This window comes from Cytobacillus sp. IB215665, assembly GCF_033963835.1.
GTDB lineage: Bacteria > Bacillota > Bacilli > Bacillales > SM2101 > Nanhaiella.
On sequence record NZ_JAXBME010000001.1, the window covers coordinates 57,672 to 115,342 of the forward strand.

General features: G+C 35.3%; 44 protein-coding genes and 2 pseudogenes (2 of these 46 cut by a window edge). 26 read left to right on the forward strand and 20 right to left on the reverse strand.

The features are described 5' to 3' along the window. Positions 1-693 (forward strand): annotated as a pseudogene (locus SLH52_RS00255) (MFS transporter) (it extends 585 nt beyond the left edge of the window). Between the two features lie 89 nt (positions 694-782). Here the strand turns inward: SLH52_RS00255 and SLH52_RS00260 are convergent. The 10 genes from SLH52_RS00260 to SLH52_RS00305 form a co-directional block, all read right to left on the reverse strand. Beyond that, positions 783-1,958 (reverse strand): ABC transporter permease subunit, encoded by a 1,176-nt coding sequence (locus SLH52_RS00260; RefSeq protein WP_320207309.1) that lies wholly within the window; start codon positions 1,956-1,958, stop codon positions 783-785. 12 nt (positions 1,959-1,970) lie between these two features. Beyond that, positions 1,971-3,491, reverse strand: coding sequence for an ATP-binding cassette domain-containing protein (locus tag SLH52_RS00265; protein WP_320207310.1), 1,521 nt, complete (start codon positions 3,489-3,491; stop codon positions 1,971-1,973). Positions 3,492-3,576: 85 nt separating this feature from the next. Beyond that, positions 3,577-4,683: a sugar-binding protein gene (locus SLH52_RS00270; RefSeq protein WP_320207311.1), complete on the reverse strand. Its 1,107-nt coding sequence runs from the start codon at positions 4,681-4,683 to the stop codon at positions 3,577-3,579. 221 nt (positions 4,684-4,904) lie between these two features. Then, positions 4,905-5,987: a D-xylose ABC transporter substrate-binding protein gene (gene xylF, locus SLH52_RS00275; protein ID WP_320207312.1), complete on the reverse strand. Its 1,083-nt coding sequence runs from the start codon at positions 5,985-5,987 to the stop codon at positions 4,905-4,907. A 139-nt stretch (positions 5,988-6,126) separates the two neighbouring features. After that, complete coding sequence (locus SLH52_RS00280; RefSeq protein ID WP_320207313.1) at positions 6,127-7,668, reverse strand: response regulator; 1,542 nt, start codon at positions 7,666-7,668, stop codon at positions 6,127-6,129. Continuing rightward, positions 7,646-9,109 carry a sensor histidine kinase gene (locus tag SLH52_RS00285; RefSeq protein ID WP_320207314.1) on the reverse strand — a complete coding sequence of 488 codons (1,464 nt, stop codon included), beginning with the start codon at positions 9,107-9,109 and terminating at the stop codon, positions 7,646-7,648. The genes SLH52_RS00280 and SLH52_RS00285 overlap by 23 nt, the downstream gene beginning before the upstream one ends. Next, positions 9,106-10,083 carry a sugar ABC transporter substrate-binding protein gene (locus SLH52_RS00290; protein WP_320207315.1) on the reverse strand — a complete coding sequence of 326 codons (978 nt, stop codon included), beginning with the start codon at positions 10,081-10,083 and terminating at the stop codon, positions 9,106-9,108. Before SLH52_RS00290 ends, SLH52_RS00285 begins: the two co-directional genes overlap by 4 nt. A gap of 484 nt (positions 10,084-10,567) precedes the next feature. Then, positions 10,568-11,800 carry a polysaccharide deacetylase family protein gene (locus SLH52_RS00295; protein ID WP_320207316.1) on the reverse strand — a complete coding sequence of 411 codons (1,233 nt, stop codon included), beginning with the start codon at positions 11,798-11,800 and terminating at the stop codon, positions 10,568-10,570. Between the two features lie 51 nt (positions 11,801-11,851). Further along, the gene (locus tag SLH52_RS00300; RefSeq protein ID WP_320207317.1) at positions 11,852-12,592 is read right to left on the reverse strand and encodes a hypothetical protein; all 741 of its coding nucleotides are present in this window, start codon (positions 12,590-12,592) and stop codon (positions 11,852-11,854) included. Between the two features lie 759 nt (positions 12,593-13,351). Continuing rightward, positions 13,352-13,486 (reverse strand): hypothetical protein, encoded by a 135-nt coding sequence (locus tag SLH52_RS00305; RefSeq protein WP_320207318.1) that lies wholly within the window; start codon positions 13,484-13,486, stop codon positions 13,352-13,354. Between the two features lie 171 nt (positions 13,487-13,657). Between SLH52_RS00305 and SLH52_RS00310 the strand changes: the two genes are divergently transcribed. From SLH52_RS00310 to SLH52_RS00320, 3 genes are all read left to right on the forward strand, one after another. Next, complete coding sequence (locus tag SLH52_RS00310) at positions 13,658-14,563, forward strand: helix-turn-helix domain-containing protein (RefSeq protein ID WP_320207319.1); 906 nt, start codon at positions 13,658-13,660, stop codon at positions 14,561-14,563. 546 nt (positions 14,564-15,109) lie between these two features. Then, entirely contained in the window at positions 15,110-19,069 is a 3,960-nt protein-coding gene (locus SLH52_RS00315; RefSeq protein WP_320207320.1) for a glycosyl hydrolase, read from the forward strand. Positions 19,070-19,272: 203 nt separating this feature from the next. Beyond that, on the forward strand, positions 19,273-20,472 hold the full coding sequence (locus SLH52_RS00320) for a class I SAM-dependent rRNA methyltransferase (RefSeq protein WP_320207321.1): 1,200 nt from the start codon (positions 19,273-19,275) through the stop codon (positions 20,470-20,472). A gap of 70 nt (positions 20,473-20,542) precedes the next feature. On the opposite strand, the pseudogene SLH52_RS23325 reads toward SLH52_RS00320, so the two are convergent. Together SLH52_RS23325 and SLH52_RS00330 are read right to left on the reverse strand one after the other, a co-directional pair. Further along, positions 20,543-20,965 (reverse strand): annotated as a pseudogene (locus SLH52_RS23325) (isochorismatase family protein). Positions 20,966-21,093: 128 nt separating this feature from the next. Beyond that, the gene (locus tag SLH52_RS00330) at positions 21,094-22,374 is read right to left on the reverse strand and encodes an OFA family MFS transporter (RefSeq protein WP_320207323.1); all 1,281 of its coding nucleotides are present in this window, start codon (positions 22,372-22,374) and stop codon (positions 21,094-21,096) included. Between the two features lie 467 nt (positions 22,375-22,841). Here SLH52_RS00330 and SLH52_RS00335 point away from each other — a divergent pair, with 467 nt between their 5' ends. Together SLH52_RS00335 and SLH52_RS00340 are read left to right on the forward strand one after the other, a co-directional pair. After that, positions 22,842-23,741 carry an SDR family oxidoreductase gene (locus SLH52_RS00335; RefSeq protein WP_320207324.1) on the forward strand — a complete coding sequence of 300 codons (900 nt, stop codon included), beginning with the start codon at positions 22,842-22,844 and terminating at the stop codon, positions 23,739-23,741. Between the two features lie 176 nt (positions 23,742-23,917). Beyond that, positions 23,918-25,330 (forward strand): dienelactone hydrolase family protein, encoded by a 1,413-nt coding sequence (locus SLH52_RS00340; protein WP_320207325.1) that lies wholly within the window; start codon positions 23,918-23,920, stop codon positions 25,328-25,330. A 264-nt stretch (positions 25,331-25,594) separates the two neighbouring features. On the opposite strand, the gene SLH52_RS00345 is transcribed toward SLH52_RS00340, so the two are convergent. Beyond that, positions 25,595-26,161, reverse strand: coding sequence for a hypothetical protein (locus tag SLH52_RS00345; RefSeq protein ID WP_320207326.1), 567 nt, complete (start codon positions 26,159-26,161; stop codon positions 25,595-25,597). 254 nt (positions 26,162-26,415) lie between these two features. Between SLH52_RS00345 and cdaS the strand changes: the two genes are divergently transcribed. Continuing rightward, positions 26,416-27,036 (forward strand): sporulation-specific diadenylate cyclase CdaS, encoded by a 621-nt coding sequence (gene cdaS, locus SLH52_RS00350; RefSeq protein WP_214482876.1) that lies wholly within the window; start codon positions 26,416-26,418, stop codon positions 27,034-27,036. Between the two features lie 324 nt (positions 27,037-27,360). On the opposite strand, the gene SLH52_RS00355 is transcribed toward cdaS, so the two are convergent. Further along, positions 27,361-28,641, reverse strand: coding sequence for an MFS transporter (locus SLH52_RS00355; protein ID WP_320207327.1), 1,281 nt, complete (start codon positions 28,639-28,641; stop codon positions 27,361-27,363). A 657-nt stretch (positions 28,642-29,298) separates the two neighbouring features. Here SLH52_RS00355 and SLH52_RS00360 point away from each other — a divergent pair. Then, positions 29,299-32,328 carry a glycosyl hydrolase gene (locus SLH52_RS00360; protein ID WP_320207328.1) on the forward strand — a complete coding sequence of 1,010 codons (3,030 nt, stop codon included), beginning with the start codon at positions 29,299-29,301 and terminating at the stop codon, positions 32,326-32,328. Positions 32,329-32,430: 102 nt separating this feature from the next. On the opposite strand, the gene SLH52_RS00365 is transcribed toward SLH52_RS00360, so the two are convergent. Further along, positions 32,431-33,009 carry a TIGR00730 family Rossman fold protein gene (locus tag SLH52_RS00365; protein ID WP_320207329.1) on the reverse strand — a complete coding sequence of 193 codons (579 nt, stop codon included), beginning with the start codon at positions 33,007-33,009 and terminating at the stop codon, positions 32,431-32,433. 228 nt (positions 33,010-33,237) lie between these two features. Here SLH52_RS00365 and SLH52_RS00370 point away from each other — a divergent pair, with 228 nt between their 5' ends. The 10 genes from SLH52_RS00370 to SLH52_RS00415 all read left to right on the forward strand — a co-directional run bounded on the left by SLH52_RS00370 (position 33,238) and on the right by SLH52_RS00415 (position 46,536). Next, positions 33,238-34,056 carry a transporter substrate-binding domain-containing protein gene (locus SLH52_RS00370; RefSeq protein WP_320207330.1) on the forward strand — a complete coding sequence of 273 codons (819 nt, stop codon included), beginning with the start codon at positions 33,238-33,240 and terminating at the stop codon, positions 34,054-34,056. 35 nt (positions 34,057-34,091) lie between these two features. Beyond that, positions 34,092-34,748 carry an amino acid ABC transporter permease gene (locus tag SLH52_RS00375; RefSeq protein WP_320207331.1) on the forward strand — a complete coding sequence of 219 codons (657 nt, stop codon included), beginning with the start codon at positions 34,092-34,094 and terminating at the stop codon, positions 34,746-34,748. Between the two features lie 10 nt (positions 34,749-34,758). Continuing rightward, positions 34,759-35,484 (forward strand): amino acid ABC transporter ATP-binding protein, encoded by a 726-nt coding sequence (locus SLH52_RS00380; protein ID WP_320207332.1) that lies wholly within the window; start codon positions 34,759-34,761, stop codon positions 35,482-35,484. Positions 35,485-36,333: 849 nt separating this feature from the next. Next, the gene (locus SLH52_RS00385; RefSeq protein ID WP_320207333.1) at positions 36,334-37,524 is read left to right on the forward strand and encodes a glycine C-acetyltransferase; all 1,191 of its coding nucleotides are present in this window, start codon (positions 36,334-36,336) and stop codon (positions 37,522-37,524) included. 96 nt (positions 37,525-37,620) lie between these two features. Continuing rightward, positions 37,621-38,577 (forward strand): L-threonine 3-dehydrogenase, encoded by a 957-nt coding sequence (locus SLH52_RS00390; protein WP_320207334.1) that lies wholly within the window; start codon positions 37,621-37,623, stop codon positions 38,575-38,577. A gap of 987 nt (positions 38,578-39,564) precedes the next feature. Further along, entirely contained in the window at positions 39,565-40,887 is a 1,323-nt protein-coding gene (locus SLH52_RS00395) for a lysine N(6)-hydroxylase/L-ornithine N(5)-oxygenase family protein (protein WP_320207335.1), read from the forward strand. Between the two features lie 52 nt (positions 40,888-40,939). Then, positions 40,940-42,967, forward strand: a complete 2,028-nt coding sequence (locus tag SLH52_RS00400) for a class I tRNA ligase family protein (RefSeq protein ID WP_320207336.1) — start codon at positions 40,940-40,942, stop codon at positions 42,965-42,967. 4 nt (positions 42,968-42,971) lie between these two features. Continuing rightward, a complete protein-coding gene (locus tag SLH52_RS00405) occupies positions 42,972-44,045 on the forward strand; it encodes an FAD-binding oxidoreductase (RefSeq protein WP_320207640.1) in 1,074 nt (357 codons plus the stop codon). Between the two features lie 130 nt (positions 44,046-44,175). Beyond that, positions 44,176-45,066, forward strand: a complete 891-nt coding sequence (gene galU, locus SLH52_RS00410; protein ID WP_320207337.1) for a UTP--glucose-1-phosphate uridylyltransferase GalU — start codon at positions 44,176-44,178, stop codon at positions 45,064-45,066. Between the two features lie 279 nt (positions 45,067-45,345). After that, positions 45,346-46,536, forward strand: a complete 1,191-nt coding sequence (locus tag SLH52_RS00415; RefSeq protein WP_320207338.1) for a M20 family metallopeptidase — start codon at positions 45,346-45,348, stop codon at positions 46,534-46,536. 208 nt (positions 46,537-46,744) lie between these two features. Here SLH52_RS00415 and SLH52_RS00420 read toward each other — a convergent pair whose 3' ends face one another. Genes SLH52_RS00420 through SLH52_RS00430 form a run of 3 tightly spaced genes read right to left on the reverse strand, consistent with a single transcriptional unit; the run spans position 46,745 to position 48,910 of the window. Beyond that, positions 46,745-47,140 (reverse strand): DUF350 domain-containing protein, encoded by a 396-nt coding sequence (locus tag SLH52_RS00420; protein ID WP_214482890.1) that lies wholly within the window; start codon positions 47,138-47,140, stop codon positions 46,745-46,747. Between the two features lie 22 nt (positions 47,141-47,162). After that, positions 47,163-48,398: a glutathionylspermidine synthase family protein gene (locus tag SLH52_RS00425; RefSeq protein ID WP_320207339.1), complete on the reverse strand. Its 1,236-nt coding sequence runs from the start codon at positions 48,396-48,398 to the stop codon at positions 47,163-47,165. 11 nt (positions 48,399-48,409) lie between these two features. Further along, positions 48,410-48,910 carry a hypothetical protein gene (locus SLH52_RS00430; RefSeq protein ID WP_320207340.1) on the reverse strand — a complete coding sequence of 167 codons (501 nt, stop codon included), beginning with the start codon at positions 48,908-48,910 and terminating at the stop codon, positions 48,410-48,412. 392 nt (positions 48,911-49,302) lie between these two features. On the opposite strand from SLH52_RS00430, the gene SLH52_RS00435 reads away from it, so the two are divergent. From SLH52_RS00435 to SLH52_RS00445, 3 genes are all read left to right on the forward strand, one after another. Then, positions 49,303-50,112 (forward strand): TrmB family transcriptional regulator, encoded by an 810-nt coding sequence (locus SLH52_RS00435; RefSeq protein ID WP_320207341.1) that lies wholly within the window; start codon positions 49,303-49,305, stop codon positions 50,110-50,112. A gap of 94 nt (positions 50,113-50,206) precedes the next feature. Further along, entirely contained in the window at positions 50,207-50,959 is a 753-nt protein-coding gene (locus SLH52_RS00440; RefSeq protein WP_320207342.1) for an AzlC family ABC transporter permease, read from the forward strand. Between the two features lie 51 nt (positions 50,960-51,010). Further along, positions 51,011-51,349, forward strand: a complete 339-nt coding sequence (locus tag SLH52_RS00445; RefSeq protein ID WP_320207343.1) for an AzlD domain-containing protein — start codon at positions 51,011-51,013, stop codon at positions 51,347-51,349. A gap of 147 nt (positions 51,350-51,496) precedes the next feature. On the opposite strand, the gene SLH52_RS00450 is transcribed toward SLH52_RS00445, so the two are convergent. Further along, a complete protein-coding gene (locus tag SLH52_RS00450; protein ID WP_214482895.1) occupies positions 51,497-51,916 on the reverse strand; it encodes an organic hydroperoxide resistance protein in 420 nt (139 codons plus the stop codon). Between the two features lie 293 nt (positions 51,917-52,209). Between SLH52_RS00450 and SLH52_RS00455 the strand changes: the two genes are divergently transcribed. Together SLH52_RS00455 and SLH52_RS00460 are read left to right on the forward strand one after the other, a co-directional pair. Continuing rightward, a complete protein-coding gene (locus SLH52_RS00455; RefSeq protein WP_320207344.1) occupies positions 52,210-52,659 on the forward strand; it encodes a MarR family transcriptional regulator in 450 nt (149 codons plus the stop codon). Between the two features lie 425 nt (positions 52,660-53,084). Further along, on the forward strand, positions 53,085-54,467 hold the full coding sequence (locus SLH52_RS00460) for a glycine--tRNA ligase (protein WP_320207345.1): 1,383 nt from the start codon (positions 53,085-53,087) through the stop codon (positions 54,465-54,467). A 612-nt stretch (positions 54,468-55,079) separates the two neighbouring features. Here the strand turns inward: SLH52_RS00460 and SLH52_RS00465 are convergent. Then, a complete protein-coding gene (locus SLH52_RS00465) occupies positions 55,080-55,625 on the reverse strand; it encodes a helix-turn-helix domain-containing protein (RefSeq protein ID WP_320207346.1) in 546 nt (181 codons plus the stop codon). Between the two features lie 137 nt (positions 55,626-55,762). Between SLH52_RS00465 and SLH52_RS00470 the strand changes: the two genes are divergently transcribed. The 3 genes in view from SLH52_RS00470 to SLH52_RS00480 are tightly spaced (each overlapping or abutting the next) and all read left to right on the forward strand, a layout consistent with a single transcriptional unit that may run on beyond the window. Further along, positions 55,763-56,002: a PLD nuclease N-terminal domain-containing protein gene (locus SLH52_RS00470; RefSeq protein WP_320207347.1), complete on the forward strand. Its 240-nt coding sequence runs from the start codon at positions 55,763-55,765 to the stop codon at positions 56,000-56,002. After that, positions 55,999-56,904 carry an ABC transporter ATP-binding protein gene (locus tag SLH52_RS00475; protein WP_320207348.1) on the forward strand — a complete coding sequence of 302 codons (906 nt, stop codon included), beginning with the start codon at positions 55,999-56,001 and terminating at the stop codon, positions 56,902-56,904. The genes SLH52_RS00470 and SLH52_RS00475 overlap by 4 nt, the downstream gene beginning before the upstream one ends. Continuing rightward, on the forward strand, positions 56,901-57,671 hold the 5' portion of the coding sequence (locus SLH52_RS00480; RefSeq protein WP_320207349.1) for a hypothetical protein. The gene runs 18 nt beyond the window's last position; only the first 771 of its 789 coding nucleotides appear in the window; its start codon is at positions 56,901-56,903; the stop codon falls past the right edge of the window. Before SLH52_RS00475 ends, SLH52_RS00480 begins: the two co-directional genes overlap by 4 nt.

The following is a 57,671-nucleotide window of genomic DNA, read 5'->3' on the forward strand; positions in this document are numbered from 1 at the left end:
TTTACTATTCCATTATTGAAACATGTTTATCAAGTTCACTATATTGACCGTGAACCAAAACCTATTAGAAATAGTTTTAAGCGACTAGCGAAAACGGTAAAGGAAGTTCGAAAATACCGTTCGTTATTTTTATTTTTGCTAGCTTATTTCTTTTATATTGATGGGGTAGGGACGATCATTTCCATGTCTACAGCATACGGAGCTGATTTAGGTATATCTGCTACAAGCTTACTCATTATCTTATTTGTCACACAGGTTGTTGCCGCGCCATTTGCCATATTGTACGGGAAATTAGCGGATATCTTTTCTGGTAAAAAAATGCTTTACGTAGGTATCATTATTTATATCATTGTTTGTATTTACGCGTTTTTTCTGCAAACTACACTCGATTTTTGGATATTGGCTATGCTGGTCGCATCGTCACAAGGTGGGATTCAAGCGTTAAGCCGCTCTTACTTCGCTAAGCTCATACCTCAAGAGAATGCCAATGAATTCTTTGGCTTTTACAATATCTTCGGTAAATTTGCTGCCATTATGGGACCATTTCTAGTCGGACTCACCTCACAACTAACAGGACATACGAATATGGGCGTCTTTAGTTTAATTGTTCTCTTTATTATTGGTGGAATTATTTTAATATTTGTTCCTGAACCGAAAGGTGTATCAATTCAGAACAATGCTACGATTAAATGATAAATAAAAAGGCAGAACGATCATTTTTTGATAGTTCTGCCCCTTGTATATAAAACTTTCGGTTGGCCCCTGCTAATTATTAACAACGCTTAAGCTCTTTGCTTACGAGTCATGACATCAAAGATAACGGCAAGAGCTAAAACGCCACCACGGATAATATATTGAGGTGCGATTCCAACCCCCATTAAATTCATACCGTTTGTTAAGGAAGCCATAACGATTGCACCGATAATTGCCCCTGTTACTTTTCCGACTCCACCTGCTGCAGATACACCTCCGACGTATGCCGCTGCAATGGCATCAAGCTCGAATAATGTACCAGCTGTTGTTGTAGCTGATTGTAGACGAGCAGTGAACAAAATCCCTGATAACGCTGATAGCATACCCATTGAACCGAAGACGAGAAAGATAATTTTATTAACGTTAATTCCGCTAAGGTGTGCAGCTTCTGGGTTACTACCAACCGCATAAATATGGCGTCCTAGCACTGTCTTAGTCGTAAAGAAATGATACAGAATAACAACAAGCAGCATAATGACAACCGTCCAAGAGAAGCCGTTATAACCTGCTAAAATCCATGTAATATACGCAATAATAGCTGAAACAAAAATTAATTGTAAAATGAAGATTTCTTTAGAAACAACTTCAAAATTGTACTTAATTTTGTTTTTGCGGTTCGAAATCGCGCTATAAATATAAAATATGATACCTAAACCACCGACAAGTAATGAAAGAAAATGTAACCCGTTAATTTGCAAAATAGAGGGAATATATCCATTACCAATTGCATTAAAAGCATCATTTTGAACGATAATTGTACCAGATTTTTCAGTTACGAGTAGGATTGCGCCTCGGAAAATGAGCCATCCTGCTAATGTGGCAACAAAGGAAGGAATTCCTACTTTAGCTACTAGAAAACCTGTACTTAAGCCTGCTAAAATTCCAAGTACTAGAATAATAGGAATTACTACATATACAGGTAACCCAACTTCCATGAGGAGTATGGCTGCGATAGCACCAAGAAATCCAGCCAAGAAGCCGATCGATAAGTCAATGTGACGAATGACGATAACAAGCATAACACCGACAGCTAAAACAGCAATATAACCAGCTGAATCTAGTAGATTACTAATATTTCGAGATGACATAAATAAGCCATCTGTTAGAATGGTAAATGTTACCATAATTATTATTAAGGCAATATACATACCGTAATCACGAATGTTTTCTTTTATTAAATCCTTTGCTTCATGGAATAACTTCATACACTTAACCTCCTATTGCGTAGCAAGCTGCATAATTTTTTCTTGATCGGCTTCATTTGCTGGCAGCTCTCCTTTGATTTCTCCTTCTGCCATTACATAAATGCGATCACTCATTCCTAAAACCTCGCCGAGCTCAGAAGAAATCATAATAATACTCATTCCTTCCTTAATCAGTTCGTTCATGACGGAATATATTTCAAATTTTGCTCCAACATCAATACCTCGTGTCGGTTCATCTAGAATAAGAAGCTTAGGACCAACAAACAACCATTTACCTAATGAAACCTTCTGTTGGTTACCACCGCTTAATTTACCGACAAGCTGTTGCACGGATGATGCTTTAATTCCTAAAGAATCTTTATATTTTTCTGAGACTTTAATTTCCTCGTTGTCATTGATAATACCTTTTGAAGAGATGCCTTTCATATTTGCCGCAGAGATATTATTCTTAATGTCCTGAAGTAAGAAAAGGCCATCACCCTTACGATCCTCAGTGACATATGCAATTCCTGCTTTGATAGCATCACTCGTGTGTTTAAAGTTTTGTGGCACTTCGTCAACGATTAAATCCCCTTGTAGCTTATAAGATTTAGAGTTTCCGAAGATGCTAAGTGCTAATTCAGTACGGCCGGATCCCATAAGACCTGCAATACCGATAATTTCCCCTTGTTTGACATGAAGGTTGACATTTTTAGCTACATCTCGACCAATTTTCGGATCATACGCAGACCAGTTTTGTAATTCGAGAATTTTCGTACCGAATTTTTGCTTACTTCTCTTCGGATAAATATCTGTAATCTCTCGACCGACCATGTTCTTAATAATAGTGTTTTCGTTCATTTCTCCCTTGGCTGCATCTAATGTACAAATTGTTTGTCCATCACGGATAACTGTTGCTTTATCTGCAATTGAAATGACTTCTTTTAACTTGTGTGAAATCATGATGCAAGTTATGCCCTGTCCCTTTAACTCTCGTAATAGATTCAGTAAGTTTTCGCTATCGTCCTCGTTAAGGGCAGCTGTTGGCTCATCTAAAATAAGAAGCTTTACTTCTTTACTTAACGCTTTTGCAATTTCAATTAACTGTTGTTTTCCTACGCCCAAATCTTTAATTAACGTTTCAGGATTAACTTTTAAATTTACCTTTTCTAGCATTTTTTTGGACTCGACAATTGTTTGATTCCAATCAATTACACTTCCACGGTCCACTTCGTTGCCAACGAATATATTTTCATAAACTGATAAATCAGGAAACAACGCAAGCTCTTGATAGATAATAGCGATTCCGGTATCGACACTATCGTTAATTTTGTTAAACTTTTGCACGCTACCATTAAAAACAATATCACCATCGTACGTTCCGTATGGATACACACCGCTAAGCACCTTCATCAGTGTCGATTTTCCCGCTCCATTTTCACCGATTAAGCAGTGAATTTCCCCTTTTTCTACTTTAAAATTAACATCACTGAGCGCTTTGACCCCTGGAAATTCCTTCGTAATCTGATGCATTTCTAGAATATACTCGCTCATGATTAACCTCCCTTACGAAAACAACTAAAATAATTAGAAATAGTGACAGACGTATCTATCACTATTTCCATAAAGCATGCGCATTTTATTTTAGGCCTTCAAATTCGCTCTCTTCATAGTAACCAGAATCAATGAGCTCACTCTTAACGTTAACGTCCTCAACGACGATTACATCAGTTTGTTTTGCATTTACGTCTTTCTTACCATTGTCGTAAGAACCAGTTGTATCAGGCGTACCACCGTCTAATACATCAACTGCCATTCCGATTGCATCTTTTACAAGTGTACGAACATCTTTAAATACAGTCATTGCTTGCTTACCATCAATAATATATTGAATAGAAGCTTTTTCAGCATCTTGACCAGTTACTAAATAGCTTGAAACTTCAGGATCTGATTCAAATACATCAGCGATAGAGCGTGCTGTTCCATCATTTGGCGCAAGAACTGCAACATCACCCTTCATATCTGCTCCAACAGCTGTTAAATGTGTTTGAGCTTTGTTTTTCGCTTCATTTGGATCCCAGTTTGTCGTAACCTGTCCTAGTATTTTACCCATTTCATCACGTGAAAGCTCAGCTTTATCTTTTAAAGCTTCTGCTTCGCTAGAGTTTGCGATGACAAAAGTGCCATCAGCGATCTTTGGTTGAAGTACGCTCCATGCTCCTTCAAAGAACAAGAATGCGTTATTGTCAGAAGCAGCACCAGCATATAAATATAAAGGAGTGCCTGAGCCGTTAGCATTGTCAATTAAAAATTGTCCTTGAGCTGCACCTACCGCTATGCTATCAAATGTAACGTAATAATCTACAGCCTCAGTTTCAGTAATTAAGCGGTCGTATGCAATAACTGTAACATCATCGTCTTTAGCCGCCTCAACTGCAGATCCTGCAGCTGCCCCATCGTGTGGAGCGATAATTAAGACATCGATTCCTTTGTTAAGTAATGTTTCAACATTTTCTTTTTCCTTAGCTGACGATCCTTGGCTAAATAAAATTTCTGTTGAATAGTCTGAATCTGCTAATGCATCTTTAAACCTTTGCTCATCTTGTACCCATCTAGGTTCATCTTTCGTAGGTAAAACAATACCGATACTTACATCGTTACCACTTCCTGTAGTAGCACTACCACAGCCTACAGCTACTAGTGCAAGCATCATGACAACGATGGCCGCTATAATTCTCTTTTTCATCAAAAATCCCCTTTCGAATTAAAGTTGTGTCTTAATAACTCCAATATAGCAGTCAGGCATTATGATGAAAACGCTTTCTATTAGCACAATTTTAATATTATCTGTATTTTTTTAATATTAGTTTAGTAAGTTGCTAGCTTACTTATAAAAATTCGTATCTACTGGAGTGTTAAAAACCGCCAGGATGCATCCTGGCGGTCTGTGAATAATAAATTCTTTTGTTATCTGTCGTATACCTCTTCAATAGAATGAAAGTCGTCAGCGATAATTGTTTCATCGATATTATGCTTATTTACTGCAATTGGTGAAAGGAGAACAGAAGGCACCTCGAATTTCCCATTATTAATGGTAGTCTGAACATCAACAACTTGACCTTCTGCTAGCTTAACAGCAAGCTCAGCCGCTTGTTTTGTTAAATCAATAATTGGCTTATAAACAGTCATTGTTTGTGTTCCATCAACGATTCGTTGAACAGCAGCAAGCTCGGCATCTTGACCAGAAACTGGAATTTCACCTACAAGCCCTTGTTCAGCGAGTGCTTGAATGACAGCTCCAGCGGTTGCATCATTAGCAGCAATGACAGCATCAATCTGATTATTATTCGCTATTAAAGCTGCTTTCATATTTTCATAAGCATTTTCAGGTAACCAATCTTTTGTCCACTGGTCATATACAATCGTAATATCTCCTCTGTCAATGAATGGCTTGAGGACGTTAAATGCACCTTTTCTAAATAAATGGGCGTTATTATCTGTTTCTGCTCCGCCGATATATACATAATTTCCTTTTGGAACCAATGATGTAATTGCTTTCGCTTGAAGCTCACCTACTTGTTCATTGTCATATGATACGTATAAATCAAGCTTAGCGTTTTTCACTAGTCGATCATAGGAAAGCACCTTAATACCAGCTAAATGGGCCTTTTCAACGATCATTGCTGTTGATTCTGCGTTGTGCGGAACAACGACGAGTATGTCGATGCCTAGACTAATTAGTTTTTCTGCTTGTGAGATTTGTAAAGCATCGTCACCATTTGAAGCAAAGATTTCTACTTCTGCGCCAAGTGCCTCTACTGCTTCTTTGAAGCGATCTCTATCCCTTAACCAACGCTCCTCTAATAATGTATCCATAGAAAAGCCAATTTTAAGCTTTTTTTCTTCGTCTGCAGAATCAAATGTCGTTTGTTCTTGTTCTAGCAGAGTTGAATTTGTGGTCGAATCTCTTTCATCTACGCATGCTGTAGTCAGTGCAAGCATAGCAAAAAAGAACAATAGTAGACTTCCTTGACAAAATAACCGTTTCATAGGAATAGTTCGCTCCTTTTCTACTGAAAGGAAAACTTTTATTAACAGTTTTAGCTCCCAGCGATACAGGTGGATTTGTCAATCAGATGGAGCATACCTCCACCGATAACGAAAATGTTGAAGTTTTTTAACGACTTGGTTATTCCTTCATTCCGATAAGTGATTTACGATATTCGGTCGGTGAAGCGCCACACAGCTTTTTAAACACTTTACTGAAATAGTTTGGGTCGTGATAACCGACTTCGAATGTAATCTCTTTTAAGCTTTTGTCAGGATTCATCATCAGCTTCTTCGCCTTTTCGATGCGACATTCTGTTAGGAAGCTGATGTAGTTCACCCCAAGCTGTTCTTTAAACATTTTACTAATATAAATAGGGCTTAGCCCAACTTTGTGTGCGATTTTATCTAACGAAATTTCTTTATGGGAATGTTCAATAATGTACTGCTTAATTTGTTGAATCGTGTCATCTTCTAATTGACTACAATAATCTACGTAGGACTGCCACATATAATCAAGTAAATAACTTGTCTCAGCTTGAAGCTGTCGAAAATCATGTATTTGTGTCGAGAACAAAGGGGTATATGGCTCAACTCCCAATTCAGTTAACACGCGAGATGCAATCCAAAGCAACTCTAGTACACGTTGCTGTGATTGCATTACGTTTGTTTTTTCACTCTCATAGCGGTGGATTAAATTTATCACATATGAAGAGAATTCCTCCCATTTCCCATTTCGAACTTGATCAAATAGCTTCTTTTCCAGTTGTTTTAAATTTTGATCGTCTGAGTTCACATCATGTGATGGTAAATCGGCATAAAAACGGAATCTTACATGAGGCTTAGCCTCTTTAGTTGCTATAAGTGACTCCTGATAAGAATGGCGTATTTTGTCTAAAGAATGACATACATTTCCTATACCGATAAACCAACTACTGTTATTAGTAGATTTCGGAATAGATAGAATGGATTGAGCAAGAGAAACTGCTTGTAAACGAAATGATTTCTCTTGTTGTCTGAACACGATAATTGGCAATTGGCGACCATATAAGGCTCCAACCCAACCTCGTTCTGTCTTTCTTACCTTCTCTTTTATAGCCGAATAGAAACGTTCTGCTCCTTTTGGAAGCAGGACGCTCATTACAAATTTTTCGTTTGACATTTGAATGTCTAATAGCTGAATTAACTCGTCTAAATGTATGTCATGCATATGATCGAAGAGCAACTGTGTCACTACATCGGTTTCAACGATGGGTAATGTTTTTTGAAGAGCATGTTGTTGAAACGTACTTATTGCCATGGATTGTCTTTCTTGTTCGAGTAGGCTCAGTACTTTTCCGACCGTGTCTATAATTTCACTCGTCTTGCTTGGTTTCAGTAAATAGTCCTTCACTCCGAGCTTCATTGCTGTATGGGCATAATCAAACTTGGCGAAAGCAGTGATCATAATAAATTTAATATGTGGGTGATCTTTATTAATTCGCTCAATCGCTTCAAGTCCATTTATTCCTGGCATCTGAATATCCATTAAGACTAAATCTGGTGAAAATTCTTCTACCATCTCGATAGCCGCTTGTCCATTTTTTGCTTGCTCAATAACAAGACCTGAGAAGTTTTTTTCTAAAATGTATTTTAGACCTTCTCGTTCGACTTGTTCATCATCAACGATTAGGAGTTTCATCATGTTTTTCGATTCTCCTTTTCTTCGGAATTTTCAACACAACCTTTGTACCTATTCCAAGCGTACTTTCAATATCCATGATATTTTCATAGCCATAGAAAAGTCGTAACCGTTTACCAACATTACTCATGCCAATCCCAGTTGAGTGTCCTTCGGTATCGATACTGTTTCCCTCTAATATTTGCTTCCTTTTATGTTCGTTCATCCCAGGGCCATCGTCCTCAATTTCAATTGTCACTTCGTCAATGCTGTTGATTGCACGGAACCAGATGATGCCACCTTCTTCTTTTGGCTCAATAGCATGTATTACCGCATTTTCAATGATTGGCTGTAACGTTAGCCTTGGAATTTGTAAATCTAGACATTTTTCGTCTATATTTATATGAAATTGTAAGCGATCAGTAAATCTTGCTTTTTGTATATCAATATATTGCTGAAGAATGTTAACCTCTTCAGCAAGAGTAGTAGATTTGTCTAAGCTTTTTAAATTATAGCGCAACAAGCTGGCAACGCTTACTATAAGGTCACTAGTCTCTTCAGAGCCTTCCATATATGCCTTTTTGGAAAGCGTATTAAGGGTGTTATACAAGAAATGAGGGTTCATTTGGCTCTGTAAACTATGGAGCTGGCTTTCTTGTAGTAAGAGCTTGTTCTCCTTCAGTTCATTTTCGAGCTGTGCATTTTGTTGTACTTCCAGTAGAAAGTTATTAATATTAATTCGCATACGGTCAAACATCTTAGCAAGAAACGAAATTTCATCATTGGAATCAACTTCAATTTTAGAATTGAATCGTCCTTTTGATAATTCAATAGCGGCTTGGGTCAACTTCTTTACTGGTCTAGTAATTCTCAAGGAGAACCAGTAAGTAAATTGCACGAGCAACAAGGTAATTAACAATAACAGCCAAATTCCAAGCTTTTTCAGTTCTTCTGATTGTTCAATAATTCCACGATAGAAACGATCGTACGTGTTTAGCTCTTTGTCAATTAATGTGAGTGTCATCTCAGATATATATTTAGATATGTGCGTAGCCTCTGTTAATACTTCTAAGTAATCTTCTGTTTCTTTTTCTGTACGGAACAGAAGTGAGCGTTCCGTTGCTTCAACGAGACTATCTATTAAATTTTCATAATTGGTTAAGGCAAAATCATTTTGGTTATTTCTAAATTTAGACACTTCATTCTTTTTATTTTGAAGTTTATTTATGTTTAGTTGAAGCGCTTCCAAATTTGCTAATGAAGGATTGAGTAAATAGTTGTTCAAATCTGTGACCATTTGCTGACTGACACTTGACACCTCATTCATACTTAAATAGCGTTCAAGAATATCATTATATTGATTTTGCGTTTTTTGATTATAATAGGTGAGTGAAATCCAAATTGCAACCATGATGAATAGAATGACTGTGGCTAGTGCCCATATTTTCTTTTGTAGACTGTTCATCGCACATCCATTGCCTTTACAACTTTTATATCTGTGAAATAGCCACCTAAATTAAGTTGCTCTTTCTCATCCTTCAGCCATTGCGTAATAAGGCTTACACTCAGTTTTCCCATCTCGTGAGGTGATTGTTCTATTATTCCATCGAGCTTTCCTTCTTTAAGAAGTGATAACGACTCTCGGTCGTCATCAAAAGAATAGATATAGTAAGGTTCGACTTGAGATCTGCTCTCAATCTCAAGAACCATTGTTTCAGAAATATTGGCATTCACAGCGATAAAAGCATCGACATGAGGGAACTTATTCAACATATCTTTTGTTGTCGCATTAACGCTCTCCCTAGTTAGAGAGGTTTCTGCTTCGATAGCCTCTATGTGTGGAAACGAGCTTAAAATGTCTTTAATACCTTCTAATCGTTGTTCCTGATAATACTGATGCTGACGGTCAAACATGAGAATCACTTCCCCTTTATCTCCCATGTCTGATATTAACTGCTTAGCTATTAGCTGCCCTGCCAAGTATTGGTCAGAGCCGACATATGTCCGTCTTAGGCTTTCATTCATCGGAACGTCATTGGCAACTGTAATAACTGGAATGCCATACGATGCAGCTTTGATCTTCGTTAAATTCTTAAAATCATCTGTATCAAAGCCTTGAACAATGATGCCATCAACTTGTGAATAGATAGCAAGTTCAATTTGCTTCAAGAAATCCTCATTGTTATTACCATAACTGCCCCAAATCTCAAGACTTGCCTCTTCATTTTGTGCTTGTTCAAGCGCACCTTCTCCAACCTTAACCCAAAAAGGAGTATCTAGATCTTGGGTAATTAGAACTAGTCTATAGTCTGACTCTGCCTTAGCTAATGTCTCTGGTAATTGCCAATCAGTTCGAAACACTTTACTTGCCGAAAGAAATGTGAAATAGAATAGGACGACAGAAACAAAACTAAGTATGAAAACAACGATTTTCTGCAAGAGAATAATCTCCTTTGTTTCTTATTCTTTGGCTATTTTCGTAATAATTGTTGAGTTCATGGCACATTTTTTCTGTAACTTGAGGACTAACATAACAAAGCCACTTCTTATGGAACAAATTTGTTGGTAAAAGAAACAAAGTACGAAAAGAGCCTATTCTTTTAATCATCTTATCACAAGTAAGTAAAAATCTACTATGCTATTTTTCGTAATATTATTGGAGGAATATGGTGATAAGGGATTTTTCAGATGTAAAGATTTGTGTTATTGGGGTACATAAGTAAGTTATGCATGTAGATTACTTTTACTTGATTTTAAGTGAGAATCGTATGTTTAAAACAATCTATATAGGAAACTAAGATAGAGAGGTAATGAGAATAAGATAATAAATGAATGTAAAAAAACAGGGGACCATTTTTCCCCCTGTTGAGTCTTTCAATTAGTTGTGAGCACACTCTCCACATTATACAAGGTTTTATTTCGGTTATTTTAAGCTTACAACTTCTAATCCTTCATTGAGTAAATAACTGATTATACTTGGTAGTGCGTCTATGACTGCTTGAGATTCATGTAGAAGAATAATAGATCCAGAAGGGTTCGAGTTTTGAATATAACTGATAATATCATTTGGGTTTTGTACCTTCCAATCCTTTGGATCCTTGTTCCAGAGCACCATTTTATTTTGATGTTTATTCATGAGCTCAATGGATGAATCATTTTTAGAACCGTAAGGAGGCCTAAATAGAGTTACGGGCTCATTTGTTATCTCTTCAATTAGTAGATTTGCCTGAATAATTTCATTTTCTTGATTGTGTAGAGAAAGATTTATAAGTTCTGTATGGTGCATCGAATGACTACCGATTGAGTAACTGTTAGCTTGTACGTATTTTACATGTTCAGGATATTTCTTAACATTCACACCTGTGAAAAAGAACGTACCGCCAACATTATACTCCTTCAAAATGTCAATAATCTTAGTTGTATATGTCGAAGGACCGTCGTCAAACGTTAATGCAACTTTTCCATCCGGAATACTATAGGATATTTCTTCATTAAGCTGTACGAATGGAATTTCGGATAAATCAGTATGAGTTTCCTTAATATGTTCTGTTACAGGAGGTTCATGAATTATAGGAAGCGATTCAATAGTTGTTTTGTCAACATTTTCTGCTAAAACAGGTGTTTTTTTAGATAATAGATTAATATTAAAATATGATTTCTCGGAAAAACCTAGCAATAGCGTCGAAATGAAAATAAATGCCACTGCAGTTATCCAGGTAACCTTATGTAGTTTTTTACTAAGATTTACTCCTTTTGGTTGTTGTGTGTTTTCTAGTAATTCTTCGTCAATGGCTGTAGGTAACAGTTTATCGTTAAAAACTTGCTTGATTTGTTTGGATTGTTTAATAGCTTTTAGCCCTTGTACATATTCATTAGAGCAGGAAAAATAGACTTTATCACTATGATTTCTATACGTTCGTGTGATGTAGCTTATATGTTGCTGAATATTTGAATTCCAAGAGTTTTGAAAGGATAATCTATATTTGCAATTACCAGAAAAATCAGTTGATGATTTTAAGCTCATAGCTGTTTCATTATCAACTTCCCAAAGGAGTTCAATATCTTGTTCAAAGGAATATTTAACTCGTAAAAAAGATTTGTTCAGCTTGCTTTCTATTGATAATAACTCTAATAATTTACCGTGATAGACTGACATATTGTCATATTGTCCCCTCTCTCCTAGCGATAAAGAGCTACATGCTCGTGTTTACTCTGTTGTATTAGATGTAGTTGCTTTTGGAGAGAACGAAAAAGACAGACGATCTGTAAAATCACTAATCGTTTGCATTAACTCTGCTTTTTCATCTTGGCTTTTCTTGTATTGCTCAACATACTTGTGGTTCTCTACTTCTAAATCTCTAATTTTTTCCTCAAGCTCTTTGATTAGCATCATTTGTTCATACTGCTTGTTAGTCGCTTCCTCTTTGAGCTTGTTGTACTTATTCATTTCTTTTTCTAGTTGATTTGTTATGTTGTCAAATTCTATTTTTGATGAATTTTGATAGTCTTTAAAATCTTCGAGGAGCTGATCATAACTCATTTGTTTATTCGTAAGGTTTGACTCTAACTCGCGAATTTCTTTATCTTTATCTAATAAAATTTGTTCCTTCTTTACTTGGCTATGTTTTAAACGACCTATCATTTCATTCGCTGAAAATAACTGGCTTTCAAGCCCTTTGTTTTTATAGACAGTTAATTGTCTGTCATGTAGCATGTTTTCCAAAGAAACAATTAAATCTAAAGCTACTTTGTCTTGCTCATCCTTCAATAGTAAATTATTTTTCTTGTTTTTGTCGTATTGCTCCAATTTATCGTCATTAAGTGATTTTTCAACCATTTCCTCTGATACATTTTCTGCTTTATCTTTCTTATTTTGTTCAGGCTGGTTTTGATTAGATAGGACGCCTTTTAACCAACCTCTTGAATTGCTCTTTGTATCCTTGGCCATCATTTTCTCTCCTATCTCAATATATAAATGATTAGAATGGTATGAATACTGACTGGATTTGCATTTTATGATAATAATAACTAGAGTGGTAAATTCTAATCTTATTGTACGATTATGTAAAAGGATGTCAATGTATGGCGAAAAAATTTGACATTTGTAGAAGAAAAAGCTACTTAAGTTACGGGCTAAAAATACTATAGATAAAATAAAAATATGACTAATTAACTAATTTTATCGTGTTTAGTAACAAAATGAATCATGTTTTAATTGAAGGTTTTTTTTCATAAATTTGGTTACTAGTTAATAATATTTGAATAGGTAAAAAGGAGGTTATAGTACTGTTTTTTTATTAGATTTTGGTCTTTGTAGTTACGGATGAGGGTGTAACGACAGTTAGAAGGATTTGTTACATTGATGGTTAATAGTAGGCAACGAGCAGGTGTGAAGCCATGTTTCTTTACAACAGTGTTAAGATGCTAATTACATAAATATATTTATAGTAGAAAGATCCTCTTTATGGTAGACTAGTACTACATAAATTTCTTCAGAATTTTTGAAAAATAAGACTCTTTTTGTAAACTTTTTTGCTATAGTTCATAAACTAGAAATTAAGGATGTCGTTTTAATCAACATTCATCGCTTTATGGAAGCAAAGGTGCCACGAAATCTAGTTTTATTCGTGTTTTTATTAGTACGAAAAACAACCAAAAGAAAACACCGCTTTCTGACTATTTAACGGTGTTCAATTTCTTAACCTTATTATTTTGTACTAGTAATAGACAATACTGGTGGTAAATTCTCATCTTTTGGAGATGCTAGAGCTGTTGACCCTAAGGCACCAACAATTATTAGACTCACAGAAAGTGTTAAAATGATTTTCTTCGCACGTTTCATAACATATCCCACCTCTCAATAATTAATTATATTTTACTATATACAGTCTAACGATAAATTTGCGATAAATGAGCATTATGAGATATTAGGACTATCATACTCGTAATTGCTTCAGAATTCGTCAATTGATATAAACATATTGATTTTTTATGGAAAGGGGAATTTGTTTTCATGAATACAGAGAACCTATTACCAAAAATAGCATTAAACCTAAGAGAATTGAGAAAATTTCAAAAGATTTCTCAAAAAAAACTAGCTGAAGGTATATGTACTCAGTCTTATATTAGCATGATTGAAAAAGGTGAAATATCTCCATCTGCAACAATATTACATGCCTTTTCTATTCGTTTAGGGGTTGATATTAATTATTTCTTTGACGTTCAGGAAAATCTAATGTACCAGTATCAAGACGAATTGATAAAGCTCATAAAAGGGGCAAGGGATAAAAATGATTATACAGAAATACGTCAGTTACTAAAAAGACAGGAACAAAATCCGTTCATGAGTTCTACTAAAATGCAAAAATTTATGAATTATCATAAAGGGTTGTGTTGTTATTTTCTTGACCATGACGCCAAAAAAGCTATAGAAATTTTAAATCAAACTTTATCTACAGATGGACATGCTCAAGGTTTATATCATTCAGAAGACATTGAAGCATTAGTTGCCATTGCAAGTATTCATACTGAAGAAGAAAAATGGTCCGAAGCAAAACCATACTTTCTACAAGCTTTTGATATTGTGAAGAGATATCCAGCTGCTATAAAAGTTCAGACAATGCAAAAAATTTATTACAATTATATTCGATTGTTGTATCAGTCCGGATCATATACAGAGATTATTCAAGTAGCTGATAAAGGAATTAACCTTTGTAAGGAAAATGATAGCTTATATTTACATGGTCAATTATTATATTATAAGGCTCTTACATTAAATAAAATGGAGCGTTATAATGAGGCGATTGCATATTTTGAAAAAGCTATTATGGTATTTAACATTCAGGAAAATGAACAGCTTGTCGATTATACTAGAAAAATTATAACTAAATTTAAAGACATAGAAAAAAGCGATAAGTAGCAAGCTGCTCTTTGCTTTTTTCTATGTCTTTTTTTATGTTTTGATAGTTGAGGAAGAGTTCAAAGTTCGTAGCTAGTCTATAATTATTATTTCCGAAATTATTTCGCACCAGTAGTTATTTGTAATTTTATTTTTTTCGGTAAAATTACCTAGACTATAATACATACACGAAATATTTTTTACTATATTAAGCTTTCTAGGCATATTTTAAAGCGAATCCCATATGTTTTTAATTAATTACACGTTTTAAACATACGATTTCATGAAGCTCAGCGTTATAAATAGTGATTAGTTTCACGAAAAAATTCGTTCTTTAGTATTATTCGACAATTTATGACGAAAGTTGCATATACAAACATGATGTATTTTGCAATGATATTCATGTAACGGTAGTGCGTATTTTAAACGGTGTAGTTTTTTATAGAGGGGGGGAAACTAGTAACTTTGTATTCACTTTAAAGTCTTGTAATTTAAATTTACGAAACATTTAGTAAATTTAAACTTCTATGATTATTTCACTATATTCTATTAAACGGGGTGTGTTGAGTGAAATTTAAAAAAATATTATCTGTTTTGACAGCGGTTACAATTAGTGCGTCTATTATGCTCCCATCTTTACCAGCTACAGCAGAAATTTCAGAAAATGATGTACCCGTTGGTGCAGGTGGATATTCTACAGTTGCCAAAGGAACGCAATTGTATGGGTGGGAACTTCACCCAAGAAGAACACCACAGGATTTTGACTATTCGACAAGTAATTTAGATGGGAAGCCATTACCTACAAATGACTGGATTAGCTCAGTATTATGGTATCAATATTCAGGGGCATTATATGCACACCCTTTGTCATACCAAGCAACTCCAACTGGTTTTGAAATAAGTAAACCTCCTAAAACTGTTAATACATTATTGGATGGAGAAAATGAACTAGAAAGGGAGCATAGACCTGGACAAATAGATCTCGAGGTTCAAGCGACAACATTTTCTCCAGTAGATGCGCGAGCAGATAAACTTTCTGATTGGGCAGCTGACATTTTAATGGCAAGTCCAGATGGCAGTAAAAATATGAAAGCAACGATTGCTCATGGAAGTCCATATGCATACTTCACATTTGAGGGTGGCGAGCCTAAAGTTGTTTTTAAAAACCCAACAACGATTGTAAAGCATGATAATGCATATTTACAGTTGTCCGTAGATAATAATGGTCAAACAAACTATTATGGGCTATATGCCCCAGCAGGTACCACATGGGAAATTAATGGAACTGAAGTAGTTGCAGATTTACCAGATGGGAAAAATTACTTTACAGTTGCTGGCTTACCAGACGGTAGTGAAAATACATTTAACTTCTATAAAGAGCGTGCTTTTGCGTTTATTACAGATACAAGAGTAGATTGGAATTATCATGAAGCAAGTAGTACGTTAACGACGGATTATACGATTACAACTACACCAATGGAAGGTGCCAATAGAGAGACAATTACAGCGTTATATCCACATCAATGGAGAAACAACCCTCTTATTCCAAACTCAGAGTATTTATACGAATATGATTCAATTCGGGGAGATATGAAAGCGATTTCTGGAACGTCTTTTAGTACACAATACGTTTACAACGGAATATTACCGACAATGCCAGAGCTTACAGATCCTGCTGATATTGCTAAATTAGAAGATTATGTAAGGCAATATTTTGATTATGGAATGTCTTTGAATCCAAATTTTGTTCAAGCTGGAGCAGATGGTGGTAATGGCGGCTATGATACGTATTGGATGGGGAAAAATTTAGGTCGTAATTCTAATATTATGCCAATTGCCGATCAACTAAACGATGAACATAAAAAGGGAGAATTTATTGACTCAATTAAATCAACACTAGAATGGTGGTTTACACCGACAAAATATAATGAAGCTGGGCAACCAATTGAAGACAATTATTTTTATTATGATGATCACTGGAAAACGTTAATTGGTTATAGTGCAAACTACTTTTCAGATACGGAATTAAATGACCACCATTTCCATTGGGGTTATTGGATTTATGCAGCAGCACAAGTTGCTCTACAGGAACCAAACACAGCAAACGCTTGGGATAGTAACTCGCAATGGGGAGGTATGGTTAATGAGTTAGTTGATGACATCGCTACAGTAGATCGGAATTCAACTGATTATCCATTTTTAAGAAATTTTGATCCATATGCCGGTCATTCTTGGGCAAATGGTATGGGGTTCATTGATGCTGATGATTGGAGGTACGGTGGGAACAACCATGAATCTTCATCTGAAGCAATGAATGCTTGGGCTTCACTCATACTTTGGGGGGAAGCGACTGGAAATTCTGAAATAAGAGATGCTGGTATTTATATGTTCACAACTGAGCAGCAAGCTATTAATAATTATTGGTTTGACATTTATGGAGATGTATTTGAACCAGAGTTTTCAAATGATGATGCAGTAATGGTATGGGGAGGAAAATATAACCATACTACTTGGTGGACAGAGAACCCAATAGAAGCACATGGGATTCAGATGTTACCTATTACACCTGCATCACTATATCTAGGCAGAGATCCAAATTATGTGAAGCGTAACTACGATAATACGTATGCGGAGTTTCCAAACTACTTACAGAAAAAAGCTCAATATGGTTGGCCTGGTCTAGAGAATCCAGATACGTGGCAGGACATTTTAGTGTCATACTATGCATTGTATGATCCAGCGGAAGCGTTAGCAAAATGGAAGGATGAGGATTCAGAAGTAGACCCAGCGGTTGGAGTAGAGTTTGGCGAAACGAGGGCACATACGTATCATTGGATAAGATCTTTAGATGTGTATGGCTTACCAAACTTTGATATTACAGCGAATAGTCCATTATATTCTGTATTCTCCAAAGGTGGAAATAACACATATGTTGCTTATAATGCATCAGATGTTGGGCAAACAGTAACATTCTCTGATTGCTTTGAACTAGTAGTTCCAGCTAACGCAATGGCTCAAGAAACTGCAGTTAGTCCAGGTGGTAGCTGCTCTGCAACACCTCCCGGAGGAAATGCTGATCCAGACTTAGAAGCCCCTAGCAAACCAGAGAATTTACAGCTTGTTGAAAAAACTGCAAGCACTGTAGATCTAACTTGGACAGAGGCTACTGACGATATAGGTGTAATAGCATATGACGTTTATTTAGATGGGTCTCAAATTGCGAGCACTATTAATACAACATATCAGGTTACTGAATTGACAGGGGATACTTCATATACATTTGAGGTTTTAGCTAGAGATGCAGCAGGTAATTTGTCTAATCCGAGTAATAGTTTAATTGTAACAACAGATCCTGCTATTGATGATAATGAGGCACCAACGGCGCCAACAAATGTGGACTTTACAAGTAAGAGTGAGACGACAGTTGATTTAACATGGACAGCTGCAACAGATAATATAGCGGTAGAAGACTACGATATATATCAAGATGGTATATACGTTGGATCGACTACAGCGACAGCGTATCAAGTAACTGGATTAACAGCAAATACAACCTATACATTTGAGATAATTGCAAAAGACGCAGTAGGGAATGAATCTGTAGCTAGTAATCAATTAATAGTAACAACTGATGTAACACCAGGGAGTGGTGGGGATAATGAGATTGTTACAGATAATTATACGATTAATATAATTGATCAAGGAACAGATATCACTTTTAAGTTCACACCAACTGGTAATGTGTCAAATTTCGTTGATTTACATTATAAAATTAATAATGGTGCACAGCAAAACGTACGGATGATCGAAAATGGTGTGACATGGGAATATACAATTCAAGGTTTAAGCGAGGGTGATATAGTAGATCATTCATATACTTACACATTAGGTCAACCTGCATATGAGTCTGGAGAATACAGTTATGTTGTAGGAGCGGATACAGGAAGTTTACCAATTGATGAAGAATCACCAACCGCTCCTCAGAACCTTATTAGCGCTGCACAAAGCGAAACTACAATTACAATTACTTGGGATGCTTCCTCTGATAATGTAGGAGTAGAAGGTTATGATATATATCAAGACGGAGTGTACGTTGATAATACAGCATTAACTACCTATCAAATTACAGGACTATCAGGAGACACGGCTTATTCTTTTGAAGTCATTGCAAAAGATGCAGCTGGCAATGAATCAGTTGGAAGTACAATAGATGTTACAACAGCGGCACCACCAATAGATGGAAATCCAGATAACGGAACAATTAGCCATGAAGATTTTACAATCGACATTGAAAACAATGGTGATAGTGCGACATTTCATTTTTCACCAACAGAAGCTTCTAATTTCGTAGACTTACATTATACGATTAATGGTGGTGCACAGCAAAATGTAAGTACGACAAATATTGCTGGGACGTGGGAGTATACAATTAATGGCTTAACAACTGGTGATATCATTGAATTTTCCTACACATATACGATTGGGACGCCAGCAACTGACTCAGATTGGTATGAATATACACATTGATTGTTGTTTTCCTTAGCATCTGACCGTTATAAACCTTTTATACTGTGAGATAATGTAGATTAGATAAGGGTTGTAATTATTCAATATAAAAGTATGTTGTAGATCATACATTTCTACGACATGCTTTTTGTTTTGTGGTAGGATAAGATGGCAAAACTGTTACTAGCATAAGGATCATAAAAATTTGAAGATAGGATGACACGATGACTGCTGAGATACGTTTAAAGGTAAAACCAAAATATATAAACAAATTTAAAAATGGTTATCCGCTTATTACGAAAGAAGCAATTGTCAATATCAATGATTTGAAAGAAGAGGGCGTAATTGTTAAGGTTGTCGATGATCGAAACTCATTTATCGGAAGAGGTTATTATGGCAAACAAAACAAAGGATATGGCTGGATTTTATCCCGTAATAATCGTGAACAGCTTAATCAACAGTTTTTTAAGGAAAAAATTAAAGTAGCGCTACATGCAAGAAGTCATTTTTTCGGTAATGAAGATACAACAGCATTTAGGGTTGTTAATGGGGAAGGTGACGGCTTAGGTGGTATAACAATTGACTATTTCGATGGCTACTATGTCATTAATTGGTATAGTGAAGGTATATATACATTTCGTGAATATGTCATTAACGCGTTAAGCGAGCTTGTCGACTATAAAGCGATATACCAGAAAAAAAGGTTTGCAACAGACGGTAAATATATTGAAGAGGATGGCTTTGTAACAGGTGAAAGAGGTAAGTTCCCAATTTTAATAAAGGAAAATGGTGTTCATTTTGCTGTTTACTTAGATGATGGAGCGATGGTTGGTGTTTTTTTAGACCAAAGAGAAGTGAGGAAAACGATTAGAGATAAATATGTAGAAGGCAAATCAGTGTTAAATTTGTTCTCCTACACTGGCGCATTTTCGGTCTTTGCGGCTTCTGGTGGTGCATCAAAAACGACGAGTGTTGATTTAGCTAATAGAAGCTTAAGTAAAACAATAGAACAATTTGAAGTGAATGGAATTAACTATAAAGACCACGACATCATCGTAGAGGATGTTTTTAAATACTTTAAGTATGCTGTGAAAAAGGAGAAAAAGTTTGATCTAGTCATACTAGACCCTCCTAGTTTTGCAAGATCAAAGAAATTTACTTTTAGCGCAGCGAAGGATTATACAGATTTAATAAAACAAGCTATTTTAATCACCGAACATAACGGGATTATAGTTTCTTCAACGAATTCAAGTGCCTTCAATATGGATAAATTTAAGAAATTTATTGAAATTGCTTTTAAAGAAATGGGGAGGCGTTACAAAATAATTGAACAATTTTCCCTCCCAGAGGACTTTAGAACGGTGAAAGAGTTTGAAGAAGGAAACTACTTGAAGGTAGTGTTTATTCAAATTACTGGTGAATAACAAAAGGGATGCCGAGGCATCCCTTCGCTTATGTGATATTTTCTTTGTTATATTCTTCTACATATTCATCTTAGTCTAATACTTCAATAGCATTCGACCAATGTAAAACAGTTCCAACAAAATCCTTAATGTCTAAACCAGGCATTTCATATGTTTCATCCAGTGGCATTTTTAATAAATGTCACTTTGTATCCTCTATCAAAGGCAACAATAGCCGTAAACATACAACAAAACTCAGTATTAATGCCAGTTATAAAAAGGTGATTTACACCTAAGTCATCTAGTGTTTTGGAGAGTTCAGTATTGAAGAATGAGCTTGGCGTATGCTTCTCCAATACATAGTCAGCATAGTGATTTAAATGATCCGTGTAAACCGTGTAGTTCAGAACCTTCGGAATGTCTATATAATGGACTTTCTTCTGCATCATCTACATGTCTCATAAATATGACAGGATGAATTATTATCTTTGAAGTATTGAATAACATTTTTCATCAATGAAAGTTCTTTCTTAAAATCACCGAAGTTAACAATATCGTTTTGCACAGGGATCTTTTCTACATAAAATGATGTCTCTCAGACAAACATCTCATTAAGGTAACGAAAAGAGCTTTTTATATAAATTACTGTGCAACTTGTTGCTTTAATTTACCTTTTTGAGAAGCTGGCTCTTGTTGCTCCTTAATTTTTTTAATATCCATACGGATAAGGAAAGAAGTAATTAACGCAATTGTTAAAAATGCTGCGAATATATAAAATGTAGCATTATAACTGTTTGTTGTATCTTTAATATATGAAACGAGCATTGGTCCAAACACGCCTGCCATAGACCAAGAGGTTAATAAATACCCATGAATTGCACCTAATTGCTTTGTACCGAATAAGTCTCCAATAAATGCTGGTAAAGAGGCAAATCCTCCGCCGTAGATGGTTAAAATAAGGAAAATCAATGTAACAAATATCGCTTGGCTTGAAACTGTTGGTAAGATCAAAAATGCTACGAGTTGAATCGAGAAAAATATCGTAAACACATTTGTTCTTCCTAAATAATCTGAAGCAGTAGCCCAACCGATACGGCCTCCACCGTTAAAGAAGCCCATAATACCGACCATACTTGCAGCGGCTACAGCTGTCATACCTACTTTTTCTTGAGCCATTGGTGAAGCAACTGAAATGAGCATGATTCCTGAAGAAATATTAATAAACATCATTAACCATAACATCCAAAATCGTTTTGTTTTTACTGCTTCGTTAGCAGTAAGTTGTGCAAGGTCAGCTTTGATTTTTACTTTTCCTTTTTCTGACGCTTCCTTCATCCCAGCTGGTAACCATCCTTCTTCAGGCCGAGCTATATATAATGCTCCTGAAATCATGAGGATAAAATATGTGATCCCAAGAATGAAGAATGTTTGTGATAAACCAACGTTCTCAATTAGATAGTTCGCTACTGGGCTACAAATTAATGCGCCTGCACCAAACCCCATAACTGCCATCCCGGTAGCTAAACCACGGCGATCAGGGAACCATTTTACTAATGTAGATACTGGTGCTATATAACCTATCCCTAACCCCATTCCACTAATTAATCCATAAGTTAAATAGTAGCCATATAATGATTCAAGTTGAATAGCAAATCCAGTCCCTATAAGGCCGCTTGAAAATAAAATAGCTGCAACGATAGCTGAAAAGCGAGGGCCTTTCTTCTCCACTACTTTGCCAAAAAACGCAGCAGATGTTCCTAAACAAAAGATAGCGATTGTAAATGCTAAGGCAGTTTCAGTACTGCTCCACCCTAATTCATCATGAATTGGTTTTTTATATACACTGTATGCGTATACAGAACCGATTGAAATATGGATGGCAATTGCTGATAAAGCAATTAACCAACGGTTTTTTTGTTTCATTCGAAACCTCTCCTTTTGTTATGTTAATTGTAAATGAATGAGTTAAGTTTGTGAAAACTATCACAAACTTAATGTAATTTAATTATACTGTGTAAAAAAACGATTGGTATAAAATTATTATGACGACTTTGTGAAACATTGAGCATGATAATCACCTTAGGCTTTGCAATGATTGTTGCTATATTGAATGACAACCTATGCAAGTATACAGCTGACATTCATGATATTTCTTCATTATTAAAAATGACAGGTATATAAAATGTAAGCAACAAAGTTTACTCATAGAGGCCATATTTTATTAATACTTTTCTGGTAGAGGATTATAATGATATGACATTTCCACCTACTATAAGCACGTGGGGATATGTTAGTAGGAACTTTTTTTGAAAAAAATAATATGATATAAACGAATGCGTATATAACATTATTCTTTGCTTTAGCACTCTCAATTAAATGGAGGTGATCATTTGTATCCGCAATACCCATATTACGGGTTTAAGCAAGTAACACAACAGGTTCCTATTGCATTTCCGCCACAGCATCAAGATGTTCACCCTGGGCTTGAATATGAAATGGTACCGAGGCCAATTTCTGAGGATCCCCAATACCGAAGTGGCAATAAGCTGCACAATAAAGTTGCTATTATCACAGGTGGAGATAGTGGAATTGGTAGAGCTACTGCCATAGCTTTTGCCAAAGAAGGTGCCAACATAACGATTGTTTACTTAAATGAACATCAGGATGCAGCTGAAACGAGGGAAAGGGTAGAGAGCTTAGGAGGAAAATGCTTAGTCATAAGTGCGGACTTACGTAAAGAGGAAACGTCACATCAAGTAGTCAAACAAACGATTGAAACGTTCGGGAAGTTAGATATTCTCATTAATAATGCTGCTGTTCAATACGTGCAATCAAGTATTCTTGATATATCATCCGAACAGCTTGAAAATACGTTTCGAACGAATGTCTTTGCAATATTTTATATGACAAAAGCAGCACTTCCGTATTTAAAAAATGGAAGCTCAATCATTAATACGGCATCTATTACAGCCTTTCAAGGTCAGAAATTCTTAATTGATTATTCTGCAACGAAAGGGGCTGTCACTACTTTTACACGCTCTCTATCTTTATCATTAGTTGAACACGGAATTAGAGTAAATAATGTCGCTCCTGGCCCTATTTGGACCCCGCTAATTCCTTCGAGCTTTTCGGCAGAGCAAGTAACACAATTTGGTTTGGAAACACCGATGAAACGTGCTGGGCAGCCCTTTGAGCTTGCGCCAGCCTTTGTATATTTAGCTTCTGATGATTCTAGATATGTGACAGGGCAAACAATACATGTAAATGGGGGAGTGATTTTAAACACATAGCCGCTATATTGTTGGTCAAGGATAGTTATGGGAAAGAGAAGGTCAGCCTTCACATAGCAAAGATGGGCTTGACCTTTTGTATGTTCTAACAGGCAGATTAATAGAAAATTATATATAATAAAAATACTATAGTCTTTTTATGGGGGGGAGTAAAAATAAGAGTCTTAGAATTTCTCATGTTACTATTTGTTTTCTTAACAATAGTAGCTATCATATTTAAAAGCTTTGGGAATATGAAAATAGCAAAATTAATACCTTTTCTAGCAATACTTGTGTTTATTCCACATGTGTTATTTGAAGGAATAAGATGGCAGCTTTATCCTGTTTACATAATTATTATGTTTCAGTTTTTAATTACAATATTATTTCGAGTAGGATTATTAAAGAAGCGAAGGTTGGAAAATGACAAAAAACTGATACGAATGAGTTTGCCTATTGTCATAAGCTTATTCCTATTAACAGTGTTATTTTCCTATGCATTCCCTGTATACAAAATTCCTACACCATCAGGACCAAATGAAATTGGGACGATATCATTTGACTTAATAGATGATAGTCGGGAGGCTATTTATAGTGAAGATATAACCGACAATAGGAAAATAAAGCTACAAGTTTGGTATCCTGCACAAAATGTAGGTTCGTATGAGCAAGTTCCGTGGCTACAGGACGGTAAAATAGTGGCAGAGGGTGTCTCGAAATTAATGGGATTTCCGGATTTTGTTCTTAGTCACACGTCTTTAGTGAAGTCGAATTCCTACCTTAATGCCCCTATTAGTAATGAAAAGGAACAATACCCAGTCATTATTCTGTCCCATGGCTGGACTGGATTCAGAAATATTCATACAGATGTTGCAGAACTATTAGCGAGTAATGGGTTTGTTGTAGTAGCGATTGAACATACATACGGTTCAGCTGTCACTGCTTTTAATGATGGTGAAGTAGCTTATGTTAATGATGAAGCATTACCAAATCGTGAAGAAACTCCTAATTTTTTAACTTATGCTAATACGTTAGTAAAAACATTTGCAGGAGATATTCAAGTTACACTTGATCAGTTAGAAATGATGAACACAGAGCAAAATAGTTCTCCTTTGAAAGGAAAATTAGATTTAGCCAATATCGGTGTGATCGGTCACTCTACTGGAGGAGGGGCTGCTGTAGCGACTGCACTTCATGATAATCGAATAAAGGCGCTAATTGGATTGGATGCATGGGTTGAGCCGATAGAAGAACAAGAGCTGGATAGCGGATTACATATTCCATCTCTGTTTTTAAGAAGTCATGAATGGGAGCAAGGCTATAATAATGAGCATTTGTATTTATTGTTAAACAGTAGTATGGCTCCTGAGTTATATCAAATTAACAATACCGGTCATCAAGATTTCTCTATGATTTATATGTATTCACCATTAAGCAAATATTTTAACATTACAGGAAAGCTTGACGGGAGAGAGGGTGCAAGCATTCAACACGACTTTATTCTTACCTTTTTTGAAAAAAATATTTATGGTCAAGTAACGAGCACAATCGCAGATGTGGCAAAGCAATATGAGGAGGTACAAATCATAACTTCATATCGTGACGAATAACTTCTGTAAATTAATTTAGCTTTTTGCCATAGACTGTTTTCGCATTAATTGTTGTTTTTCATACTACTATAGTTTGATGGCATTTGTATAAATAACAACAAAGTTTACGAAAAGAGCCTTTCCAAATAAATATTCCTTATTGAAATAGGTATACAGAGAGTGAAGATGACCAAAACGAGGTATTTGTGTAGTTGGGATAATGTGATAAGAGTCTTTTCTAACCTTGTGGTGGAGAAGACTCTTATTCGTTCCTTTAAAATGTGGTTAGTTTTTCTTCTTCTTTATAAAAGTTAGTATGAAAACTGAAATAATAATTAGTATGCCGAGTGCAACATAGTTAATGTTACTCAATGGGCTGTCAAGATTAACCTGCTCAAGATTATCTGCTGTTGAAGGCTGTTGTATACTATTTAAAGTCGCAATATCGTCTTGAGCAGATCCCATTGATTTTGTTGGACTGCAAATGGATGATACAAGTTTGTTGTCTGCATCCAAGTGTGCATACACTAAATAGTCTTGTTGTAATGAAAAGTTAATACCACAGCTTGCTGAGTCTATTGCTGTAAAAACCTTCACTTGTGATTGTTCAATGCCCTTCCAGCTACTAGTTACTTCGAACAATACCTCGACATCGGAAAAATGAGATTGGAGAAATGATTTACTTTTAGAAACATTGATGACTTTTCCTGAAAATATGGCGCCATACTGCTCGTAGGCTTCTTCAACTGGGGGTGATGGGACACAAGAGCAGGCATTAGCTTTTGTAGTTAACATGGGTATTAATAACATGAAAACCAGTAACGATGTGAGACATAATCTAACGTATTTCATCAGCTACCCTCCCCTCATACTTTAAGTTCTATTCACATATATTTGACGATTAAACGAATCAAATTGTTACAAAGGATGCTGTGTTTGGGTGCACCTTTCTTAATTACATATTGCAACAGAACATATTAGAGTTGAGATAAATGTCAATGATGCTATATGAATCCATTTTATGAGGATAAATATATCAAATTGAATAAAACTAATGCTAATAAACGAAATTCTGATAGAGTGATGGAGATTGGGGCTGAGTAGTTATGAAAAATGTTGAATGTGATTTTTCACCTATGAAACAACAGTTGAAGGCAGATATGAAGCAGGTAATAACTAACTTAGAGGAAAGTTTACAATCAATTGATGATGATAAAAAATGTTTGTTAGGAGAGTTAGAAGATATTAAAAAAAGTTTTGTACAGATTGAAATGAACGCAGCATCATTTTATTTAAATTGTTATTTATCCTCTTATACTGATAAATATGAAGATATTTCACTTAGTATTCAACATATGTCGGACCGTCGACATGGCGGCTTAATTGTTGTACAGCGACAAGATCCTCTTAGTTCGTATATTCAATCTAATATACCAATTGAGGCTCAACTGACCTCCTCATTATTAGAATCTATTTTCTTTCCGGGAAATCCACTTCATGACGGTGCTGTAATTATTCATGGAAATCAAATTGTTTCGGCAGCCAATGTTCTCCCACTTTCAAATCACTATATAGGCAAAAGCAAATTAGGGACACGCCATAGGGCAGCGCTGGGTTTAACGGAGAGGTGTGATGCGTTAGTATTAATTGTTTCTGAAGAATCAGGGAACATATCATTTACTATTGGAGGACATCTCTATCCTATCGCTAATGCGAAATCACTGTAGCAGGATGTTGCTTTCATTTGTTATTATTTTAATTAATTTGCACCTATCATCTCTTAAATAGTAGGGCTACGATGCTACGAATAACGATGAATTTGAAAAAAATAGCGAATAATATATGGCTCTTTTAGTAAACTTTGTTGCATTTTTTATTAAAAATGGACAATATGATGAGTTTTATTAGAGCTTAATAAGGAAAGATACCCAGATCACTATATGTATACGTGCTTATATTTTAGAAGGTATAACAACAATTAATGCGAAAACAGCCAATATAAAGACCCCAGCTCAAGAAGAAACTGGGGGTTTTAAAAATGCACCTTACATTTAGCCGTGCTCTTTTACACCTTCATTAGCAGTAATCGTTGTTTGTTCCCTGTCAAACTTAGGTAATGTAACCGCGTAATAAATTCCTACTAATAAGACACAAATACCTACGAGCCAGTATAAACCTTCAACGGTAATAATTGCTGGGAAAGTTACAGCAATAATACCCAAAGTAATCGATTGAGAAAACATCATTAATGGGTCAATCCAGCCCTGAACCCTTCCCATCATTTTTGGATCTACAATTTTAGGAAGCCAACCACCCATTGCTACATTAATCATTGGTATAGTTAAAGCTACAATGAACATAATTGAGAAAAACAATACAAGGTTTGTTGCGTATGCTGCTGTGACAATAAATAAACCACTAAATAACAATCCAAAGATCATCATCTGATATAGCTTGAATTTTTGCGCTACTATGGATGCGACGACACTTCCAATTAAAACCCCAACGCCAAATACAATTCCTGAGATTACAGCCATTTCTTCGTACGTGTCAGGTGCTAATTTATATTTAAGTATAAATACTTGCATAACGGAAAAGCCACCATTAATTATCCCAAAGATGAGAAAGCCGATTACTAAGGAAACTAGTAGTCGATTCCCAAAAATATAGCGTAAGCCTGAATTGAAATCTTTAACAATCATTTTAATTTGCAAGTCTTTAATCGTATGTTTTCCATTAGGTAAGCGTACTGATTCTGGAATATTACATGTGTGAAGAAGTATTGCACTTATGATGAATGATATACAGTCAACGATAATTGCCCCTTCAATTCCTACTGTCCAATAAGCTATAGCTCCAAGTCCATTTCCAAATAACATAAATAAGCTACCTAGCATTTGATTTAATCCAGCAGCCGTTGTATAATCATCCTCTTGTAAAATTCCTTGGATAATACCCGTTTCTGCAGGTATGAAGAATTTTGATACAGCACTTCTTAAAAATAGTATTGAAAAAATAAGTGGCATCCATCCAAGCCATATTGAAGCGAGAAAAAAAACTGATAATATAGCTCGAATCCAATCACTGTATATGGCTATTTTTTTCCGATCCATGCGATCAGCTAATACACCAACGAAAAAAAACACTACTAATGTCGGAAGAGAATACATCATTTCATTAATTGTGGCATAGGCAGGTTGACTCGAGAAACGATCTAATAAGTAAAATAGAAAAGCTGTCAAACCAATTACCGAACCCATTTGAGAAGTAAGGTGTGCAAAAAACACTTTCGTATAATTACGGTTTTTAAAAACGGCAAAAGTCTTTTTCATTTTTTTCTCCTTATCGTTTTTTCTTTAGGATCAGTATATTTGATAAAAGGACGTATTGTAACAGTCTGTTGATTGGTTGTAGCTCAGTCCCTAGACCGAGACGGTGAGTTTAGACAGAGAAACAAATAAAAGGCTCTTTAATAGTAGAAAAGATGCCAACAACGTTAAATGTATATGTGTTTATATTCTTATTGTGAATTCTATGTAAAAGGTAAAGTAGGAAAAGTGTTTTTCCTAAAATAAGGATATCATGTTGTAACTTGTACATGGAATTATAACATGAAGATTTGGAGATGACTGAGCTATAAATTGAAATATTTACTAACATATTAATAGATTTAATGAGGCGACTTATCTAGTAAATTTGGTTTATGATCAGAAAATGAGTTGGTGTGAAACTTTTATCTTCTTAGAAGTCTGTTAAAACGAAAGTGTTTCGCTAAACCAAGTATTACTAAACTAATCAAATGTTTTGAAAAACAGTAAGATAATACAAAAAAAATAGGTCTTTTTATCTGTATGTATGCTAGTCCAGTATTACATTTCTGTTACAATAAATACATGTATATTCCTATTGTAGTAGTAATTTTTCTCGTTTATTCTAAACATATCCCCATTACGAAACAGGGATAAATTTATTCGAAAAGGAGAAAAAGTATGAAAAAGTTGCTTACAATTGCTTCAGTAACACTCCTTACAGGTTCTTTATTTTCCCCATCTACGAAAGCGTTTTCAGGAGAGGTTGATGCTGGTGCGGGAAGCTATTCGACCGTCAAGCCTAGTAATGTATCTGATGTACAAGAAACGATTTATAAGACTTCAAACATAACTGGAGCGATGCCAACAAATGATTGGTGGAGCTCTACAGCATGGGTGCAATATTCTGACGCGCAATATCCTCATCCGTTAGCCATGATTAATGAATCAGCTGGACTTCGAATCTATAACCCTAGCAATAATATAGAAGGCTTAGGCGGATTTACGAAAGGTTGGATGAATGATATAGATGATTTTGTTCTTGGGCATTCTGGAACAAGCTCATTTGGAGATACGAAAGTTGATGGATTTAGTGATTGGTTTGTCACGAATGAATCCAAAAGTGGATCAAACGTTTTAAACGTTACGTATGGTCATGGATCACCGTTTGTTTATGCGACCTATGAAGGGGGCGACCCGAAAATTACACTCCCTTCTATTCCGCCAACCGTTTGGTATGGTGATGCAAATAGTAATGTGCTAGGTATTACAACTGAAAAAGGTAGTCATTATGCCCTGTTTGGTCCAACTGGTTCAACGTGGTCAGGTTTAGACACAAAGACGTTAACAAATCATCTAAACGGTAAGAATTACTTTTCTATAGCTGTTTTACCTGATAATTCTTTAGAAACATTAAAGAAATTTGAACAGTATGCATACTCTCATGTAGTAGATACAAAGGTTGACTGGTCTTATAATGAGTCAACAAGTGAGGTAGAAACAACGTACAACTTTGTAACAGAGGCAAAAGAAGGTTCTAATGAAGGGACGATATTCGCTTTATACCCACACCAGTGGAAAAATACAAATCAACCATTGTTAGACTATACATTTGATTCAGTTCGAGGGACGATGAAGGTTGCAGAAGGCAGTTCTTTCAAGACAACAATGGCTTTTAATGGCGTATTACCATCATTACCTGATTTAGGGACATATGATAAGGCAACATTAGCAAGTTATATAGATGAGGCACAAACTGAAGTTGACTCGTCAACTGATACGTATTGGTATGGTAAACGTTTAGGCGAACTTGCAACTCTTGCGCCAATTGCTGAGCAAGTTGGTGATACAGATGCAGCTAATCAATTCCGCCAAGAAATGAAAGCTGGCTTAGAGGATTGGTTAACAGCAAGTGATCAAAATGGCAATTTAAACAACGAGCGCCTATTTTATTACAATGATAATTGGGGTACGCTGTTAGGATATCCAGATAGTTTTGGGTCAGTTGAAGAAATGAATGATCACCATTTCCATTACGGATATTTTATTAAAGCTGCTGCAGAAATAGCACGTGTTGATAAAAACTGGGCTAGTAATAGCCAGTGGGGACAAATGGTAGAGCTGTTAATTAGAGATATTGCAAACGCAGATCGGAATGATGAAACGTTTCCATTTTTAAGAAATTTTGATATGTATGCGGGGCATACTTGGGCTTCTGGTCATGCTAAATTCTTTGATGGTAACAACAATGAATCATCATCAGAAGCGATGAATGCTTGGGCTGGTCTCATTCTTTGGGGAGAAGCTACAGACAATAAGGAATTACGTGATTTAGGTATTTACTTATTTACGACTGAAATGAATGCCATTAATGAATATTGGTTTGATGTTACAGGAGAAAATCATGACCCAGGATTTACTAGAGAAACAGCTAGTATGGTTTGGGGAGGAAAAACTGTTGGTGATGCAGTATGGTGGACGAATAATCCAGAGGAAGTTCACGGTATTAACTGGCTACCTATTACAGGGGCTTCATTATATTTGACACAATATCCAGAATATACGAAACGAAATTACGATGCACTAGTAGCTGAAAATGGCGGCGAAGATTGGAATGTTTGGGAAGATCTTATTTGGATGTATCGTGCCATTGAAAACCCTGATGATGCAATAAGACAGTTTAATGATAGAGCGGATATATTTGAACCAGAGGCTGGAAATTCCAAGGCAAATACGTATCATTGGATTCACAATTTAAATGCACTAGGAAATGCTGACCCTACCATTACAGCAGATTATCCAATCTATGCAGTCTTTACGAAAGGTAATGTAAAAACGTATGTCGTTTATAATATGACTGATTCAGTAAAAACAGTGACATTCTCAGATGGTGCGACAGTGACTGTGGAGCCACATCAATTCAATGTTGGCAACGGGACAGGAACTACAGATCCAGGTGGAGATCCAGGGGATAACCCAGGAGACGATCCAGTTATTAATGCTTTTGACAGAATCGAAGCAGAGCAATACACTTCAATGAGTGGAATTGAAACTGAGGAGACGACTGATGTAGGTGGCGGCTTAAACGTAGGTTGGATTGATAATGGAGATTATCTAGTATTTAATCGTGTTGATTTTGGGAATGGTGCAATTGGTGTTGAAGCAAGGGTAGCTACAGAATCAGCTGGAGGAACGATTGAATTAAGGCTTGATAGTGTAGAAGGAGAATTAATCGGTACAGTTGACATTACACCTACAGGTGGATGGCAAAACTGGGTAACAAACACTGGAGCTATTACTAATGCTACAGGTATACATGACCTATATGTAGTATTCAAAGGTGAAACAGATGCCGGAATGGGTAACTTAAATTGGTTGACATTCACTAATGATCCTGTTGATCCTACTGACCCTACTGATCCTGTTGATGATAGTAATGTCATTACTGCAGATGATTATACAATTGAAATGATTAATGATGGTACAAATGCTAAGTTTATTTTTACACCAAACTCAGGATCATCTGCATTTGTAGATTTCCATTACAAGGTTAATGATGAGGTACAACAAAATGTAAGAGCCGTGAAAAACGGAGAAAATTGGGAGTACACGGTTAGTGGATTACAAGCAGGAGACTCAATCAACTTCTTTTATACGTACGAAAAAAGCCAATTAGCGTATGATTCTCCATGGTATGAGTATACACATTAAAAAATAATATTTTCTTGAAGGGGGGATCAGTCAAATTTAGACTGATCCCCCTTTCTAAAAAGTTAACATACGCATCATTTTATTGATGAAATACTTACTTAATTAATCAAGCTGCTTCCATTTTTTCTTCAATATTGGTCTTGTATAGTTTTGCATCGTATCGATTAACGTTTCAGCATTCGCTGATTTAATCATTAAGTCTAAATGTGAGTCATTAGAAAACCCTTCTTGAACACTGTGCTTGACCATTTCGACTAATGGATCAAAATAGCCGTTTACATTATATAAACCTATAGGTTTTTCGTGTATTCCTATTTGTGCCCAGCATAGAACTTCAAATAATTCTTCAAAAGTACCGAGTCCACCTGGTAATGCGATATATCCGTCAGCTAGTTCTCCCATTTTTGCTTTTCGTTCATGCATGCTATCGACTTCAATGAACTCTGTTAATTGTTGATGCACCATCTCACCTCTGAATAAACCAGATGGCATAATTCCAACAACTTCTCCCCCATGAGATAATGCTGCATTTGCAACCTCACCCATTAAGCCGATTTTAGAGCCACCATATATAAGTCTGTAGCCGTTTTGGCCTATTATTTCACCTAAAGTTTGTGCCTTTTGTAAATATTCATCACTTCCACCAACATTCGAACCAGCAAATACACAAATCGATTTCATTTTTTCAACTCCAACTCCAAAATAGAAACTATTGTAATTCTACTATACTACATCTAAATAATATTTGTTTGGAATGAATAAGTATAAAATTCTAAACATACTATTGGAAATAAGATGAAAAATTCCTTTTATAGCCAGCATGTTGTCGTATGAAGGTATACAGCCAAAGAGTAGGACAAGCGTAGCGGTATGTGGTTAATAGAAAAATAACAATTGAGGAGGGGTACAATGAGAAAGCGTTTTGTTGTATTGATGTTGCTTTTAGTAGTGATATTTTCTACTGCTTGTGGAACGAACGAAACTACCAATAGCAGTGGTGTAGACCATGAATTTAACTTAGTCGAACAAGGAAAACTAACGTGGGCTAGTAGCGGCTTGTATAAACCTTTTAACTACTCAGAAAATGGAGAGTTAAAAGGATTTGATGTTGAGATTGGTTATGCGCTAGCAGAAAAGCTTGGACTTGAGCCAAATCCTGTTACAACACCATGGGAAACAATATTGCAAGGTTTAAAAGGAGAAAAATTTGACATTATTTTAGGAAGTATGGCTATTACAGATGATCGATTAGAACAAGTTAACTTTACAGACCCATATTATTATTCTGGTGGTACAGTTTTTGTGTCAGTAGACAATAATGAAATTAAAACAGCCGATGATTTAATAGGAAAGCGTATAGGGGTAGTGGCACAAAGCACATATGATGAGGCTGCTCAGCAGTATACTGATGATATAAAGTATTATAACAGTGACGTTACAGCGCTCAATGATTTAACAGTAAAAGGTCGTCTAGATGCGGTTATTACTGATTCAATCGTTGGCTTTGAAGCTCAAGCAGCAGGTTTAACTATTAAAGAGGCTGGAGACCGGTTGTGGGTGGAACGCATCGGTATTGCGGTTCGTAAAGATGACGAAGAATTGTTGGAAGCTTTAAATGAAGTGATAGAAGAAATTGTAGTGGACGGAACGTATGTAGACATTTCAAATGATTTTTTTGGTACGAATCTATTAGATGTCAATCTTGAAGGTGTTGAAATATATAAATAATAGTAGATTTATGATGTGGAAAGGGGCTGCGGAAAATGGATATTGTTGATATGTTTCTAAGAACATTTTCGGGATTTATTGAAGCTAGCTGGATGACTATACGTTTAACAGTCGTTGGTCTTACACTAGGCTCATTGCTAGGTATCGTTTTTGCTTTCTTTAAAATCTCTCAATCTAAGATATTGCAAACAATTGCTTCAATATATATTACGCTTATTCGTGGTACCCCTTTAATTGTGCAAATCTCTTTTTTATATTTTGGTATCTCTTCACTTATTGTTTTATCAGGATTTTGGGCAGGATCAATCGCACTAGCTATTCATAATGGTGCGTATATAGCTGAAATATTTCGGGGAGCCATTCAAAGCATTGATAGAGGGCAACGCGAAGCAAGTAGCTCTTTAGGTATGACAAGAACGCAAAGTATGTATCGAATTATCTTTCCTCAAGCATTTAAGCGATCAATACCACCACTTGGAAATCAATTTATTATTTGTCTAAAAGATTCCTCACTAGTATATGTCATTGGAGTTGCTGAGATCTATTCTTTAGCAAATATGGAGGCAGCACAATCATTCCAACAGTTTGAAGCATTCTTTGTTGCCGGGTTGTATTATCTAGTGTTAGTTATGATTTTTACTTATTTATTACATGTTGTCGAAAACAAAGTCGACGTTGAAAAAGTGAGGTGAATGATAAACAATGCTAATGGCCAAAAATGTGTATAAATCATTTGGTGATCTTCAAGTGTTGCAAGGTATTGATCTACACATTAAGCCTCAAGAGGTAGTAGTTTTGGTCGGAATTAGTGGTTCTGGAAAAAGTACATTACTTAGGTGCTTTAATTTCTTGGAGACAATTGATAGTGGAGAAATATTAATTGATGATAAGAAAATATTTCCCGAAAAAGACAATTTGTCGAAGGTGAGAGAGAAAGTAGGGATGGTTTTTCAGCATTTTAATTTATTTCCACATAAAACAGTTATCGAAAATATTATTGAAGCGCCTATAATTGTAAAAAAAGTTGATAAAAGCGAAGCTATACAAGAAGGTTTAGCGTTGTTAGAAAAAGTTGGACTACAGGACAAAGCCCATGCGTATCCTCATATGCTTTCAGGTGGTCAAAAGCAACGTGTCGCAATTGCAAGGTCACTTGCTATGAAACCAAAGGCAATGTTGTTTGATGAGCCCACTTCTGCACTCGATCCTGAGCTCGTGGGAGAAGTACTCCAAGTAATAAAAAACCTTGCCAAAGAAGGAATGACAATGGTGATTGTTACCCATGAAATGAATTTTGCACGAGATGTAGCAGACAGAATTGTTATGCTACACGAAGGCACAATAATTGAGAAAGCTAATCCAAAAGATTTCTTTGAAAATCCAACACATGAGCGCACGAAGCAATTTTTAAAGCTTGTAAATAGATAAACACCATACTACAAGGATTATTCCTTGTAGTATTTTAATTTGAAGGACTAATATTTGAACTTACTTAACATTTTCATGATATTGCATAACAACTGTGGTGGTAACTTTTTAACTTTGGGCCATGGAGCCTTACATAGAGCAACAAAAAGGGGGGAATATAAACGAATAAATGGTGTCTGGAGCTAGTTTTTTGGGCTTATTTCAATGCGAAAGTACCCTTAAGAAAAACATGAAAGAACTTACGCCATATAATCACTTGTATGAAAAAGACTATTTCTTACCAATATATATATTGTCAGGTATATGTCGATAAGAACGCCGTTGTCGGTCGCAACTATGTTGCAATTTTACTATCTATTGGAGTAATGAGAGGTTTTATTCAATCCACATTGCTGAATGTTGTAAAAAAGATGAAATGCATAATAAACTGAGTTTTTTTATTAGAAGGCTGTTTTCGCACGAATTGTTCCTTATCGTACTAAGATATAAGCACGTATACACCTAGTGTTCGTGGCGTCTTTTCTACTTTTTATTATCTTTTTATGATCAGGCCCTATCTTACTATCCATTTTTAATAACAAAGTTTACAAAAAGAGTCTTACGAAAAGAGCCTAGCAGAACAAGAATAACTAATGTGAAAACGACGAAAAAGAAAAATAATTTTTAGAATTTGTCCATGATATATAAACATATAATTTAATGTATGATAGAATATCATTTAAACAACCCTGTTTTATAACATTTTAAAATATTCATGTGTTTTTTTCACAAGGACAACTGTTTTTCTTTAGATGACAACTTACCACAAAAATGAAATGGAAACAAGATAACATATTGGAGGGATTGACCATGTCAAGTCATGTTTTAGCTTCTTTTTTACAAAATAACTTAGAGGATTTAAAAAACAACGGACTATATAATGTCATAGATCCAATAGAAAGCCCGAATGGGCCGATCATCAAAATTGCTGGAAGAGAATTGATTAACTTATCTTCTAATAATTATTTAGGCTTAGCGACTGATGAACGATTGAAGGAAGTTGCTATAAAAACGATTGAAGAGTATGGCGTAGGTGCAGGTGCGGTCAGAACGATAAATGGAACAATGGATTTGCATGTTAAGCTGGAAGAAGAATTAGCACAATTTAAACATACAGAAGCAGCAATTGCTTATCAATCCGGGTTTAATTGTAATATGGCAGCAATTTCAGCTGTAATGGATAAGAATGATGCGATTTTGTCTGATGAGCTAAATCATGCATCTATTATTGACGGATGCCGTCTTTCAAAAGCAAAAATTATTCGCTTTAATCATTCTGACATGGATGATTTGCGTCAAAAGGCAAAGGAAGCGAAAGAATCTGGACTTTATAACAAAATTATGGTCATTACAGATGGCGTATTTTCGATGGACGGAGATATTGCAAAATTACCTGAAATAGTTGAAATAGCTGAAGAATTTGATTTGATTACATATGTAGATGATGCCCATGGCTCTGGTGTTCTAGGGAAAGGTGCGGGAACAGTTAAGCATTTTGGTTTATCTGATAAAGTAGATTTTCAAATTGGCACGCTGTCAAAGGCCATTGGTGTTGTAGGTGGTTACGTAGCAGGGAAAAGAGATTTAATCGATTGGCTAAAAGTAAGAAGTAGACCATTTCTATTCTCAACTGCATTAACTCCAGCTGATGTAGCAGCATGTACGAAAGCCATTGATATATTAATGAGTAGTACGGAATTACAGGATAAACTATGGGAGAATGGAGATTATTTGAAAGAAGGTCTTAGCAACTTAGGGTTTGATATTGGTCATAGTGAAACACCAATAACCCCAGTAATCATCGGCGATGAAGTGAAAACTCAACTATTTAGTAAGAGATTAAATGAAGAAGGTGTATATGCTAAGTCAATTGTTTTTCCTACAGTACCAAAGGGAACGGGAAGGATTCGTAATATGCCTACAGCAGCACATTCTAAGGAAATGTTAGACCATGCGATTAGTATATTTGAAAAAGTAGGAAAAGAATTAGCTGTTCTCTAATAGTTCGGTACAAAAGGAGGAGAAGAACAAGGGAGAGTAAGCAATAGCATGATACCCTTGAGAAACTCCATATCAAAACGATTTGGGGGATGTAAGATGAAAAAAATCATGGTTACTGGTGCATTAGGTCAAATCGGTTCCGAGTTAGTCATGAAAATGCGCGATATTTATGGACCGAACAACGTCATTGCAACCGATATAAGAAATATTGATAGTGAAGTGGTACACTCAGGTCCATTTGAGATTCTTGATGTAACAGACGATAAGAAAATGTATGATTTAGCTAAAGGTTATGAAGTAGATACGATTATTCACTTGGCAGCTTTGCTGTCAGCTACTGCTGAATCAAAGCCATTACTTGCTTGGAATCTTAATATGGGAGGGCTTGTTAATGCTTTAGAAGTAGCTAGGGAACTAGAGTGTCAATTTTTCACTCCAAGCTCAATTGGTGCTTTCGGACCGAACACACCAAAAGAACAAACACCACAAGATACCATTCAAAGACCAACAACAATGTATGGTGTGAATAAAGTATCTGGTGAATTGTTATGTGATTATTATAATCATAAGTTTGCGGTTGATACGAGAGGCCTACGTTTTCCAGGGTTAGTTTCTTATATGACTCCACCTGGGGGAGGAACAACTGATTATGCAGTAGATATTTACTATCAAGCAATTGAAAAGAAGCAATATACTTCATTTATTAATAAAGGAACATATATGGATATGATGTATATGACAGATGCTGTTCATGCAATTATTGCATTAATGGAGGCCGATCCAACACGTCTTAAGCATCGAAATTCTTTTAATGTATCTGCAATGAGCATTGCACCTGAGGATCTAGAGATAGCTATTCAACAACATATTCCAGAATTCAAGCTATACTACGATGTTGATCCTGTCAGACAATCAATAGCAGATAGTTGGCCTAATGCCATAGATTGCTCGGCTGCTAAGGATGAGTGGGATTTCAGTGTGAATTATGACTTAGAAAAAATGACAGTAGATATGTTGGAAAAGCTAAAAAAAAAGCAAGTAGTTAACGTGTAAGGTTTATATTAAAAACAAAATTTAACAAAAGGGTTAGAAATGGACATCTTTACATAATGAGATGTCTATTTTTATTTGTTTTCTTTTTTGCCAATGCCTTTTTTAAAGATTTCGCTATGGTGCATTTGCTATGTCTTCACTTTGATAGGCTCTGTTAGTAAACTTATATGAACAGAATGGTGGGTATTACGAGAGCCTAATAGTTGTAAAAAAAAGGGAATATACCGACGTGCTTATATGTTAGAACGAAAAGCAACAATTAAGGCAAAACAGCCTGTTGAAAAGATCCTCAGCTGCCACGATAGTCTTGCTCAAAAAATTTTTTTAAATCTATTTATCAATCATTACTTCAATTTAAATTCTTCATCTACTAGAACGATAAAGAACTTTAATAGTCATTCATAGCTTTTTATCTGTATTTTTTCCCATCATTATACACAAAACCTTTCCATATACTGTTTTAGGACATAATGAGGCTGTGTCGATGGAACTATACTAGCATCAAAGCTTCTATCTATGTTTTTACATATGTAAATGAGATATATCGCATAAACTAATTAACAATTAAATATAATCTTATATATTAATTTAGTCACTATTATTTCCATACCATTTCTTAATGGATAATTTATTTTAAGGGGGAATCTACCAGCAAAATATTTAGCAAAATAAAAATGTCTAGTGTGATGCATTTTACTATAGTCCTCATTAAAGGCATTTCGTGTCTTCGAAATTAATCATATCTACGGTCACTTTTATAGGCCATTTTAAATCTACTAAACTACATTCGACTTGAACATTACTTACTTCAGAAATAATAGATAAAGTTAAATTCACTTTATCACTATTATCACTGTTAAAACAGTTTATCTATTAATTAAAACAGTCATGAATATACAATTAATTCTAATTATGTGGGCATAATTACCACTACAAGACATATATTGTATTAGTAGATTTGAATTATATAAATCTGGGGGGATTTGTGTGGAAGAGGTTGTCATGAAAGAGGAAGTAAATGAAATAATTGATAATATGCCTGTTGTTGATATTGCAGGAATAGGTTTTGGGCCATCAAACCTTGCTTTAGCTATAGCACTTGAGGAGTCTAATAGCAATTTTACTAGTGTATTTTTTGAAGGTAAAGATCATTTTGCATGGCACCCTAATATGTTAATAGAAGGAATGCAGCTACAAGTTTCTTTTTTAAAGGATCTAGTAACTTTAAGAAATCCACAAAGTTATTTTTCATTTTTAAACTATTTAAAAATACAAAATCGTTTAAATGATTTTATTAATTTACGAGATTTTTACCCAACAAGGTTAGAATATAATGATTATTTTCGTTGGGCAGCAGGTCATTTTGCTAATCAAGTACACTATGGAACAAAAGTCAGTAGAATTGAGCCGTATGGTGAAGAAAAAAATCATAGAATTAAATATATTAAAATGACTTCAGAAAACTTAAAGACTGGAGATGTTACAGAGTTTTTAGCGAAAAATATTATAGTTGCTACTGGTGGTAAACCAAACGTTCCAGAACATCTCGAGATAAACTCTCATAAAGTTATTCATTCAAACCAGTTTCTTTATAAACTAAAAGAAAACTATCCAGATACGAATAAGCCATATCGTTTTGTAGTAGTGGGATCTGGTCAAAGTGCAGCAGAAATCTTTTATTATTTAATGAATCATTATAAAAATGCCCATGTAACTGCTGCTTTTAAAAACTATGCATATAGGCAAACAGATGATAGCCCTTTTGTAAACGAGTTATACCATCATTCAATGGTAGATTTTCTTAACAATTTAACACCTGAGCAAAGATCATCTTTTTTAGAAGAACATCAAAATACGAATTATGCTGTAGTAGATGCGCAATTAATTAAGGATATTTATAAAATGATATATATTCAAAAATTATCTGGTTCAAACAGATGTGAAATAAAACCATTTATGGATTTGAAAAATATTGTTGAAAAGGGCGAGGATCTAGTTGGTGAGTTTTTAAATATGAAAAATGAACTTGAAGAGATACCAGCTGATGGCATATTTTTAGCAACTGGCTATCAAAGAAAAATTCCATCACTAATAGATGGTATCACTGAATATATGGAAAAAGACGAGAAAGGCCAAGTCAAGGTAGATAGAGATCATAAATTAGTTGTTAAAGACTCCTTGTCACCATCAATTTATGTGCAGGGTTTTAATGAACAAAATAATGGTTTAAGTGACACATTATTATCAATTTTACCTTTTAGAACTGGTGAAATATTAAAGAGTTTACAGCTTAATAGTTTTGTAGAATAACAATAATCCGATTATGAAGCAGGAAAACTAAAATAATTGGGAGGCAACAAATTTGAATATACAAAAGCTTAACGAAAATGAGTTTGCTCACGAGTATGGCATACTTTGTAAGAGAATCGCTGCTTGGGAGAATGTTCCTGATCCTCCTTTTGGTTCTGCATATTGTGTTATTAAACCAGGCCATTCTTCTGAACCACATAATCACCATGAAGGCGAATTATTTTATATATTAGATGGTTGCGGAGTTATTGAAGTTGATGATGAGATAGCAGAAGTTGAGAGTGGGGACGTCATTTATTTAAATGCTTTTAGTACGCACTCTTTAAGAAATAATACGAAACATAAAGATTTAACATTTTTGGCAGTATGGTGGGAAGATAGTAAACTACTAGAGGAAGCGTTCGATACAGGTCCTCATAATAATGCGCATAAGACGTTAATTACTGCCCCTCCACCAACACCTAATGGAGATTTACACCTTGGTCATTTATCTGGTCCGTATTTAGGCGCAGATATTTATAATCGATTTTTGAAGCTACAAGAACTTAAGAGCCATTATATAAGCGGGACAGATGACTTTCAAAGTTATGTTCCCCTTAAAGCAGACCAGCTCAAAAGATCCCCAAAAGATGTAGCTGATTCTTTTGGGAAGGTTATAGAAGATACTTTTTCTTTAGCATCGATAAAAATGGATTATTTTTACCGACCAAACCATTCTGTTGAATATAAAAATTTTATCCAACAATTTTTTATGAAACTATATAACCAAGGTAAGTTAATTGAAAAGAAAGTACCATCCTTATTTTGTGAATTTTGTAATTGTTATTTATATGGTGCTCATGTCAAGGGGAATTGTCCTCATTGTTTAGAAAGCAGTGATGGAAATGGGTGTGAAAAGTGTGGTCAACCGAATGATTGTACAGATATGGTTGATGTAAAGTGTAAGCAGTGTGATCATACTCCAACAATAAAAATGACAAAGCATTTATATTTTCCTCTTCAAAATTATAATAATCAGCTACGTGAGTACTATCAAAAAGTTACGATGGGTTCACATCTACGTTCGCTTTGTGAAAAGCTATTATTAGAGGGGTTACCAGACATTCGAATCACCCATATTTCAGATTGGGGAATACCAGTACCGTTGGATACGTATAATGATCAAATTTTGTACGTTTGGTTTGAAATGGCACCAGGTTATTTGGCTGCAACCGATCAATGCTTAAAGCAATATGAGACAAATGACGGTTGGAAAACGATATGGAAAAATGATCAATCGAAAAATATACAATTTTTTGGATTTGATAATGGTTTCTATTATGCAGTTCTTATTCCAGCGTTACATATGGCATTTGATTCTGACATGCATTTACCTGAAGTTTTTGTAACGAATGAATTTTTACAATTAGATAATTTAAAGTTTTCTACGAGTAGGGGTCACGCTATTTGGGGTCAGGAAATTTTTAGAGGAATTCCAACTGACCAAGTCCGCTTTTTTCTTTCTTACATTCGTCCAGAAAATAGACAAACAAATTTCTCTTTATCAGAATTTGAGCACACGAATGAACAAGTGTTAATGAATGAATGGCAAAATTGGTTGCAACACTTATTAGATAAAGTAAATTACCGATACGGAGGAATAACTCCACACGTAGGTAATTGGTCAGATAGGCATCTATCTTTTTATGAAATGATAAAAGCCACTGTCGCTGAAGTAACAAAGGCATATGAAGCAGAAAGCTTCTCACCACAGCAAGTTACTAGATTATTAAATGAGTTTGTTCGTAAATCCTCAGCTTTTGGTGAATCCGAGCAATATTTAGGTGATATTACCTCACTAATTGATGATTATCGAACAAGTATATCGCTAGAACTGACATCGGCAAAACATTTAGCAATATTAATTGCGCCAATTATGCCACAGTTTTCACAGTTACTGTGGAAATGCCTAGGAATAAACGAACCAATCAAATGGGAATATAATCCAACATTAATAGAAGGTAATTTACGAATCTCTAGTTCCCAGGAAACATTTTTTCTCCCTATTAAAGAATGCCTACGAGAATTAGGGGTGAAGTAATTTGATGGAAAGAGACGTAGTTATAATTGGTGGAGGAGTCATTGGTGCATCCATATTATATTATTTATCGAAAAATGGATATAATAATGCTGCATTAATAGAGAAAAATCATTTTGCTTGCGGTTCAACTGCAAAATCTGGTGGATTCATAAGAGTCTACCACTCTAATCCACTTTTAACGGAGATGTCGATGGAAAGCTTTTCATCTTTCAAAAACTTTGAAAAAGAAATAGGTAGGTCCTGTGGTTACGTAAAAACAGGATTGCTACATTTAATACCTGACAATCAAGTTACCTACATGTTAGATGAAGTAAAAAAGTTACAACAACAATATGAATATTCAATTGAAGCTTTAACAATAAATGAAGCCAAAAAGCTGTTCCCCTCTCTTGCGTTTGATGGAGTCGGGGCAGTTGCCTATGAACCAGAAGGTGGATTCGCAGATCCAGTTCTAACAACAAAAGCTTGGATTGATGCGGCTAGATCTTTCGGAGCAATAGCAATGGAAGGCACAGAAGTCACAGATATAGTACTTGATAATAAGAAAGTAGTAGGAGTCAACACGACAGCGGGTTTTATCCAAGCTAAGGCAGTTATTCTAGCTACTGGTGCTTGGAGTTCAAATTTTATACATCAGCTTCAACTAAACTATTCAATTCGGAGTAAAAGTATTCAAATCCAATTTGTTAAGAGACCTGAAGAAGCATTGATACCACCAGCTTTCATTGATAATACGACAGAGTTATTTAGTAGACCAGATACTCATGATCTTGTACTAGTTGGTTATCCAACAAATCAGTGGGATATAAACCCCGATGATGTACATGCAATGGATTATGATGAAACATTAAAGGTAAATCAGATCGCTAAGAAGCGTTTTCAATGGTTTGACAACAGCACATTTTCTGGTGGAAGGTTAAGTTTTGATGGTTATACAAATAATGAAGTAGGAATTTTGGAGGAAGTATCTGGGTTAAAAGGCTTGATAATATCAGCTGGATGGAGTGGGGGAGGGTATAAACTTTCCCCAGCAGTAGGACAAAGAACAGTTGAACTCATTAAAGAAATGGAACAATAAATATTTTATAGTTCTTAGAGAAGAAAAGGTGCCTCGAACATTAGATGTATACGTATTTGTATCTTTGAGTGAAAAGCAACAAATAAATATTATAAAATACTAACTACTTATAAAGAAGGAAGGTCAGTAGATGAAAACTGTAAAAAAAGCAATTATTCCTGCCGCAGGCTTAGGTACTAGGTTTCTACCAGCAACAAAAGCAATGCCTAAAGAAATGCTTCCAATTGTAGATAAGCCTACTATCCAATACATTGTGGAAGAGGCAGTTGCTTCAGGTATTGAGGATATTATGATTGTCACTGGAAAGGGTAAACGTGCAATTGAAGACCATTTTGATACAGCTTTTGAGTTAGAACAGAGCTTAATAGAGAAGGAAAAATATGACCTGCTTCATAAAGTTCAAGCAGCATCTAATATAGCTAATATTCATTACATTAGGCAAAAAGAACCAAAGGGTTTAGGACATGCCATTTGGAGTGCAAGGAAGTTTATTAATGATGAACCATTTGCTGTTTTGTTAGGTGATGACATTGTCGTATCAGATCCACCTTGCTTAAGGCAGTTAATTAATGAATATGAGGAAACAGAAGCACCAATTATAGGCGTACAACAAGTACAAGAGCATGAGACTGAAAAATATGGAATTATAAATCCTATAGAAAAAAATGGACGACGTTATCAAGTTAGTGAATTTATTGAAAAACCAAAGCAAGGTACAGCTCCGTCAAATTTAGCAATAATGGGTCGCTATATATTAACACCACAAATATTTCGATTTTTGGATAAGCAGGAAGTAGGGGCTGGGGGCGAAATACAGTTGACTGATGCCATTCAAAAGTTAAATGAAATACAACGTGTTTTTGCTTATGATTTTGACGGTGTGAGATATGATGTAGGTGAAAAATTAGGTTTTATTCAAACGACGTTAGAGTTTTCTATGAAAAATGAAGAGATAAAATCCGCCGTTATTCGTATAATGGAAGATTTACTTCAGAGGGAAAAAGTAAAACCTCAAGCCTAAAGAATACAAAGAATAAGTAATGTAGGTCAGTTATATAGCATAAATAATGTTGATGATTCGCTGGAATTATTGATTATTTAATATATTCAATGTGATTAAGAAGATGACCTCATATTACAAGCAGAAAGACAAAAGAGGCGGCAACCGACAAGGATATACGAATTCGAAAGTGCTATTTTGAATCAAATATCGGTTAATATGTGTGGTCGGGACTTCCACTTTGACCATAGAATTATATATACTTAAAGTAATGAAAACTAATTGAAGAAGGTGGAAGTAATGGAAAGGTTATATGAACTTCTAAAAAATCATTATGATGAGATGGTGGAAATCCGGAGACATTTACATCAGCACCCTGAGCTTTCTTTTAAAGAAGTAACAACGCCTGCATACATTGCCGATTATCATAAGCTCTTAGGCCATGAGGTTAGAACAGAAGTAGGAGGACGTGGAGTTGTTGCTACGTTACGAGGTGGTCAACCTGGCAAGACAGTAGCACTTCGAGCTGATTTTGATGCATTAGCAATCCATGAAGAAAATGATATCGAATATAAGTCAAAGGTTGATGGAGTAATGCATGCTTGCGGACATGATGGTCATACTGCGACATTGTTAGTATTAGCTAAGGTGTTTAATATGATGAAGGAAGAGTTGCAAGGAGGTATCGTCTTTATTCATCAACACGCAGAAGAGGTAGCTCCAGGTGGGGCGATTGACATGATTAATGATGGCTGCCTTGATGGTGTTGACGTAATTTTTGGAACACACTTATGGGCAACTGCACCTGTGGGACAGATTTCATGTAGGGAAGGTGCACTCATGGCTGCGGCCGATAGATTTGAAATTACTGTACAAGGTAAAGGAGGTCATGGGGCAGAGCCTCACCTTACAAAAGACTCAGTAGTTATAGGAGCACAACTTGTTACAAATCTACAGCAAATTGTTTCTAGAAGAGTAGACCCTTTACAATCAGCAGTAATTTCTGTAGGGTCTTTTGAGGCGAGTAATCCATTTAACGTCATTTCAGATTCTGCTGTTCTAATTGGTACAGCCCGATCATTTGATGAGACAGTGAGAGATCTAATTGAACAAGAGTTAGAGAGGGTCGTCAAAGGAACATGCCTTTCTTCTGGTGCGGATTATACCTTTAACTTTACAAGAGGTTACCCTCCTGTAATTAATCATCAAGCTGAAGCTCAGTATTTAATGGATATTGCGAAAAATATACCTGGTGTAGATGAAGTTATTACGTGTGAACCTTCTATGGGAGGAGAGGACTTCGCGTATTATCTTCAACATGTACAAGGCGCATTCTTTTTCACAGGAGCAAAGAGCCCTACATGGGAAAAAGCTTATCCTCATCACCACCCTAAGTTTAATATTGATGAAGAGGCTATGTTAATTGCTGCCAAAACACTAGGAGCAGTGACTGTATCTTACCTTGAGCAATATGCTACCATAAACGCATAAGGAAAGTTGTTTAATATTTTTTGAAATTATTAGATTCTAGTTTGATATAAAGAAAAATGGCTACAACATGTTTAAAATGTTGTGGCCATTTCTGCGTTCTATTTTTTATCCCCTCGAGTCGCATCACCATTGCATCAGAAGACAAAAAGCGTCTTCTAATTAAATGCTTCCAGTGCTTGTCGGGATTAAGCAGTCGGCTGCGCTTTTCTTAATAAGTTAGGGCTTTGGAGATGACCCAGCCTATTGCTAATGACATTAATAATAAGAATGTACCTACCGCACGGTTATCTTTATCAATTGCTTCTTTAATACTAAATCGAATCGTCACAACTTCAGCTAAAATGGAAGCAATGATTTGTGCAAGTATTCCGATTGAACCCCAAATGATCATGTCAATGATAGAGATCGAGTATTCCATTGCCGACCCAATGACGAAGGCGATACCAAGGAGCTTACCACCAATGACCATAGCTGCCGCTCTGTTCCCCTGTCCTATCATTTTGAATTTTTCATTCTTTGTCGTTAGTTCAAAAACAATAAGTCCAATAATTAACATCAATAGTGCAGTACCAGCATAAGCTAGAAAATTTAAGTATAAATTCATTTTAGTTCTCCTCTCAACATTTTCATCTTTTGATACCGATTGGCAAATAGTAAGATAGATTATCAGTTATTTTGTTTCCGACACGGTAGCCAATGGCACTTGCTCTCCCTTGGAGTAAAAAAGAACCTATAATAATATGGCCTTCTTTCATTCCGTTCACTGTCTGAAAGCTAGTCGTTGGTAACTCGACTAATTGCTGGTACACAGGCAAAGAGCTCGTATAGGACTTATTCTTATCCTCTAGTATTTTTTCTCCTTTTGATGAGAATATTTCAACAGTATCTCCTTCTCGTCCGAAAGAAGGTTTTTTGACATAGTTTAATCCATTTGCTATTAAAGGATCTGCCTCTAAATAAGTAGGGAGAAAATATTTTGATATTCGATCATGCTCGATTTTTGAAAAAAAGTCACTCATATCCTCATGTAGCCCCCAAATTGCTGCAAGAATCGCTTTGGACTGTAATAAAAATGCTGAGGGTGGATTGATAATTGCAAGCTTTTGATCACGAACAAGGTCAAGTAACATGACCCCAATGTTATTGTTAAACTCATCTTTATCACATACCAAATGCTCTAATGGATATGTTTGACGATATAATACATCGATTTTACGTCCATTTTCATCGTATAATCCTTCTGATTTTTTAATTTGTAGCTTATGAAGCGGCACGAATCTTGAAGGTATATTTGCTAAGTCTTGAAGGTAAAGTGAGGTGTTTAAATCTTCATCACTTTCTTCATGGGATGTAAATACGACATACGGGTTGCTTATCTCCTGTACATATTTAATACTAGAAAAAATCGCCTGTCGCACAGAATTTGCTAATTGTTCTTCTTCATGTTGATTAGGGTTTTGATACCCGAATGTATCACATACCTTACCGTTGATAGAGAATAGCTCTTTAATAAAGGTAGGTGTATCAGCATTAAATTCTAAAACCTTATAAGTGCTACCTACTTTTACTAGATCAAGTCGTGCAATGATCGTTTCTACGTCGATGGTTTGTAGACGAAGATAAGGAATTGACTGATTGGGGAACCCCAGTTGTTGCAGTGTTTCGTTATTAACGTGCCTTAATAGTCGAGCAATCTTAAAAAAGATGCTCCCAATGTGACTTGTAGCAAGGCGGATGTTTTCCACTTCATCCATAGTGAGAGGATGAATATCAAATAATGCGTATTCTTGACCGTACATGTCAGGCCAAAATTTAGGTATACGATCATAAAATTCTCTTCTGCGAATTTCCCATTCCTTCATCGTAGTAGTTATTACCCTCCGTATGATCCACTGCTACTCTTACCAAATCCAGATGAACTACTTGAACTAGATTGTGACTTTTGAGTGGAAGTTGTTGGTTGTTCAGAATTATTTGACACAGAATTATTTGAAGATTTAGATTGTGACTGGTTTGATTGAGAGGTGGAATTGTTAGTATTATTGTTTACAGCATTCGTTGAAGTTGAAACAAAACTTTTACTATACTTTCCACTTTTTATGTCAGCTTTTGTTTTGAATAGCTTATTTTGATAAAAGTAATGACCGCGATAATCTGAATCATCATCATCACATTCATACATTTCATCATCAACATCCCAGTCCCATTCATCACAGCCAACTACCGATGGCTCGATTGGAATGGTTCTTGTATCACCATCTCCACTATCAGTTGTTTCATAAGTATACTCATTCGCAGCACTTGAACAACCAGATAACCCAGTTGCAATCACAGCCGCTGATAAACCTTTAATTAATTTTGTAGTTTTGCTCATAGTACACCTGCTTTCAAAAAATCACATTCATATCGTACCATAGAAACCTAATGTTGTAATTAGGTATATATGGTAAAAAATGATTAATTCGTACTGTCTTTCTAAGAGTAATATACGATCATATTTTCTCCCCCTTATCTCTTTTACGTGTTGCGTAAAAAAAAGTTTCATACAGGATGCTTCCTGTTGTTAATTATGTAGCTTCTGTAATCGAATTAGCACAGTTTTTTCTATAGTCATCTTTATGTAGAAGGTAGTACTCTACTAACGGTAAATGTAAAAAATAATATATTTTAGTGAGAAAAACATGGTAAAGCATCTATATAAAAGGTTGACAATTATTTGAATATCTTTATAGTAGGTAGTATAATAACTACTAGAGGGAGTAAGAAGTGGAAGAAATTTATAACGAACTTCAAAAGTTGGGTTTTTCTAAATATGAATGTAAAGCTTATATAAGCTTGCTAAAGAAATCTCCTAGTACAGGATATGAAATTAGTAAGCTTTCAGGAGTTCCACGATCGATGATATATGAAGTGATAGGTAAATTGTTAGATAAGGGTGCGGTATATAAAGTGCCTTCTGATCCAGTGAAATATACTCCTGTACCTGCTAAGGAATTAATTACAAGGTTTAGGAGCCAATTTGAACAGTCATTTGATTACCTAGAAAAAAATTTAATGACATTAGAAGGAGAACGCGAAGCAGATGTTATTTGGCATATCCGTAGTGACGAACTAGTTATATCGGAAATAGTTGATTTAATTGGCAATGCTGAAAAAGAACTATGGTTATCAGTATGGGAGCCACAAACTCCTATGATACAAGAAGCTGTCGATCAACGTCATGAAGAAGGCGTTAAAATCTTTACTATTTTATTCGGTAATCAACATTTACAATTAGGTTCCACTTATCATCATAACTACATGCCACCAGAAGTTGTGAAAGAAAGAACAGGTGGTCATTTAACAATTGCTGCTAGAGATGAAGAAGAGGTAATCATAGCAAATTTTTCTGAAGAAACAACTGCTTGGGCAGTCAAATCGAAAGATCCTGCACTTATATTAGTCGCAACTGAATATATTAGGCATGATATTATGATTGAAGAAATCACTCGTAAATTTGGTGAGGATAAATTAGATTCACTATGGAGAAAGGACAATGACCTTCTGCATGTTGTAACAGGAAAGCGGTTCAAATGAATTGGGCCGCCTTTTTTACACACGAATTATTAGTAGTTAGAAAGATAACAGCTAATATTAAGTTGTTATGTAAACTTGTGAAAGGAGAAATGTGATGCCTAGCATAAATGTTGAACAAAAAAACATATCCCAGAGAAAAAAACTCCAAAATAGTAACTTGTTCTTAAAAGGGTCAAGGGTTGCTCTACCAATAGCGATTGGTTATTTTCCGATTGCAGTTACATTCGGAATGATTGCTGTTCAATCAGGTTTGTCGCTATGGCATTCAACCTTTATGTCAATCGCAGTCTTTGCTGGTGCAAGTCAATTTATGGCAGCCGGTATGGTGATGGTCAATGCAACTGTAATCGAAATTATTGTAGCTACATTTGTCCTTAATTTTCGTCATTTCATTATGAGTATGTCATTCATAAATAAACTAAACCATATTCCTATTAAGTGGAAAGCTTTGTTATCTTTCGGTATAACAGATGAAACATTTTCAGTATTTTCATTGCAAGGGAAAGAAAAAGATGCCACAAATCAATTTTTTATTCTAGGCATATTTGCAACAGCGTATTTATCATGGATAGCAGGGACTCTAGTTGGTGGACTTTTTTCAAGCATTTTTCCACCGGTTATTAGTCAAGGTATGTCCGTCGGTCTCTATGCAATGTTCATTGCCCTAGTAGTACCAGTAGCGCGGAAATCAAGGTTAGTATTGAGCATCGTTGTAATAAGTATGGTCATTTGTACATTTGCGTCAATGATTGTAAGCTCAGGTTGGGCTATTGTCATAGCTACACTTATAAGTAGCCTCATAGGTGTATTTTTCAAAGAACGAGAATTTATACAACAAAATAGCTAGTAAACTAGCATTGATCAAAGGATACCCAATCACATTAGAGTAGGTTATTAAATGTTATCAATGATAGAAATGAGGTTTGTAGATGATATGGAGATATTATTAATCATTATTGGTATGGCAATTGTTACATTTATACCTCGTGTTATCCCAGCATTTGTAATTAATTTTGTTACATTTCCCGATTGGGTTAATCGTTGGTTATCATATATCCCATATGCAGCATTGGGGGCACTGATTTTCCCAGGAATTTTAACAATTCAAGAAGATAATATATTTATTGGCTTAACCGGAGGAATTGTTGCTGTATTATTGTCGTTATTACGTTTACACATTTTGTTAGTGTTAACAGGTTCAATCGTAGCTGTCGTTTTCATGTTAATAATTATGTAGTCTCTTTTCGGAAGCTTTAATGGGGAGGTGGATGAGGTTTTATCCGAGCCCCATAAAAGTAGAAAAGGTGTCACGAACAATGAGAGTAAGAAAACGCAAAAAAGGTGGATACAATCTTGTTCCACCTTTTTGTTGTTTTCAAGTAAGTTATTTTACAACACGTAATACTACATCGATATTACCACGAGTAGCTTTTGAATACGGGCAAACGTGATGAGCTTCTTGAATTAATTCCTTCGCCACATCAACTTCTACACCAGGAATCTTCACATCAAGTTGAACTGCTAATTTAAATCCGCCAGCTGGATCGTTTCCAATGGATACTTGTGCAGTTACTTGAGTATCTCCAATTGCCATCTTTTTATTACGAGCAACTAATTTTAATGCACTTTCATAACAAGCTGCGTATCCTGCTGCAAATAATTGCTCTGGGTTAGTTCCACTTCCACCAGGACCTTGAAGCTCTTTCGGCATGCTTAAATCTAATTGAATAGCCCCATCACTTGAAGAAACCTTTCCTTCTCTTCCACCTTGAACTGTAGCTTTTGCTGTATAAATTGCTTCCATTTTTCATTCTCCTTTATATTAAGTGTTACACAATTTAGTTGTGCACAATTTAATTTTGTAATACTAATATAACTGTAAAAATTTTATTTGTCAACAGTTTTTATTTATATTTTGGAAGGGGTTATTGTGTCATCAAGAATCATTATGTGCTGTTCAACATGTAAATATTCAATATGTTTCTACGATATAAATAAGTAGGTTTTTCTGAGTAGTTGACAATTAATGTTTAAAAAGATAATTTTATTTGTAAGAAATAAATTGTGCACAACTTTTTTGAAATGTAGGTGGGAATAATGAACAATGATGATTTACTTAAATTAGATAATCAACTCTGTTTCTCTGTTTATGCCTTATCTAGAGAAATTACTAAAATGTACCGACCATTATTAGATGAGCTTGGCATAACATATCCTCAATATCTTGTTTTACTTGTACTGTGGGAAAGTGGAGAGAGCACAGTGAAAGAATTAGGTGAACAGTTGTTTTTAGATTCTGGGACTTTAACTCCCCTATTAAAAAGAATGCAAGATGGAGGGTTGATCGTTAGAGAAAGGTCAAGTGTTGATGAAAGAAGAGTATTAATTAAATTAACCGAGGGCGGGAAACTTTTACAAGAAAAAGCTATTTGTATACCAATGTCATTAATTGATAATGGTGAGATGTCATCTAATGAATTGGTTAGTATGAGGAAACTAGTTCAACAGCTACTTAATCAAGTACATCAAGTGAATACAAAAAAGTAGTGATCATTAAACACACAATTTTAAGAAATGTTTAAATTAAAATGTAATGATATTTAACCACTTGCATTAATGTAGATTTTTGATAAAATAATTTTCAAACTTATATATTTATTAAACGATGAAGGATCAATAGTAACTGAAAATGTTTTAAGCGAATCAGGGATGGTGGAAGCCTGATAAAAAATCAGTGAAACGGCAATCTGGAGTTAATTTTCCAAAGAGGGTACTTAATTATTAGTATCAACTAGGGTGGAACCGCGGGAGACAAACTCTCGTCCCTAGGCGCTATTCGCCGAGGGATGGGGGTTTTTTGTTTTTTCTCAATCTACAGGAGGAATAGTAATGATATAAAATATGGGCGTTATGAAGTGTAAAAACTTATTAATTTCCATAGAAAAACACATTTTTTGAAGGAGTGTCTAACTATGTCAGTAACAATGGATCAGGTTGTAGCACATGCGAAACATCGGGGGTTTGTTTTCCCAGGTTCAGAAATATACGGAGGTTTAGCTAATACATGGGATTATGGACCACTAGGTACAGAGTTGAAAAATAATATTAAAAAAGCTTGGTGGAATAAATTTGTTCAGCAGTCACCTTATAATGTAGGACTTGATGCTGCCATCTTAATGAACACAAAAACATGGGAAGCATCTGGTCATTTAGGAAATTTCAATGATCCGATGATTGATTGTAAAAAATGTAAAGCAAGACATCGTGCCGATAAGTTAATTGAAAATGCACTTGAAGACAAAGGGATTGAACTGGTAGTTGATGGGCTTCCATTTGAAAAAATGGAAGAATTGATGACTGAGCATCAAATTACATGTCCAGATTGTGGAAGTGATGATTTTACTAGTATTCGTCAATTCAACCTTATGTTTAAAACACATCAAGGAGTTACTGAATCAAGTACCAATGAGATTTATCTACGACCTGAAACTGCTCAAGGGATCTTTGTTAACTTTAAAAACGTTCAGCGAACAATGAGAAAAAAGTTACCTTTCGGTATCGCTCAAATAGGAAAAAGTTTTCGTAATGAAATTACGCCTGGTAACTTCACGTTCCGTACAAGGGAATTTGAACAAATGGAAATTGAGTTTTTCTGTAAGCCTGGTGAAGAAATTGATTGGTTTGACTATTGGAAGGAACAGGCTGAACAGTGGCTACTTTCTTTAGGTATGACGAAGGGTCACATTCGTTTGCGGGATCATTCTGATGAAGAATTATCTCACTACAGTAATGCTACAACTGATTTTGAATATAAATTCCCATTTGGCTGGGGTGAGTTATGGGGAATTGCATCTCGTACGGACTACGATCTTAAGCAGCATATGGAACACTCAGGTGAGGACTTCAATTATATTGATCAGACGACAAATGAACGCTATATTCCATATTGTATTGAGCCTTCGCTTGGTGCGGACCGTGTAACATTAGCATTTTTAATTGATGCTTATGAAGAAGAAGCATTGGAAGATGGGACTTCTCGAACAGTGATGCATTTTCATCCTGCTTTAGCACCTATTAAGGCTGCAATATTGCCATTATCAAAAAAACTATCCGATGAAGCAAAACAAGTATTCCAAGATCTTGCTAAAGACTTTATGGTTGATTACGATGATGCTGGCTCGATTGGGAAACGTTATCGTCGACATGATGAAATTGGAACACCATACTGTATCACATATGATTTCGATTCGAAGGATGATAACATGGTAACCGTTCGTGATCGCGATACAATGGAACAACAGCGTTTACCGATTAATGAATTAAAAAGCTTCCTAGAAGAAAAAGTTAGATTTTAATAGAAAAGCGAAGTCGACTGACCAGCCTCGACAAGCACTGGAGGTATTTCATTAGAAGGTGCTCTTTACCTTTTGATGAAATGGCGAAGTGACCTCGAGAGGCTAGGAGGCGTAGCTGGACAGGTAGAAAAGCGAAGTCGACTGACCAGCCTCGACAAGCACTGGAGGTATTTCATTAGAAGGTGCTCTTTACCTTTTGATGAAATGGCGAAGTGACCTCGAGAGGCTAGGAGGCGTAGCTGGACAGGTAGAAAAGCGTAAGCGCCTTGTTCATCCCCGACAAGCGCTGGAAGCATATCGCTTGAAGTCGCTTTTTGACTTCATAAGAAATGGTGAAGCGACTCGAGGGGATAGGCGCAGTAGCTGGACAGATAGGAAAAGCGAAGGCGACCCAATTTCACCAAAACCAGCCCACGCCCTGTGGGCAACGGTGGAATCCAAAAACACCAGAAGGTGCATTTTACCTTCTGGTGTTTCTTTGTAACCGACGAGGGGTGGGCATTAGCTTAAAAATTTATAAAAAGCGGAAGCCACTGTTTTGGATGTAATCAAGAGCCAAATAGTAAGTAAAGAATTTCAATAAATGAAAGGGTAATCCTTTAGTCAAGTTACTTAAGATTCAGGAATGATAGTAACTGCAAGTGTTCGAACTGGAATATCTTCTTCATTACGATCGTTAGCATGATTGTAGTATTTAGTTATTAATGTATTGAGGTCGCTTTGAAATTCTAAAAACTTTTCATCATTTAATTTTAGTTCCACTACCGAAAAAGTAGCACCATCCTCTGAATTACCTTGCTCTTCTAGTTTAGTCAAATAACTTTGATATTGATTTAAAAGTGTCAATTGATAATAGGAAACAAAATCTATTTTTTTTTCATTAGAAATTGTTTTCCATTCTGCAATATTTAATCTAGCTGCATCTTCATTTAAAATGTAATACTTTTCCGAAACAGATTTCACCTTTTTTTCTTTCAATACGCTGATAACATCAGCTTCTAGCATAACTTGTATATGTCTGTATAGTGTTGCTTGGGGTACATCTTTAATGAGCTTAACCATTTCTAATGGCGTAAGTCCATTTTTATTGTTTCGCATAAGCACCTGAGAAATTTTCATTCTTACAGGGTGCATTAAGATTTCTACCTTATTTTTCATATATCTCACCTTTTATTTGTAGTGTGTTTTACTTTCCTAATTTCATTCTCATTATAAATAATAATAATAACATTTGCAATACGCGAAATTGCATGTTATCATTATCAATAATGATAATAAAATTAAGGAGTGATAGTATGAAGTTACATTATGGGCTGGATGAATTAAAAGGTATTGATTTTATGCCTTTGTTACCTGTTATTTTGCCAGTTATAGCATTGAGCACACTATTGGTTTTAATTGCGTTAATTGACTTGTATAGGCATCGAAATACGAGAAAGAACGTACTTATGTGGTCTTTTATTATATTGTTGGTAAATACATTTGGACCGGTATTTTATTTTATTCATGGGAGAAAGGATGGTGAGGTAAGATGAATTTAGAAGTTAACAATGTAACAAAGAAATTTAAGGGTAAATTGGCTGTAAATCATTTCTCAATGGACATAAAAACAGGAGAATGTGTAGGCTTAATAGGCCCAAATGGCGCGGGGAAATCTACATTATTAAAAGTGATATCCGATATTATTTTTCCCAATTCAGGAGAAGTGCTACTAGATGGGAAACATGTTTCAAAAATGAAGAGGGAAATCGGTTATTTACCTCAACATCCAGAATTTTTCCCATGGATGACAGCCGTTGAAACATTAATGTTTATGGGTCAGTTATCTAATGTAAACAAAGAGGAATTAACTAACTTAATACCTAATGTTTTAGAAAAAGTGGGATTGAAAGGAGAAGAAAATGCAAAAGTAGGTACATTTTCTGGTGGTATGAAACAGCGTCTTGGTATAGCTCAAGCTTTGTTACATCGACCTGCACTTATCGTAATGGATGAACCAGTATCAGCTTTAGATCCGATAGGGAGAAGAGAAGTGTTAAATTTGATCGAAGAAATTAAAAAGGAGACAACAGTATTATTATCAACTCATATACTTGCAGATGCTGAAGAAATATGTGATAGATTTATTATTATTAAAAATGGGAAGAAAATAAAAGATACTACTGCGACCAATTTGTTAAGTCAGTATAGTCAAAAGATCTTGAAAGTAGTGATTGATAGAAAGGATCGAAAATGGGTTGAGGTTGTAAAAGCACTTCCCTATGTGAAGGAAGTAGAAGTCACTGGACATACATTGAAAATAAAAGTCGAAAATATAGAAACAAGTAAAGATTTATTGTTAAAAAATGCATTAGAACATGAAGTAAATTTGGTAAAGTTTGAAATTGATAGTGATACATTAGAAGAAATTTTCTTAAGATTGGTGGTGGGAGCATGAATAACTTTATTGTCCTATCTAAAAAAGAATTTGTGCAGATGTTACGTGATTATAAATTGATTTGGCTTCCTCTTATTTTTATCGTCCTAGGGATAACTCAACCAGTAGTCACACTTTTTTTACCATCAATCATTGGATCATTAGGAGGGGAAACAGGTATTACAATTGATCCAAGTATATATACTCAAAGCGGAGGAGAAGTACTTGCAAGCACTTTTGGCTCACAATTTGATCAACTTGGACTTATCATTCTTATCATTTCAACAATGGGTATTATACACACAGATAAAGTAAATGGTATGTTGGCATTTATTTTAACAAGACCTGTTAATATTATTTCATATATCAGTGGAAAGATTATACCAAATTTCTTAATGGCGTCTTTCGGTGTATTGTTAGGGTTCTTTGTTTCTTATCTATATGTTATTTATCTATTTACACATGTTTCATTTTCACGAATGATTATTGCTATGTTATTTTATCTTGTATGGGTACTATTTATTGTCACATTTACAACGATGATTAGTACTATCTTTAACAGTCAAGGAATAATCGCGATTCTTTCCATTGCCTTTCTACTAGGATGTAGAATGATACTCGGTTTGAACCCTAGTATGGATTTTGTTAATCCTGCTATAATGAGCAAAAATGGCATGGAAGTGTTAACTACAGGGTCAATAAGTTCTAGTGCTGCCGGTAATTTGTTCGTAACACTCATATGGGTTGCGCTTATACTTTTTGTCATAAATTATTGGATTTCCAACAAA

Excerpts from the sequence above, each read along its gene's own strand:
- SLH52_RS00260 (WP_320207309.1), bottom strand. The coding sequence starts at position 1,958 with ATGAAGTTATTCCATGAAGCAAAGGATTTAATAAAAGAAAACATTCGT.
- SLH52_RS00265 (WP_320207310.1), bottom strand. The coding sequence starts at position 3,491 with ATGAGCGAGTATATTCTAGAAATGCATCAGATTACGAAGGAATTTCCA.
- SLH52_RS00270 (WP_320207311.1), bottom strand. The coding sequence starts at position 4,683 with ATGAAAAAGAGAATTATAGCGGCCATCGTTGTCATGATGCTTGCACTA.
- xylF (WP_320207312.1), bottom strand. The coding sequence starts at position 5,987 with ATGAAACGGTTATTTTGTCAAGGAAGTCTACTATTGTTCTTTTTTGCT.
- SLH52_RS00280 (WP_320207313.1), bottom strand. The coding sequence starts at position 7,668 with ATGATGAAACTCCTAATCGTTGATGATGAACAAGTCGAACGAGAAGGT.
- SLH52_RS00285 (WP_320207314.1), bottom strand. The coding sequence starts at position 9,109 with ATGAACAGTCTACAAAAGAAAATATGGGCACTAGCCACAGTCATTCTA.
- SLH52_RS00295 (WP_320207316.1), bottom strand. The coding sequence starts at position 11,800 with ATGTCAGTCTATCACGGTAAATTATTAGAGTTATTATCAATAGAAAGC.
- SLH52_RS00300 (WP_320207317.1), bottom strand. The coding sequence starts at position 12,592 with ATGGCCAAGGATACAAAGAGCAATTCAAGAGGTTGGTTAAAAGGCGTC.
- SLH52_RS00305 (WP_320207318.1), bottom strand. The coding sequence starts at position 13,486 with ATGAAACGTGCGAAGAAAATCATTTTAACACTTTCTGTGAGTCTAATA.
- SLH52_RS00310 (WP_320207319.1), top strand. The coding sequence starts at position 13,658 with ATGAATACAGAGAACCTATTACCAAAAATAGCATTAAACCTAAGAGAA.
- SLH52_RS00320 (WP_320207321.1), top strand. The coding sequence starts at position 19,273 with ATGACTGCTGAGATACGTTTAAAGGTAAAACCAAAATATATAAACAAA.
- SLH52_RS00330 (WP_320207323.1), bottom strand. The coding sequence starts at position 22,374 with ATGAAACAAAAAAACCGTTGGTTAATTGCTTTATCAGCAATTGCCATC.
- SLH52_RS00340 (WP_320207325.1), top strand. The coding sequence starts at position 23,918 with ATGTTACTATTTGTTTTCTTAACAATAGTAGCTATCATATTTAAAAGC.
- SLH52_RS00345 (WP_320207326.1), bottom strand. The coding sequence starts at position 26,161 with ATGAAATACGTTAGATTATGTCTCACATCGTTACTGGTTTTCATGTTA.
- cdaS (WP_214482876.1), top strand. The coding sequence starts at position 26,416 with ATGAAAAATGTTGAATGTGATTTTTCACCTATGAAACAACAGTTGAAG.
- SLH52_RS00355 (WP_320207327.1), bottom strand. The coding sequence starts at position 28,641 with ATGAAAAAGACTTTTGCCGTTTTTAAAAACCGTAATTATACGAAAGTG.
- SLH52_RS00360 (WP_320207328.1), top strand. The coding sequence starts at position 29,299 with ATGAAAAAGTTGCTTACAATTGCTTCAGTAACACTCCTTACAGGTTCT.
- SLH52_RS00365 (WP_320207329.1), bottom strand. The coding sequence starts at position 33,009 with ATGAAATCGATTTGTGTATTTGCTGGTTCGAATGTTGGTGGAAGTGAT.
- SLH52_RS00370 (WP_320207330.1), top strand. The coding sequence starts at position 33,238 with ATGAGAAAGCGTTTTGTTGTATTGATGTTGCTTTTAGTAGTGATATTT.
- SLH52_RS00375 (WP_320207331.1), top strand. The coding sequence starts at position 34,092 with ATGGATATTGTTGATATGTTTCTAAGAACATTTTCGGGATTTATTGAA.
- SLH52_RS00380 (WP_320207332.1), top strand. The coding sequence starts at position 34,759 with ATGCTAATGGCCAAAAATGTGTATAAATCATTTGGTGATCTTCAAGTG.
- SLH52_RS00385 (WP_320207333.1), top strand. The coding sequence starts at position 36,334 with ATGTCAAGTCATGTTTTAGCTTCTTTTTTACAAAATAACTTAGAGGAT.
- SLH52_RS00390 (WP_320207334.1), top strand. The coding sequence starts at position 37,621 with ATGAAAAAAATCATGGTTACTGGTGCATTAGGTCAAATCGGTTCCGAG.
- SLH52_RS00405 (WP_320207640.1), top strand. The coding sequence starts at position 42,972 with ATGGAAAGAGACGTAGTTATAATTGGTGGAGGAGTCATTGGTGCATCC.
- galU (WP_320207337.1), top strand. The coding sequence starts at position 44,176 with ATGAAAACTGTAAAAAAAGCAATTATTCCTGCCGCAGGCTTAGGTACT.
- SLH52_RS00415 (WP_320207338.1), top strand. The coding sequence starts at position 45,346 with ATGGAAAGGTTATATGAACTTCTAAAAAATCATTATGATGAGATGGTG.
- SLH52_RS00420 (WP_214482890.1), bottom strand. The coding sequence starts at position 47,140 with ATGAATTTATACTTAAATTTTCTAGCTTATGCTGGTACTGCACTATTG.
- SLH52_RS00425 (WP_320207339.1), bottom strand. The coding sequence starts at position 48,398 with ATGAAGGAATGGGAAATTCGCAGAAGAGAATTTTATGATCGTATACCT.
- SLH52_RS00430 (WP_320207340.1), bottom strand. The coding sequence starts at position 48,910 with ATGAGCAAAACTACAAAATTAATTAAAGGTTTATCAGCGGCTGTGATT.
- SLH52_RS00440 (WP_320207342.1), top strand. The coding sequence starts at position 50,207 with ATGCCTAGCATAAATGTTGAACAAAAAAACATATCCCAGAGAAAAAAA.
- SLH52_RS00445 (WP_320207343.1), top strand. The coding sequence starts at position 51,011 with ATGTTATCAATGATAGAAATGAGGTTTGTAGATGATATGGAGATATTA.
- SLH52_RS00450 (WP_214482895.1), bottom strand. The coding sequence starts at position 51,916 with ATGGAAGCAATTTATACAGCAAAAGCTACAGTTCAAGGTGGAAGAGAA.
- SLH52_RS00455 (WP_320207344.1), top strand. The coding sequence starts at position 52,210 with ATGAACAATGATGATTTACTTAAATTAGATAATCAACTCTGTTTCTCT.
- SLH52_RS00460 (WP_320207345.1), top strand. The coding sequence starts at position 53,085 with ATGTCAGTAACAATGGATCAGGTTGTAGCACATGCGAAACATCGGGGG.
- SLH52_RS00465 (WP_320207346.1), bottom strand. The coding sequence starts at position 55,625 with ATGAAAAATAAGGTAGAAATCTTAATGCACCCTGTAAGAATGAAAATT.
- SLH52_RS00470 (WP_320207347.1), top strand. The coding sequence starts at position 55,763 with ATGAAGTTACATTATGGGCTGGATGAATTAAAAGGTATTGATTTTATG.
- SLH52_RS00475 (WP_320207348.1), top strand. The coding sequence starts at position 55,999 with ATGAATTTAGAAGTTAACAATGTAACAAAGAAATTTAAGGGTAAATTG.